This window comes from Longimicrobium sp., from assembly GCF_036399935.1.
Classification (GTDB): Bacteria; Gemmatimonadota; Gemmatimonadetes; order Longimicrobiales; family Longimicrobiaceae; genus Longimicrobium.
The window spans coordinates 1-57,671 of the sequence record NZ_DASWMD010000054.1 but is presented as its reverse complement, the minus strand read 5'-3'; the positions used below and the strand labels follow the sequence as shown (position 1 = coordinate 57,671).

Sequence of the window (57,671 nt, the reverse complement as noted above, 5' to 3'; positions counted from 1 at the left end):
GCTGCTGGACGATCCCGGCCGCACGGTGCTCAGCGTGGCGCACGCCTGCGGCTACTCGTCTGACAGCAGCTTGCGCCGTGCGATGCAGGACTTCCTGGGGACGGGGCCCTCGGCGCTGCGGAAGGAGGGGGCGTTCGGGCGTGCGTCGCGGGTGTTCCTGGGCGAGCTTTCCATCACACGGGCGGGGCGGCGCGACCGCTACTCGCTCCGGTTCTGATCAAGGGGAAGCGAGGTCGAAGTCCAGGAGCAGCGGGCGCCATCCGGCGCCCTGCACCACCAGCGCGCCCACGTAGCCGGGGCCCGGGTGAAGCTCCCGCATCGTCCAGCGCCCGGCCTCATCGGGGGCGCCGCGGGTGGCCAGCAGCCGGGCCGGGTGGCCGGGGAGGAACGAGACGTCGAACCGGTCCAGCGGCATCGAAAGCCCCTCGCCGACGGCCTTGATGTACGCCTCCTTGCGCGTCCAGCACTGGTAGAACGCAAGGTCGCGCTCCCCCTCGGGCACCGTGGCGAACAATTCGTTCTCGGGCGCGGAAAAGAAGCGCCGGGCGATGTCGATGCCGTCGGGCATCGGCTTCAGCTGCTCGAGGTCTACCCCGATCTCCCGCCGCAGCGTCACCGCGTACAGCGCCAGGTCTCCCGCGTTCGACACGTTGAACGACACCCCGGACGCCGCGGCCATCCCGTCCAGCGCGGGCTTCTGGTACGGGCTGAGGCGGTAGGCAAGCGCGGCCGGCGGCACGCCGGTGTAGCGCGACAGGATCTCCCGCTGGATGCCCCGGCCGGCCACGAACGCCTGGCGCAGCCCGGGAAAGCGAAAGCGGTCCGCCCGGGTCCGCTCATCAGCGGATAGGTGCGCCTCCAGCCTGCGCAGCACCGCGTCCGGCGGCCGCAGCGAGGCGCGCCACACGTGCACCTCGTCGGCCGCGAGCGCAGGGCCCGCGGGCGGCGCCGGCGCCCAGGCGTGCTCAGCCACCGCCAGCCACGATCGGCTGCAGCTCGCGCGCGAGGGCCGCGAGCACCTGGTCGCGATCGCCGTTCAGGAAGAAGTGGTCGCCGGGGAACATCTGCACGCGGAACTCCCCCGACGTCTGCTCCCGCCAGGCTTCTACGTCGCCGCGCGGCACCTCGTCGTCCCGCTCGCCGCCGAATGCCGTGATCGGCACGTCCAGGGGAGGCTCGGGATCGTACCGGTACGTTTCGCCCAGGGAGAAGTCGGCGCGGATCACCGGCTCCAGCAGCTCCATGATCTCGGCGTTCGCCAGGATCTCCTCGGGCGTGCCGTTGTAGCGGCGCAGGGCGGCGATGAACTCGTCGTACGGCAGCGCGTGGATGGGCGGCTCGTCGTCCGTCACCTGCGGGGCGGGACGCCCGGACGCCACCAGCAGCCGGGGCATGGGCCCGCCCGCGCGGCGAAGCCGCCGCGCCACCTCGAACGCCATCAGCCCGCCGTTGCTGTGGCCGAACAGCACGAAGGGCTTGTCGAGCAGCGGCGTCAGCTCGCAGTGAATCGCGTCGGCCAGCTCGTGGAGGTTGCCGATCGGCGTTTCTCCGATGCGCGCCTCCCGGCCCGGCGGCTGTACCCCCACGACCTCCACCTCCGGGGGCAGGCCACGCGGCCAGGTGTTGAAGATGCTCGCCCCGCCGCCCGCGTAGGGAAAGCAGAATAGCCGCACGCGGGCGGCCGGGTTGGGGCGGGGGACGAGGGTCCATCGGTTCAGCGATCCGGCTCTGCTCATGGCGTCGTTGCGTGCCGCCCGGACCGGGATCCGCGCGGCGTGTGGGTGGGGCGAGCCCAATGCCCCCCACCGCGGGCGTCGATGCGGCGGGGGGTGTCGGTGGTGGCGGGCCTCAGCCCAGGCCCTGCTGCTGCATCTTGTCGCGGAGGCTCTTGGGACGCATGTCGGTCCACACCTCCTCGATGTAGGCCAGGCACTCGGGCTTCAGTCCCTGCTTCCCGGCCTTGCGCCAGCCCAGGGGCAGCTCGCGGTCCGCCGGCCAGATGGAGTACTGCTCCTCGTCGTTCATCACGACCTCGTAGATCGTGGTGTCTTCGCGCTCGTCGCTCATGGTGTGGCCTGTGGAATGGGTACGTGGCGGGCCGGCGTCCCGCTCCGGCGGCGCGGAATGTAACACGCTTGCCGCTGGTTTTGAAACACCTCGGTCGTGCCCCGGCGGAACGGATCCACCCGTAGACACCATCCACCAACAGGCTCGGCGGCGCGGCGGCTTCTTCGGCCGGCACGTGGGGTGATCGAAACGCCACCGCGCGCACGTTTCGCTGTTGGTCTCGTCCGCGAGCAGCGCCCCCGTGTCCTCCTGGCCGCCACGCCTTTCGAGCGTGGCGTCTGCCGGCCGTGGATGGAGGTTGTGGAAGCACGTGGACGCGGGGCGGCGCCCGGGACGGAACGGGATTTGGGGGGTGACGGCCGACGGAGGGTCAGGCGTGGCTGCGAAGCACCTCTCCCAAGCGGGCGATGCCCTCGCGGATGCGGTCCGGGGCGGAGAAGGTGTAGTTCAGCCGCATCCCGCTGCGTCCCGCAGTGCTTCCCGGGAGGGCGAACGCCGAGCCGGGCACGTAGGCCACGCCCTGTTCGAGCGCCGGCAGCAACAGCGCGCCGGCATCCATCTCCCCGGGCAGCTGCACCCAGATGAGCCCGCCGTGGCGGGGAATGCTCCACCGGGTGCCTGCGGGAAAGTGGCGGGCGACTTCGGCGATCATCAGGTCGCGGCGGGCGCGGTACTCCGCCCGCACCCGTTCGAGGTGATGCTGAAAGTGCCCGGAGTCCAGGTACGCCGACACCACCCGCTGGCTGAAGGTGCTGGTGTCGAGGTCGCACCCGTCCTTGGCGCATCCCAGCACCGGCACCAGCGGCTCGGGCGCCACGATCCATCCCACCCGAAACCCCGGCGCCAGCACCTTGCTGAACGATCCGACGTACAGCACCCACTCGTCGTCCAGTGCGCGCAGTGGCGGCTCGGGGCTGCCGTAGTGAAGCAGGCCGTAGGCGTCGTCCTCCACCAGCGGAACACGGTGGCGCCGCACCAGTTGCACCAGGCGCCGGCGCTTGGCGGGGCTCAGGCTGCATCCCAGGGGGTTGTGGCCGTCGGTGACGCAGTAGATGAACGCCGGCCTCTCTCCCTCCTCCAGCCAGGCTTCGACGGCGTCCACGTCCATCCCCGTCTGCAGGCTGGTGCCGACGGAAAGGATGCGGGGCGCGTACGGCTCGATCACCTGCTGGAAGCCCATGTACACCAGCTCTTCGCAGATCACGGTGCCGCGCGGCTCCAGGAACACCCGCGCGAGCAGGCTGAGCGCCTGCTGGGCCGCCGTGGTGATGAACACCTGCTCCGGCCCAACGCGCACGCCGCGGCTCGCCATCACCCGAACCACGTGCTCCTTGAGCTCGGGGTGCACGGACCGGTACTGCAGCGCGCTGGGGTCGGTGCCGAGCACGTGCTCCGCCGCGCGGGTGTATTCGGCGATGGGAAACAGCTCCGGAGCGGGAAGGCCCAGCGCGAACGAGATCACTCCCGGCCGGGCCATCAGCCCCATCATCGCCTGGATGGTCGACGGGCGAACCGCCGCGGTCCAGGAAGCCAGCGGCAGTCCCGCGATCTCGGGCGGCGCGGCCGGGCGGGGGACAGCCAGAGTATGCATGTCGGAGTGCGACGGGGGAGTGGCGGCGAGGGTGTACTCGAAAGGCTAAACCGATCCTCTGGTATTTGCAATAGTGTGTCGGACAATGTGTGGGGCTGGTGCCGGGCGCTCCCCCGGGGAGCGGCGCACGGCTGCGCCGCCCGACCGCATCCGGCACATACATGAGCCGCCACCGCCCGGACGCCATGTGGAAACCCAGACCGCGAGAAGAAATCCAGCACCCAAGCGGAAAGTCGTGAGATAGAGCTGGACGTGGCGGCGGAAAGTGATTACGTTGATTGCTGTTGGCGTCATACGCCAGACGGCCAGGCTGGTGATGAACCCGGAACGACAGGCACAAGCATGCAACCGATCGCCCGTCCGCTGATCGTCCTGCACTCCGACGGGGTGTTCAAGGAACGAGTGCGGAAAGTGGGAACCCATCGCTTCAAGACCCAGTTCGTGGAGGACTGGGACGAGCTGCGCACGGCGCTCAACGAGTCGCCGCCGGCGGCGCTGGTGGTGGTGGACCCGTACACCCGCACGTACGGCACCGAGACCGAGCTGGCGCCCGAGCTGCGCTCCATCCTGTGGGAGTTCCCCACGGCCACGGTGATCGCCGGGCTGGAGGTGCGCCGCGGCCGCGTCCGCGACCTGCGCACGCTGGGCGAGTGGGGCGTCAAGGAGGTGATCGCGCTCGACGAGGAAGACACGGTCGAGGCCATCTCGCGCCGCCTGCGCAGTGCGCAGGGGCGCCCGCTTCAGAGCCTGCTGGAGCGCTCGCTGCCCAGCAACCTTTCCGGCCGCGCCCGCGCCCTGCTGATGGCCGCCGCCGAGGTGGTGGCCGAGGGCGGCCACGGCCGCGACCTGGCGCTGCAGCTCAAGCTTTCCGAGCGCACGCTTCTGCGCTGGGCCGAGCAGGCCGACCTTCCGCCGCCACGCCGCGTGCTGGCGTGGATGCGCGTGCTGCTCGCCTGCGAGCTGCTGGACGATCCCGGGCAGACGGTGCTGAGCGTGGCCTACACCTGCGGCTACGCCTCCGACAGCTCGCTGCGGCGCGCGGTGCAGGAGTTCACGGGCGTCATGCTCACCCAGCTGCGCAAGCAGGGCGCGTTCGCCACGGCGTCGGAAAAGTTCCTGGCCGAGCTGGAGGCCGCCCGCGAGGAGGGCCGCATCCGCCGCAAGGAGACCAAGGCGGCGGATGACGGCGACTTCCCGATGTCGCGCATCCATCCTCCGCACGAGGAAATGACGCTGGCCGCCACGCTGGCGCCCAGCCCCGAGCGCCCGCGCCGCCGCGGCCGCCGCAAGGCGACCGCGCAGTAGGCTCGTCAGGTTTCCATATCAGCAAGCAGGCCCGCACCCATCGGTGCGGGCCTGCTTGCGTATGGTCCGAACAGTCTGGCGGACGGCACGACAGCCTGTCATCCTGAGGCCCAGGCGCACCCGGTTGACCCGTACGATGATCCACGCGGGGCGAAGGATCTAGCATGGGGCACGTACCAGCTCGGGCGCGGTAGCGGTCACCGTACTCGATGCCTCGGCTGCCGTGGGGCCCTCACCCGGCCGCGCTGACACGCGTGCCACCCTCTCCCACAAACAGCGTGGGAGAGGGGGTACACACCAGGGTTGAGGCGTGGGTGGGCAGGTTCGGTGGTCGGGCCGGCGCCCCCCATCCCCAACCCTTCCCCCGCAAACTGCGCGGGGGAAGGGAGCCAGTCGAGTGCGCCGGGCCAGCCGGAGCGCAATCGAATTCTCCTCTCCCCCATGGGGTTTATGGGGGAGAGGCCGGGAGAGGGGGGCGGCCGCGGCATGCGCCAGTATCAGCCGAAGCGCAATTCACCGCCTGCGCCGGGGCGGGGGCCGGCGGGGGCGCTGGGGTTTGGGCTTGGGCTTGGGGCGGGCCTGCTCGATGGCCGTCGCGGTGCCCGCCCGCGGCCGGATGGTGGCGTCGGTGATGGACAGCGCGGCGGCGTCGGCCACGCGCGCCCGGACCCGCAGGATTTCGCCCTGGCCGCCGCTGCGGTAGGTGCGGTTGGTGAGCAGGATCACGAACAGCTCCCGCTCGGGATCGATCCACATGGACGTGCCCGTGAACCCCGTGTGCCCGAACGACCGGGCCGACAGGTAGTCCCCCGCCGAGCTGCGCGCGGCCGGCGTGTCCCACCCCAGCGCGCGCGTCTCCGCCCCCGGCTGGCGCGCCGTCCACCGCCCCACCGTCCCCGCGCCGAACACCCGCCGTGTTCCGTACGCGCCCCCGTTCAGCAGCGTCTGCGAGTACACCGACAGGTCCCACGCGGTGGAAAACAGCCCCGCGTGCCCCGTCACCCCGCCCAGCCGGTACGCATTGCCGTCGTGCACCACCCCGTCCACCACGAACGGGTGCTCCGACTTCGGCGAGGTCGGCACGGTGCGCGGCTGAAGGTGCGTCGGCGGCAGGTACATGGTCGACTGCATCCCCAGCGGCCCGAAGACACGGCGCGCTACGAAGCGGTCCAGCGGCTCCTCGGCCCGGCGCTGGATGGCCTCGGCCAGCAGGATCATCCCGAAGTCGCTGTAGCGCACCGTCTGCCCCGGGTCGCTGACCAGCCTGGCCCGGATCACCTGCCGCACCGCTTGCTCCGGCGACGAGGCGCTGCCGTACAGCCACGATCCCGCCGGCAGCCCGGCCGTGTGCGTCAGCAGGTGGCGCACGGTGACGTCGCCCTTGCCGCCACCCCGGTAGCCGGACACGTACCGCCGCACGGGCGCGCCCAGCTCCATCCGCCCCTCGTCCACCATCACCATCGCCGCCGCCGTGGTGCCCACAACTTTCGACAGCGAGGCGATGTCGAACAACGTGGAGCGCGGATCCACCGCCGCACCGCCCGTCTGCCCGTATCCCTGCATCTTCACGATCATCCCCCGCCGCCCGATGGCCACCGCCGCCGCGCTGAACACGCTGTCGCGGATGGCGTTGCGCAGGATGGAATCGATGGAGGCCAGCCGCGCCGCGTTCATCCCCGCCGAATCCGCCGGGAGCACGCGAAGGGTACGCGCGGCCGGCCACGCCGCCCCGGCGGGGATCGCGGGCTTCGCGCCGCCGTCCAGCACCAGCGCCGCCACCGCGCGCTGCGCGGCCGACCCGGTGCCACGCGCCAGGACGACGGACGCCACCGCGGGCGGAGCCGCGTCTGCCGGGGGGAAGAAGTCGATCCAGACGATCCGCCGCGGAAGGGTGTCGCGGGCCAGCGGCGCCAGCACCGTCGCCGGAAGTGTGTCGCGCGCGGCCGAATCGGGCCAGGCCAGGGGCGGCACCACGCGCTCCGTCACCTCCGGCCGTGCCCCGGGAAAGGCGGCGGCGACCACGCACTCCGCGTCGCGCCCGGCGAACTCCACGGACGGCGCCACCAGCGGTCCCCGGCGGGGCAGCCGGCGCACCTGCAGGTGGGTCAGCCCCGGGATGCCGGCGAGGAGCCCGGCGGAAAGGGGCCGCGCATCCACGCCGGGAAAGGTCAGCAGCACCGTCGCCCGGCACCCGCGCAGCAATTCCGCCGGCGCGCGGCCCAGCACCGTGGCCGCGGCGCGGTGCGCGGCCACGGCGCGGGCGTCCGCCTCCGCCGCGCGCTCCCGTTCCGCCTTCGCCCGATCCGCGGCGGACGTGGCCTTCGCGCCCTCCGCGGGACGGCCGGGCGCCAGGCCCAGCTTCTCCTTGGCGGCGAACACCCGCTGGACGGCCTCGTCGACGCGGGCCAGGGGAATGCGGCCGGACTCCACCGCGCGTACCAGGGCGTCCACCGTGCCGGGGAGGTCGTCGACGCCCACCAGCAGGTCTGCCCCGGCCGCCACGGCGCGCACCGCCGCCTCGTGCGGCCCGTAGCGGCGCACCAACGGCGTCACCGGCGCCAGGTCCTCGATCACCAGCCCGCCGAACCCCATGTCGCGCCGCAGGATGCCCTGCACGAACACCGGGTTCTCGGGAAGCGGCACCGTGTCGCGGGTGAGCGAGGGGAGCACGATGGAGGCGGGCTTCACCGCCGTCACGCCGCGCGCCAGCAGGTCGCGCAGCGGCCCCAGCTGCATCCCCTCCACCGCCGCCCGGTCCCACCCCAGGATGGGCACGCCCGTTTCCGCCGGCCCCCGCGAGAGCGCGCGGACCCCCACCAGCATCCCCGCCCCGGCCAGCGCCTCGGCGTACCCGGCGAATGCCTGCTCGGTGGCCGCGCCCGAGGGCGCGGGGATGGCGGTGGGATAGGGAAAGCCCGGCGCCGTCAGCAGCGCGAAGTTGATCCCCAGGGCCCTGGCCTCGGCCGCGGCGGAGGTGGCGACGGCCTGGACGGAGTCCGCGCCCGCGGGGCTGAGCGCCAGCGGGGGAGGAAACTCGGTGGCGCCGGCCAGCGCCCCGCCCGTCCCGCGGTCCAGGTCGCCGATCACCAGCAGGGGGAGGCGCGAGGCACGCTGAACCGCGGCGATGCGCCGCGCGGCCACCGGCGCGCTCCCCGGCAGCAGGCGCACCCCGCCCACGTGCGCGGCCGCGAAGCGCCGCGCCAGCGCCGTGTCGGCCGCGGGGCGGGCGTCGGGGCCCACGTAGAGCGCGGGCGCCACCATTTGCCCCACCTTCTGGCGCAGGGGCATGCGGGCCGCCTGCTCGGGTGACCAGGGCGACGGGGCCTCGCGGCAGCCGGCGGACAGCGCCACCAGGGCCGCCGCGGCCAGCCGGGCGAACCAGGCCCAGAAACGCGGGTGAACGACGGACGATTGCGACAGGGGACTCGCCGGGTTAAATCAAATGTTTGCGGGAGGCGCGACACGGGCGCGCGGGTGCCTGGCACGCACGCGAACAGGGCACGATCCGGACCGGCCCGGGCCGCGTGTGGCGCATCCGCCACAGCGCGCGGCAACTTTGTCTCACTTGGATGGGAAAGAGACACGAAATCCCGCGCCGCGACCCACAAATCCGGAGACGGCGGATGGTCCGGTCCTTGCCCGCTCGGGTTGGGCGGCGTGCATCGCCGCTCTCCGGGCCGTCCACCCGAGTCCTTCCGGCGCAGCCCGATTCCGAACGAACGACAAAAGTCCGGCGCGGCCCGCATTCTGGCCGGCGCCCGCTTCTATTCATGCGCGCCGGGCGTCTCGCGCCTGCGCCCGTACGGCAGTAGCACGCACATGACCACCAGTGCCACCGTCTTCGTCGCCGACGACAACCCGTCCATCCTGCAGGGCCTCGACCGCGCGCTGCGGGTAACGGGGTACACCGTCCGCACCGCCACCAGCGGGCGCGGCGTCCTGGACCTCCTGGAGCAGGCGGCCGAGGCGCCCGACCTGCTGCTGCTGGACGTGATGATGCCCGAGATGACCGGGCTGGAGGTGCTTCGCGCCCTGCGCCTGGACCCTCGCTGGGTAGACATTCCCGTCGTGCTGATCACCGCCACCAACGACGGCGCCCTTCCCGTGTCGGCGCTGCGCGACGGCGCCGTCGACTTCCTGACCAAGCCCTTCCGGTTGGACGAGCTGCTGGCGCGCGTGGAGCGCCACGTGGTGCGCAACCAGGAGCTGCGCCGGGCCCGCGAGCAGGCGCGCATGAGGCTGCAGGCCATCGACCTGATCCGCGAGCTGAACCGCGTGGTCACGGCCGACGAGATGTTTCACCTGGTCACCTCGCGCACCTCCGAGATCCTGGGCGTGGGCCGCTGCTCGGTGCTGGTGGTGCAGGCGGGGGAAGACGTGGCGCGCGTGGCCGCCTCGTCCGAGGCCGAGCTGACCGACGGGCTGGAGCTGAAGCTGAGCCTGTATCCCGAGGTGCGCGAGGCGCTCGCCACCCGGCGCCCGGTAGTGGTGCGCGACGTGGCGACGTCGCCCCTGTTCGACGGCGTCCGGGGCGAGTGGGAGCGCCGCGGGCTCCCCACGCCGCTGCGCTCGGTGATCGTGGTGCCGTTCCCCATCACCGAGCAGATGACGGGGCTGTTCGTGGAGCGGTCCACCGTCGACGAGCCGCTGCTGGGCGACGAGGCGGCCGAGCTGGCCGAGCGCGTGGTGGAGGCCATCGTGCAGGCGTGCGGGCGGGTGCAGCTGTTCCAGAAGCTGGTGGACCAGCGCAAGCAGCTTCACGACCTGGCGCACACCGACGAGCTCACCGGGTGCGACAGCCGCCGCTCCATCATCGGCTACCTGGGCAAGCAGATGGACAGCTCTCGCCGCACGGGAAACCCGCTGAGCGTGGTGCTGCTGGACCTGGACCACTTCAAGGAGATCAACGACGGCTGCGGGCACCTGGCGGGCGACGCCGTGCTCCGGGCGCTGGGCCAGTGGCTGGGGTCCGAGGGGCTGCGCGCCAACGACCGCGCCGGCCGGCTGGGCGGCGACGAGTTCGTGGTGGTGCTTCCCGCCACCCCGTCGGCGGGCGCGTCTGCCTTCGCCGAGCGGGCGCGCGCCCACCTGTCGTCCATCCCCTTCCTGTTCGGCGACACGCGGGTGCAGGCCAGCGTGAGCGCGGGCGTGGTCTCCTGGCCCGAGTCCGACGCATGCAGCGCCGAGGAGCTGATCTCCCTGGCCGACACCGCGCTGTACCAGGCCAAGCAGGGCGGGCGAAACAGGATCTGCGTGGCGGATGCGGCGGCGGCCGCGTGATGCTGGACTGACGAATCAGCGGTACGAATGCGCCGCGGGTGCCGGGGAAGACCCGGGACCCGCGGCGCCGTTCCTGCTGTCGTGGTTCCCGGTTTCCAAGACGATTCGCTCCTTCTGTACTGCCAGGCCATGACGATCCGTCCCCTCGTCGCCGTCACCACGACCCTATGGCCGGGCGGCTCCCACGGGCTCCCGCGGGTGCAGCTGAACGCCCAGTACCTGGCCGCGCTCGACGCGGCCGGCGCCACTCCCGTCCTGCTCACCCCCGCGCACTCGGACCAGGCCCTGCGCGGCATCCTGTCCATCTGCCACGGGCTGCTGCTGAGCGGGGGCGAAGACGTGGAGCCCTCGCGCTACGGCCACTCGCCGCATCCCGCGCTGGGCGACGTCAATCCCGCCCGCGACGCCATGGAGATCGCCGCCGTGCACGAGGCGCTGGGCCGGCGCATGCCGGTGCTGGCCATCTGCCGCGGCATCCAGGTGCTGAACGTGGCGCTGGGCGGCACCCTGTACCAGGACATTCCCGCGGAGCTGGGCGGCGACCTGCTGCACGAGCAGCCCGCGCCGTGGAACGCGCGGTGGCACGCGGGGCGGGTGCAGCCGGGGTCCAGCCTGGAGCGCGTGTTCGGCACGGCCGAGCTTCACATCAACTCGTTCCACCACCAGGCCATCCGCGACTTGGCGCCGGGCCTGCGCGCCACCGTCTGGGCCGAGGACGGGGTGATCGAGGGGGTGGAGGCGATCGATCATCCGTGGCTGTGCGGCGTGCAGTGGCACCCCGAGCGCGGCGAGGCGCACGGCCCCGGCGGCGATTCGCGCGATCCCGACCGGCGGCTCTTCTGGGCCTTCGCCCAGGCCGCGCGCGAGTTCGCCGATTCGTGCGGCGGTGTGGAGCCCGTGGGCGCGAGGTAAGGACCGGCGTCACCGAAAGACACCATGCGCGTGAGGTGAGGCCCGCGTTGTCATCCCGAAGGAGCGACCACGGGGCACCCAGATCCTGCACCACAGTCCGCAGCGACTGAGGGATCCGCCACACACTCTGCGCGTTGCCCGGGCGTGGCGGAAACACCGGACCGGTAAGCCGGCGAAATCGCGTTCGTCAGGGCCGAGCACGCCTGAGCGGGTGAACCCGCCGCTCGGAAAGCGGAAAGCCCTGACCCGGGCCGCTGGCGCGTCCCGTTCAGGGCTTCAACCGCACGCGTTGGAGGGCACTGGTGGAACCGTCAGCCGCAGGAACCGCGTCCAATGCCGTCGGCCAGATGCTCCGTCGGTCTCTCCACGCGGGGCGGCGTGCTGGTGCGCTCGTAGCCTCGAAGAAACAGGATCGGTGCGCCGGTAGGGTGGGGCGGGTACCCGAGGTGTGTGGCGGATCCCTCAGTCGCTGCTGGCTACCGAGGGAGGGCTAGCTCCGAATTGGCCGCTCCATCGGGATGACATCGCGCGATTCGGCAGGTGCGGCGTGCGTGCAGGTGAAGCCCCGGGCGGGACGCGACAGCGGCCCGAGCCGGGGCTTTCCGCAGTTCCAGCCGCGGGTTCACCCGCTCCTGGCACACCGGGGTTTAAGGCACCGCGCTGATCGCCGCTCAATCCAGCACCACGAAATCGTCTACCTCGTCCAGGGGCACCTCCACGCGGTCGCCGGTGCCCAGGTGGTGCCCGATCAGGATCTCGCCACCGTAGTCGTGGCGCAGGCGCGAGGGGACCATGGTGATCTCCGTGCCCCGCCGCCGCATCTGGATCCGCGCCCCCTCGTCCATGGCGCGCTCGAGCCGGTCGAGCGCCGACGGCGTCCAGTTCACCCGCCGCCGTCCCCCGCCGTGTCGGGGGGCGGCGCAGCGATGGCCGGGGTGGCCGCGCCCGCACCGCTGGCACCGGCCGCGCCCCCGGCGGGAGCCGCCGCGCCGCCCTCCATGCCCGGCACGGCCGGGAAGGTGGGCGTGGCCAGCGAGGTGTCGGGGCGAAGCTCGGTGGTGGAGCGCACCCCGCGCAGCCCCTCGGGACGCACGGACACGTAGAAGTCCTTGATGAACAGCGAGTCGATCTTGGCGAACCCGCTGTCGGGCACGTCGCCGAACTTGGTGCCCGGGCGCGGCCGGGGGATGCGCACCCCCAGCGTGTCCATCCACATGTCGAACTCGGCGCGCGAGATCCGCTGCAGGTAGCCGTTCACCTCCAGCCGCGAACCGGGCCCCAGGGAGCGCAGGGCACTGGCCGGCGGCTCGGGCTCGAACCGCACCAGGATGCGGCGGCCGTTGGCCGTGCGCACCCACACCGCCAGGTTTCGCTGGCGGCTTTCCGACGTGGCCGTCAGGTGAACCAGCCGGCCCAGCTCGCGCGTGTCGAGCGGCAGAAGCGACTCGAACAGCTGGGCCTCCATGGGCAGCACCGGCGCGCGGTCCGCGCCGAAGCCGGCCAGGGCCCCCACCTTTCTCTTGGAGCTCATGGTGCTGTCGCCGAACACGGCGGCCGCCACCAGCAGCAGCATCGACGACAGCGCCAGCACCGTCACCCACAGCCATGCGCGGGACTCGCGCCCGCGAACCATCCTGATGTCCATCCGTTCCGCCTGGATGAGGAGAGCGTTAGGGCGGGCCACGAGCGCAAGGAGCGTTCCGGCGGCGGCTTGCACGCGGCGCGGCGCGGCGGTTATTGTTTGCCGTCCACGCACGCGCAGTCGCGCACGCACACGCATCCGGAGGAAGACCGTGCCCCGTCCCGCGCCCAAGCCCCGGCGCTCCAACATGCTGCCGTTCTACGCGATCCTGGGTGTCGTCGCGCTGGGCGGCGCCTTCCTGCTGTTCCGGCAGATGGGCGGCGGCGGAGGCAACCCCGCCACCACGCTGAGCCCCGTGGCCCTGGCGCCCGACCAGCTGAACCGGGTTCCCGGCATCAGCAAGGGCCGGGCGGACGCGCCGGTGGTGATCTTCGAGTTCGCCGACTTCCAGTGCCCCGGCTGCGGCAAGTTCGCCCAGTTTTCCGAGCCGCTTCTGCAGGAGTGGATCGACAACGGCACCGTGCGCTTCGTCTGGTACGACTTTCCGCTCACCCAGATCCACCAGCACGCGGTGCTGGCCTCGCGCGCGGGCCGCTGCGCCAACGAGCAGAACAAGTTCTGGCCCTTCCACGACCGCGTGTTCGGCGGGCAGAGCCAGTGGTCCAGCTCCGGCAGCGCCGACGACCTGTTCATCGAGTACGCCCAGGCCGAGGGGCTGGACGTGGGCGCGTTCACCCAGTGCCTGCGCTCCGACAAGTACCAGAAGGAAGTGTCGGAGTCGTTCCAGCTGGGCACCTCGCTGGGCGTCGGCGGCACGCCCACGCTGTTCATCAACGGCAAGAAGATCAACGACAACCCCGCCACGCGCGCCGAGTGGGAGCAGCTGATCCGCCAGGAGAGCGGCGGCGCCGCTGCCCCGGCTGCAGCCCCGGCCGCTTCCGCCGCCGACAGCGCCGCGTGACGGACGTACCGGCGGGCGATCTGCCCGGCGAGCTGGAAGCGCGCCCGCCGGTGGCGCGCATGGCCATCGCCGTGCTGGCGCTGGTCGGGCTGCTGGTGGCCGCGTACCTGTCGATGTACAAGCTGGGGATGCTGGGCATCATCCAGTGCCAGATCGGCTCGTGCGAAAAGGTGCAGACGTCGCAGTACGCGTACTTCCTGGGCCTGCCCGTGGCCTTCTACGGCGTGGCCGCGTACGTCGCCATCCTGGTGGTGGCCATGCTGGGCATTCAGCCGCGGTTCGAGCGCGAGCGGTGGGTGGCGCTGGCGCTGTTCGGCATGTCGGCGGTGGGGGTGCTGTTCTCGGCCTACCTGACGTACCTGGAGGCGGCGGTCATCCACGCGTGGTGCCAGTGGTGCGTGGTGTCGGCCGTGCTGATCACGCTGATCTTCCTGCTTTCCCTTCCGGGGCTGCGGCAGGCCCGGTAGGGCGCGGGTTCACTGAATTTTCGGGAGCAACGAGGATGTCGCAGACTCCGGGGCAGACCGTGCGCGTGCGGCTGCTGTTCGCAGACCAGGGAACGTTCCACCCCGAAACGGTGCACGTGCCGCTGGACATGCTGTCGCGCTACGACCGGCTGGTAGACCTGCTTCGCGAAGAGGAGTCGGTCACCCGCCAGCTCTTCGTCGACATGGGCCGCCTGGTCTCGGCCGCGGTGATCGGGGACGACGAGCAGGACTGAGGGCTTCCCTCCCCGCGTCCCAAAGGATCGGCCCTCCACCGCGCCGCGGGGGAGGGCCGATGCCGTGGAAGCGTCCGCGGATCAGGGTGCCGGCGGGGCGGGCGCGGGGGCGGCGGGCGCGTTCAGCAGCGAATCGATCGTGGCCGAGAGCTGCTCGTACGGCACGGCGCCGGTCATCATCTGCTGGCCGCCGCGGCTGCCCAGGATGAACGTGGGCGTGCCCTGGATGCCGGCCTGGGACGCCTGCATGGCGTCACCGACGATCAGCGAGGCCACGCGATCGTTGCGGGTGCAGTCGCGGAACGCCTCCATGTCCAGCCGAAGCTCCTGCGCGAACTGCTCGAACCGCTCGGTGGCGTTCGCCTGCCCCGACCACTCGCGCTGCGTGGCGAACAGGCGGTCGTGCATGGGCCAGAACTTGTCCTGGGCCGAGGCGCACATGGATGCTTCGGCCGCGGCGAACGCCTGCTGGTGGTTCGCCAGGGGAAGGTGGATGTACAGCATCCGCACCCGCCCGGTGCGCACGTACGCGCTGTCGATGCGGGGATACGTGGTGGTGGCGAACTCGCGGCAGTACGGGCACTGGAAGTCCGACACCTCCACGATGGTCATCGCGGCGGTCGCGGAGCCCTTGTAGCGCCCGCTGTCGGCGCGGGCGATCAGGGCGGCGGGGGTCTGGGCCGCGGCTGCGCCCTGCGTGCCGGAGCCCGGCTGTGCGCAGGCCGCGGTGGAAAGCGTGGCTGCCACCAGCAGGATGGCCGCGCAGGCGAGCGGACGAAGGCGGTTCATGGGCGTGGATTCTTGCGGGTAGCCGAAGGGCGCGGATCTCTCCGCGCCCGCGTCGCGGCCGGGAAGGGCCGCGGCGGAAGATAGCCGGTCGCGGCGCGAAAGCCAATCACACGCCGTCCCTCCGCGGACCGGCACGCACTGCACCACGGGACCGATGATCTACATCCAGATGCCGCCCGAGGACGCGGACGCCGAGGCGCTCGACGCGGAGTTCCCCCTGGGCGACGGCACCGCCGACACCGCCGCGCTCGTGCAGTGCCCCTATTGCGGCGAGGAGGTGGAGATGGCGCTGGACCCGGGAAGCGGCCCGCGGCAGGAGTACGTGGAAGACTGCCAGGTGTGCTGCCGCCCGTGGCAGGTCGCCGTGCGCTACGGCCCCGACGGCGCCGCGCAGGTTGTGCTGGACGCCTCCGACGACGCGTGGGACGACTGAAGTGCGGAAGTGCGTGAGTGCGGGAGTGATCGGGGCTAACGCACTAACACACTAACGCACTAACGCACTAACGCACTAACGCACTAACGCACTAACGCACTAAGAAGCCCCCGCGCCGGATCTCCGGGCGGGGGCTCCATCCTGCCTGCGCGCGAGGACCGTTACGCGACGTTCGCGTTCTCTTCGCGGTAGCGCGCCAGCACTTCCAGGAACACCTTGGACGAGCGGGCGAACGCGCCGCGGCGGCGAAGCTCGGTGGGGCTGCTGCCCACGAACTTCTGCGTGACGCGCCGCAGTCCGCTGTCCGACGAGTAGCCGCAGGCGTGGGCCACCGAGAGCACGGTGCGGCCCGGGTCGTCCAGCAGCTCGGCGGCCAGCAGAATGCGCATCCACGCCAGCAGCTTGCGCGGGGGCGGCAGCTCGGCGCGCTCGCACCAGCGCAGCAGCGTGCGGCGCGAGAGGCGAAGCTGGCGGGCCAGGTCGCGCCCGTGGCCGCCGACCGCCACCACCTCGGCCGCCGCGTCGACGATGGCGCGCGCGCGCCCCGGCGTGTCGGCGGGCAGCACGTTTTCCAGCAGCGCCTTCAGCGGCCGCCCCTGCGCGGCGCGAAAGCGCTGCACCATGGCCTGCGGCGTGTCGTCGTGCGAGATCGAGATCACCTGCACGACGCCCCACTTGCCCAGCGTGCGCAGGTCGTCCATGCGCGTGGGCTTGATCTCCATCGCCGCGAACACCGCCGTCGACGGAAACTCCACCAGCAGCGACTTGAGGCTGGGCGACGGGCCGGTCGTGCCGTACACCTCTTCGTACGGGTTCACCACCACCAGCGCCGAGGGCGGAGAGTCGCGCACCGCTTCTTCCAGCGACGGCCAGTCGGGAACCGCCTGGAAGGTGTATTCGCGGCCCGCGACCTTGCGGACGCGCTCGCGGAAGGCCTCGTTGCTATGCAGAACCAGCAGGGGACGGGCGCCGATCTTCATCAGGGTGTGTGGGCTGGAGGTGCTTGGGGTGGCGGAGGGTCGGGGCGCCGTCCAGGGCGGGCAGGCGCTGCGTCACCGGGCTGCCGCCCCGCATGACGTCCACCGCCGTTCGACTCGCGATGGCCCGGGAAGCGCGCCAGCGCGGCCGTGCGGGGCACGGCGCGTGTGGAGCTGCCTGGCATTGCGAGGAAGCGGACGCTCTGGCGGAATGGCTTTGAACGGCGAGTCACCATTGTAATGCCTATGTTCTTTCCACGCCATAGTCTTGCAGCCGTCCGCACCGTAGCGTCGCCCGGGCTCGGGAATGGCGTACGTGGCCGAAACGGCCTGAAAGACTCGCCAGGGGGCCTTCGCCATACCCGCGCCGGAGCGGCCACGGGGCGAGAAGAATCGGGGTGCGAGCGTCCCAAACGGTGCGGTACCAACGGGCTGGATGTCCGCCCCGCCCTTTTGGTGGCGTCGCGCCATGACGCACGAACGTGGCGAGATTGCGTCGCGAGGAGAGCGGAAATCGTCAGGCCGAAGATGCACAAAGCGGCGCCCGGCGGTGCGCGCCAAGCGGGCGGCACCGGAGGGTCATCCCGTCGCGATGCGGCGCAGGTCGTCGATGATGCGATCCACGTAGCGCGGCACCTGCGGCCCGCCGCGGTCCAGCGCGATGGCGCCAAGGGCCGAAGCGGCGTCCTGGACCGTTCCCTGTTCGCGCGCGAATCGCTCGTCCTCCCAGTCCAGCTCCGCCAGCCGCTCGCCGATGCTCGCCAGCGCCTCGTGGATGGCGGGGAGCAGCGCGCCGCGCTCCATCGGCCCGGTGGCCTTGAGGGCGAGCAGCCGCTCGATGGCGCCTTCGCAGGCCTGCACGAACTCGGGAGGGTGGGGGCGAGGTTCGCTCATGGCTCTCGCGGGGGCAGGGGATGGGAAAATGGGACGGAAGTGCGGGGTTCGGAACTTCGCGCCGGGTGGAGTTGGGACGGACGGGATCGGATGCGCTTCGACGGCTCCGGCGCAGTCCCCCGGCAGGCCCCTCCCCCGGCCCCTCCCCGCATGCTGCGCATGCGGAGAGGGGAGAATTCGATTGCGCGTCGGCTGGCCCGATGCGTTCGACTCTGGTGTGTACTCCCTCTCCCACGCTGTTTGTGGGAGAGGGTGGCACGCGTGTCAGCGCGGCCGGGTGAGGGCCCCACGGCAGCCGAGGCCGCGCACCCGTCTCTTCTCCGCTCGACCCCCGCGTTCACCCCTCTCCCGCGCAGTTTGCGGAGGAGGCCCCGGGGGAGGGGGAACCTACCGCTTCCGCAGCATCCGCGGCAGCAGCGACGCGGCGATCACGATCACCACCAGCCCCCGGAACACGTACTGCACGTACGGCGGCTGGCCCTCGGGCGTAAACGTCGGCAGCAGGAACAGGTCCGCCATCAGCAGCGCGATGAAGGTCAGCGCCACCAGCACGCCGAACACCAGCGGCTGCGGGCGCGGGTCCACCGCCACGTGGTTCTCGTCGTGGATGTCCACGTGCGCCGTCTCGCGCAGCAGCAGCGACCCGATGATGAACGTGATGGTCGCCACCGCCACGGGATAGATCAACCCGGCGTAGCGGGCCGCGACGGGAAAGCCCGCCGGGTTGGCCATCGCCGCCGCCGACACCGCCGTGGCGATCACCGGAAGGAATCCCCCGAAGTAGCCGTTGCCCACGTGGTAGGGCAGCGAAACCGACGTGTACCGCACCCGGGCCGGAAAGCTCTCCACCAGGAACGCGGCGATGGGCCCGTAGACGATGGTCACCAGGATCACCAGCATGAACACGCACACCGTCAGCATCACCGGGTTGTACGTGCCCCCCGCCGGCGTGAACCGCCACATCAGCGCAAAGATGGGGATGATGAAGATGGCCGCCAGCAGGTTGCCCGTCATCATCACCTTCTTGCGCCCCACCCGGTCCGAGAGCGCACCGAAGACGATGAAGAACGGCGTCGCGGCCGCCAGCGCCACGGCGATGATGGTGCGGGTGTCCACGAAATCCACCTTGCCCACGCTTTCCAGCCAGGTCAGCGCGTAGAACTGGCCCGTGTACCACACCACGGCCTGCCCCGCCGCGGCGCCCCACAGCACCGTCAGCATGGTCTGCCACCGCGAAACCGAGCCTAGGCTTTCGGCCACCGGCGCGTCGGAGGTCTTGCCCTGCGCCTTCATGCGGGTGAAGAGCGGGCTCTCGGCCAGGCGCATGCGGATGAACAGCGACACCAGCACCAGCACCGCCGAGAGCAGGAACGGAATCCGCCATCCCCAGCGCTCCCAGTCCTCGGTGGACATGGCGTTGCGCACCAGCAGGATCACCACGAGAGACACGAACAGGCCCAGCGTGGCCGTGGTCTGGATGAACGCCGTGTAGTAGCCGCGCTTGTTGTTGGGCACGTGTTCCGCCACGTACGTCGCCGCGCCGCCGTACTCGCCGCCCAGCGCCAGCCCCTGCAGAAGCCGCAGCACCAGCAGCGTCATGGGCGCGAAGATGCCGATGCTGGCGTATCCGGGAAGCAGGCCGATGACGAACGTGGCGCCGCCCATGATCACCAGGGTGACCAGGAAGGCGTACTTGCGGCCCACCCGGTCGCCCACGCGGCCGAACACCAGCGCGCCGAAGGGCCGCGCCGCGAAGCCGGCGGCAAAGGTGGCCAGCGTCTGCACCAGCGCCAGCGTGGTGTTGCCCTGCGGAAAGAAGTGCCCGGCGATGATGGTGGCCAGGCTGCCGAAGATGTAGAAGTCGTACCACTCGATCATCGTTCCCACGGCCGACGCGGCGATCACCGTGCGGATCGTCTTCTTGTCGGCGGGGCCCAGCGGTCCGTGCTCGTCGGAAAGGGCGGCTTCGGTCATCGGCGGATGCGGGTCCCCGGGATGTGGTGGCACGACGGTTTGCGGCTCGGTCCCGTCGCGGGATAGCTTGGCGAGCGAACGTCCGATCCGGCTGCTTCGCCGGAAGCTGTCCCTGCTCCGCGCTCCCCGCAAGGCTCGTGCGGGACTTGCAGGGCGGGCGGACGCAACTTCACCCGACATCGATCGCGCACAGGAGATCTCCGGATGGCCTCCGAGCAGACCCTCGACTCGCTCCTCACCGAAGACCGCAGCTTTCCGCCGCCTGCCGAGTTCGCGCGGCAGGCGCACGTGTCCGATCCCGCCATCTACGAGCAGGCCGAGGCCGATCCCGAGGCGTACTGGGCGCGCTGGGCCGGCGAGCTCCACTGGTTCCGCCCGTGGGACCTGGTGCTGGAGTGGCAGCCGCCGTTCGCCAGGTGGTTCGTGGGCGGAACGCTGAACGCGTCGTACAACTGCCTGGACCGCCACCTCGACGGCCCCCGCCGCACCAAGACCGCGCTGCTGTGGGAAGGCGAGCCGGGCGACCGCAGATCGTTCACGTACGAGGAGCTTCACGCCGAGGTCTGCCGCGCCGCCAACGCGCTGCGGAAGCTGGGGATCGGCAAGGGCGACCGCGTGGCCATCTACCTGCCCATGATCCCCGAGGCCGCCATCGCCATGCTGGCCTGCGCGCGCATCGGCGCGGCGCACTCGGTGGTGTTCGGGGGATTCTCCTCGGAATCGCTGCGCGACCGCATCAACGACGCCAAGGCCCGCCTGCTGATCACGGCCGATGGCGGATACCGTCGCGGCGGCATCGTCCCGCTGAAGCGCGCGGCCGACGAGGCACTGGCGGAACAGGGAGGATGCCCGTCCATCGAGCACGTCCTGGTCGTCCGTCGGCACGTGGAGGGCGAGGCGGTCGGCGGGGCGAAGATGGAGGACGGGCGCGACCTGTGGTGGCACGACGTGGTCGCGGGCGAGGGTGCCGAGGCCCCGGCCGAGGAGATGGATGCCGAGGACCTGCTGTACATACTCTACACCTCGGGAACGACGGGAAAGCCCAAGGGGATCATGCACACCACCGGCGGATACCTGACGCAGGCGTACGCCACGACCAAGTGGGTGTTCGACCTCAAGGAAGACGACGTCTACTGGTGCACGGCCGATGTCGGCTGGGTGACGGGGCACTCGTACCTGGTGTACGGACCGCTGGCGAACGGCGCCACGGTGCTGATGTACGAGGGCGCGCCCGACGCGCCGGACCGCGGGCGGTTCTGGAAGATCATCCAGGACTACAAGGTCACCATCTTCTACACGGCGCCCACGGCCATCCGCGCGTTCATGAAGTGGGGCACCGAGTGGCCGTCGAAGTTCGACCTGTCGTCGCTGCGCCTGCTAGGCACGGTGGGCGAGCCCATCAATCCCGAGGCGTGGATCTGGTACCACCTGAACATCGGGCGCGAGCGCTGCCCCATCGTCGACACGTGGTGGCAGACGGAGACGGGCGCCATCATGATCACGCCGCTGCCGGGGGTGACGGAAACGGTGCCCGGCTCGGCGACGCGCACCTTCCCGGGCATCCACGCCGACATCCTGACGCTGCAGGGCGACTGCATCGACGCGGGAGGCGGCTTCCTGGCCATCCGGCGCCCGTGGCCGTCCATGCTGCGCGGCATCTGGGGAGACCCGGAGCGCTTTCGCGAGACGTACTGGAGCAAGTGGCAGGGGATGACGGTCGCCGGCGACCAGCCGGGGGAGGGCGTGTACTTTCCGGGCGATGGCGCCAAGCGTGACGAGCGCGGCTACTTCTGGGTGATCGGCCGCATCGACGACGTGCTGAACGTGGCGGGCCACCGCATCGGCACCATGGAGGTGGAGAGCGCGCTGGTGGACCACCCCGCCGTCGCCGAGGCAGCGGTGGTCGGCAAGGCGCACGAGTTGAAGGGGCAGGCGGTGGCGGCGTTCGTGACGCTCAAGGACGGCCTGGCGCCCACGGACGAGCTCAAGCGCGAGCTGTCGGAGCACGTGGTGCGAAAGATCGGCGCCATTGCGCGCCCCGACGCCATCCTCTTCGCCGGCGACCTCCCCAAGACGCGTTCCGGCAAGATCATGCGCCGCCTCCTGAAAGACATCGCCGAGGGGCGCACGCTGGGCGACACCACGACGCTCGCGGACCCGTCAGTCGTCGCCCGCCTCAAGGACGACTACGAAAGCAAGGAGAGCTGAGCACTCGCGGATGACGCGACGACCAGCGGGTCCCGGCTGCCAGCCGGGACCCGCTTTTCATCTGTCCGATCGTGCGACCCGCTTACGGCCGCTTGAACGTGTACTCCCGCAGCGGGCTGTTCGGGCCTACCGTCGTCGTCACCACGATCGTGTTGTCCGGGCCGCGGCGGCCCTGATAGGTGAAGTCGTCCGTCACCGAGGAGCGGAAGATGAAGCCCTCCGCCGTCCGCTCCACCGTGCCCTCGTCGAAGTACGTCTCGCTGTCGATCCACACGCCGTCGCGGACGATGGTCAGGAAGATCGCGATCTCGTAGTGCGCCGTGCTGCCCTGGCCGAACGGGTCGGCCTTCAGGTATCCGCCCAGCACCTGCACGTTCACCTTGCCGTCGGCGCGCGTCCGCTCGAACACCGGCCCTGGCAGCGCCTGCCCCTCCACCCGCAGCAGGTCGAACACCACCGGCTCCGGATCGGGCTCGGGCGGCGCGGGCACCACCACCCGGCCCTCGCCCGTCACGCCCAGCACCGTGGCGCGGATCAGCGCCTCGCCCACCGCGCGCGCCGTCACCTTGCCGGCCGCATCCACCGTCGCCACGGCCGTGTTGCTGCTGCTCCACTGCACCGGCAGGCCCGGCATCGGCTGGCCGGCGGCCGACAGCGCCTGCGCCGTGAAGTTCCACGTCTCCGCCGGCTTCAGCTGCACCATGCTGGGCGACACGTCCACCCGCGCCACCAGCGGCAGCGGCTGCATCACGATCACCCGGGCTTCGCCGACCTTCCCCGCCACCATGGCGCGGATCACCGCGTCGCCCGGGGCCACCGCAACCACGCGGCCGTTGGCCGCGACCGTCGCCACCTGCTCGTTGCTGCTGGACCAGGCCACCGGAAGCCCGCCCACCGGCGCGCTCTCCGCCGTGTAGGCGACGGCGGCCATCGTCTGCGCCTCGCCCGCGAACAGCGCCACCTCGCCGGGCATCACCACCACCCGGTCCACCCGCGGCGCGGGGGCGTCCACCTGCAGCCTCGCCTCGCCGGTCTTGCCTTCCACCTTCGCGCGGATGAGCGCCACGCCCGCGCCCCGCGCCGTCACCCGGCCCGCCGCGGAAACGGTGGCCACCGCTTCGTCGCTGCTGCTCCACGACACCGCGCGCCCGGCCAGCACCCGCCCCTCCGCCGACAGCGGCTCGGCCGCGATCTCCAGCTCCGCACCCACCTCCACCGTCAGCGCGCCGGGGTTCACGGCCACCGAGGCCACCGGCTCCGGCGCGGGCTGTCCACCCGTCTCCGTCGTACCCTCGCCGCACGCCGCGAGCATCATCATCGTCATCAGCGCCGCCAACCGCCGCGCCATCGCGTTCGTCTTCATCGTTCGATCTATGCAGATGTGTCTGATCTGACTTCGTGAGGCCAGGCAGCCGCGTCGTTTCGGCTGCCGGACGGCGCCCTGCAAGGCAAGCGTGGTTCCGGTCGCGGCGCGGCCAGGCAACGGATTGGTGCGAAACGAGATGGGCGCAAGCCGGGTCCCAACCGCCTGATGCCGAGTGTCACCTGCACAGGACACTTGGCCTGCCGTGGTCGCGGACGATGGAGGGTGCAGAGACCGGCGCGCGGGGTTCCGTCAGGCGCGGAGCGGCACGGGTGATCGGGGGAGGGGCCGCGACGTCCGGCGCCGGCACTCGATGCCTTGGCGGGCCGGTCCGCATGCGACGGCCGCTTTCGGTGGGGGACGAGCTCCGGGCGCGTGGGCCGCTTTGGCCTCAGAGGAGGCCGTTCCTCAGCGCTGGGCTCACCAAGGCGACGTTGCACGGCTACGCGGCCGGCTCCCTGTTCTGCTCGAGTATGGCGGAACAGATGTGTATCGGTATAGTGGGAAGCAGACATCTCGCGCGCGGAGCGCCGCGCGCCGGCTTTCGCTGGCGCACCGCCCGCCACCCGCAGGCCCAGTTCCGCGCGCGGACGCGCGGCGCGACCTCGCCTCCTCCTTCCCGCCCCCGAAAGGCTGCCGGCCATGGACTACACGTTCGTAGACGTCGACTCGTTTACGCCCAACACCCAGATCAACTGGATCCCCATCGGCGACATCAGCTCGCACACGCGCAGCGGCAAGGCGAACGTGTGGACGCTGCAGATGTCGGGCGGGCTCTCGCTGCGGCTTTCCATCCTGGGGCCGCAATGCTTCCGGGTGCAGTTCGACCCGGCGGGGGGCGACTACTCGGTCGAGACCTCGGTGGCGGTGGTGACGCGCGACCTGGGCCCGGTGACGGTGAACGTGGTGCAGGACGACGCCGAGGCGCTGGTGCTGGACACCGGCGCCATCCAGGTGCACGTGGCGCTGCAGCCCTTCGCCGTCTCGGTGTACCGCGATGGGCAGCTGCTGAGCGCCGACTTCACGGGGCAGGGGCTGGTGTACATTCCCGGCCAGGAGGTCACCGCCTGCTTCAAGAACTTTCCGCGAGGCGCCATGTACGTGGGCTTCGGCGAAAAGGCGGGCTCGCAGCTGGTGAAGAACCAGTTCACCATGACGCAGTTCAACTTCGACAACTTCAAGTACGTCAACGCGCCCCTTCCCCAGGGCTGGGGCGCCGGCCCGCTGAACCCGGCCGAGGCGCTGTACTGCTCCATCCCGCTGCTGATGGAGCTGAACCCCTCCGGCGCCGGCACGGGCGGCCCGTACGCGTACGGCATCTTCCTGGACAACCCGGGGCAGACGTACTTCAACGTGGGCGCCAACGACTACTCCGACATGTCGGGGAAGTACTACTTCGGGGCGCTGTACGGGGAGATGGACTACTACTTCATGGCCGGCGGCGGGGCGCCCGACGTGCTCGGGCAGTACACCACGCTCACCGGCCGCGCGCCCATGCCGCCCAAGTACACCTTGGGCTTTCACCAGGGCGCGTACGGGTACTACGACCACAACAAGCTCACGGCGGCGGCCAACGCCTACCGCGCCGCCGGCATCCCCTGCGACGGGCTTCACATCGACGTGGACTTCCAGGACAACTACCGGACGTTCACGCACAGCGAGATGAAGTTCCCCGAGGTCGGCCCGTACATGCAGGGGCTTCATGCGCAGGGGTTCAAGTGTAGCACCAACATCACCCCCCTGCTCACCGACAACGCGCTCGACGAAACCGGCAACGTTGCGCCGTACGTGCAGCGTGACGCCATGAACTCCATCAACGGGCTGATCTACGATACCCGCGCGGGCCAGGGCCCCAACCCCAACCTGTTCGTGGGGCAGGTGTCGTACGGGTTCAACTTCGGGTCCAACCCGTACGAGTACCCGCCGCTCACGCCCAACTCGCAGGGCGCGGTTCCGCTGGGTGCCCCAGGCAACTACTCGGACTTCGGGCGCGAAGACGTGCGCGAAATGTGGGGCCGGCAATACGCCCACCTGGTGAACGACGTGGGGATGGACATGATCTGGCAGGACATGACCTGCCCGGCGCTGGCGGGCAGCTCCGACACGCCGTGGAAGACGTTTCCGCTGGACCAGATGCAGAACGACGGGCTCACCTACGTGCCCTCGGCCGTCATCCACAACCAGTACGTCCTCAACCTGCTGAGGGCCACCTGGGAGGGGTTGGGCAAGCTGCGCCCGCAGACCCGCAACTTCATCATCGCCCGCGGCGGGTATGCGGGAATGCAGCGCTACGCGGCGCTGTGGACGGGCGACTCCGCGTCCAGTTGGGACTTCCTGGCCATCAACATCCCCGAGGTGCTGAACCTGGGCCTTTCCGGCGTGCCCATGTCGGGAACGGACATCGGCGGGTTCGCGACGGGAGATGGCACCGAGGGCACCGCGCAGGTGGTGAACGGGCAGGTGGTGGGCGGCATCACCAACTACGAGCTGCTCACCCGGTGGATGCAGCTGGGCTCGTTCCTCCCCTGGTTCCGCAACCACTACGACGGGTACAACAAGCAGTTCCAGGAGGCGTACGCGTACGGCGATCCCGTTCCCGCCAACTGCGGAAAGTACGTGCAGCTGCGCTACCGCATGCTGCAGGTGTACTACGACGCCATGTGGGAATGGACGCAGACGGGAATGCCCGTGGCGCGGGCACTCTTCCTGAACGATCCCGGCGACCCGCAGGTGTACGAGCACCTGAACGACCAGTTCTTCGTGGGCCGCGACTTCCTGGTGGCGCCCATCCTCACCCCCGGGTGGAGCTTCAGCCCGCCGCAGCCCACGTCGCGCAGCGTGTACCTGCCCGCGGGAAGCCAGTGGTACGCGTTCAAGGACAACGCCGCCCCGCTCGACGCGCCGGTGGACGGGGGCACGCTGATCCCGTCGTGGACCGCCGACCTTTCGCAGGTGCCCATCTACGTGCGGGCCGGGGCCATCCTGCCCTTCCGCGAGCTGGAGCAGTGGGTGGGGCAGCTGGCCCGGAACCCGCTGACCATCAACATCTACCCCGGTCCCGACAGCACCTACACGCTGTACCAGGACGACGGGATCACCACCGAGGCGCAGGGCAAGAACGGGGTGTACCGCGTCACGGAGATCAGCCACACGGGGATCCCGGGCGGGCAGAGCGTCCGCGTGCTGCGCACGTACGACAACTACCCCAAGATTCCCGAAACCTTCTACTACGTCGCCCTGCTCGGCACGCGAAATCCGTCGTCGGTCACGCTGGGCGGCGGCACGCTGCCCAACGTGGGAGATCCCGGCAGCCTCTCGCAGTCGCCGGGGAGCGCGTACTACTGGAACAGCGACCTGCAGATCACCTTCGCCAAGGTGTTCGACACGGCGGCGGACGTGACGCTCACGGCCGAGTACATCTGATGCGGAACCAGCCCTCTTCTTACGCCCGACGGAAAGGAAGCGTCACATGGTGATGCGCATGGGGCGGGGCAAGACCCCGCAGATCACGTTCACGCTGGACTTCCACCAGCTGGTGTCCGGCGAGCTGGCCCCGGGCACGCCCTGCGCGGTGCGGTACGACCCGCTCCGCATCGTGCCGCCGGGGGACGACTACCGCTTCGGAGACCCGGAGCGGCCGGTGACGGGCTACTTCGCCTTTCGGCCGGATGCCCCCGCGGCCGTGGAGGTCATCCTCCAGTCCCCGTCCGGCATTCACGACGAACCGGACGTCGACATTACGGGGCAGGGCTCGGCGCTGGTGGGGGAGTTCGACATCCCGGCCGACGCGGAGCAGGTGATCGCCTGGTTCTCGTTCGCCGACTCCGCGGGGGAGACGCGGTGGGACAGCAACGGCGGCTCCAACTACCACTTCCGCTTCATGCTGCGCGAGCTGCAGATCCTGAAGGCCGACGTCGAGAACGATGCGAAGGCGGCCATCAGCCGCTTTCACCTGGAGGTGTCGGCGCCGGCGGCGGCCACCCGCGTCACGGCCCGCTACCGGGTGATGAACACCCAGCCCCCGGCCGAGCGGCAGGAGGTGGAGCTCACCCGCGCAGGCGACGCGGACGGCGGCGGCGTGCTGTGGACGCTCCCCGGCCTGCAGGTGCCGCACGCGGCGGTGGTGGCGTACGACCTGGTGTACGTCGTGGGCGGCCGCAGCCACAAGGACGACAACCACGGCCGATACCACCTGGCGCCCCGCCCGTCGCGGCTGTTCCCCGACAGCTTCGGCGATCCGGCGGGCCCGCCCAAGGAGCTGGTGGCGGCCCTCGCGCGGCACGCCAGCGCCTGAGCGTCCGCGGAACAGGAGCCGCGTGAAAGCACGCTGGCCGGTTGACAACCGGCCGGCGTGCTCGTCATTTGGCCGGAACGGCGGGCTAGGCCGGGCGCGCAAAGGCGGCCGGCGTTTTCGTTTCGAGCGACGGGATGGCGAGCGGATGGGCGGCAGCGAGGGAGACGGAGGCGAGGGGCGGCTGCGGCTGGGCCACATCACGTACAGCAACTGCTTTCCCGTCCATGCACGGCTGATGGACCGCGGGGCGCCGCCGTGGCTGCAGGTGGTCGAAGGGGTGCCCTCGTACCTGAACGGGCTCCTGGACCGCGGCCGGATCGACGTGGCGCCCTGCTCCAGCATCGAGTTCGCCCGGCACACGGCGGGCTACCGCGTGCTGCCGGACCTAGTGATCGGCTCGCGCGGCGCGGTGCGCAGCATCCTCTTGCTCACCCGCGTGCCCCCGGAAGAACTTTCAGCGCGCACCGTGGCCATGCCCACCGCCTCCGCGACGTCGGTGGTGCTGCTGAAGGTGCTGCTGAAGCTTCGCTGGGGTGCCACGCCACGGTTCACCTGGTTCGACCAGGCCCGCGACGACCCGTTCGCCGCCGGGGCGGATGCGGCGCTGTTCATCGGCGACGTGGCGCTGCGCCCCGGGCTTCACCCCGGGGTCCCCACGCGGTTCGACCTGGGTGCGGAGTGGATGGAGCACACCGGGCTCCCCTTCGCCTTCGCCGTCTGGCAGGCGGGCGGCGGCACGGACGCGCAGCTCGGCCGCCTGCACGCCGAGCTGCTGGAGTCGCGCGCCTACGGGCTGGAGCACCGCGCCGCGCTCGCGGACCGATACGCCGGGCACTTCGGCTTCACCCCGGAGTTCCTGGACCGCTACTGGGCCGACCTGTCGTACGAGCTGGACGGCCCCATGCTGCGGGGGCTCGCGAAGTTCTACGAGCTGGCCGCGCAGATCGGGGAGATCGAGGCGCCCCCGGAGATCCGCTTCGCCGGCGGGTGAGCGCAGACGGCAGAGGGAAGACGTGGATCGAAAAAGGAACGGCCCCTCCCGGAAACCCGGGAGGGGCCGTTCTCCATTCGCGACGAGCGTGGATCAGCTGGTCGGAATGCTGGTGCCGTACTTGGTGTTGATCGCCGCGGCGAACGAGTTCGCCAGGGTCACGTGCGCCGACGTGGAGGGGTGCACGCCGTCGAACGAGAGGAGCGCGCCGAAGAAGTTGGGCGCGGCCGTGGCACCGGTGACCGGACAGGAGTTGAGCACCGCCGCCTGGAACTGCGCGGCGGTCTGCGCCGTGGCCAGCAGCTGGCACTTGCGGAGGTTGTTGTAGCGCCCGTTCGTGGTCTGGTTCCCCACCGTGGCCAGGATGGCGTTGGGGTCCACGTACAGCCAGTTGTTCGCCGTCGCCGCCTGCTGGATGGCCATGTTGAACGCGTTCACGCGGGCCCCGATGATGGCCTGCTCGCTCGTGTCCAGCACGTAGGCCCCGCGGCGGGGGTCGCCCACCGGGTAGGCGGCCGGATCGCAGTTGATCTCGGGGAAGTTGGTGTCGCTGATGATCTGGAACGACACCATGTTCGCCGCCAGCGGGTTGGGCTGGCCGAGCGCGTTCACGGGCGAGCAGTTGCCGTTCACCAGCTTGCCGTTGAACCGCCCCGTGGCCGCGTCGCGCGCCAGGAAGAAGTACGCGCCCGGCTGAAGGATGGGGGCGGCCTGGACCGCGTTCACCACGCCCACCAGCATGGCGCCCTTCGGCCCCGCGATCTTGATGGAATCCACGAGCGCGTTCAGCTGCGCCTGGAAGGTGGCCAGCGGAGTCAGCGACGAGTCGGCGCCAGCCGACCGCGGCCCCAGGATGCCGCCGACCGCGGCCTCCAGCGCGTCGTTGTTCCCGATCCACACCGACACGAACGTCGGCTGCGACTCGATCATGGCGCGCGCCTGCGTGCGCGGGCCCACGATCAGGGTGTGGAGCTGGCCGACCGATCCCGTGGGGAACACCAGCAGGTCGCGCAGGCGCTCGCCCGGAACGGCCAGGTTGCTGACGAACGGCGGATTGTCGATGCGCACGCAGCTGTCGGCGGTGCCCACACGCCCGGTGGCGCCCAGCGGCGCCAGGAACGGGCGCGGGCACCCGGGGCGCGCGATCAGCGGAGCGTAGAACTGGGCGCCCGCGCGCTCGGCCAGCAGCACCGGGTAGGCCCGGATCTGCAGGCTGTCGTTGATGCCGCCGGACTGGTAGCCCGCGGTGATGGAGTTGCCCAGCGACACGTAGCGTTGGAACAGCTCGCCACCCGCGAGCGGCACGCGCGGCGACAACAGCTCGTCGCCATCGCCCACGCAGGCGCCGAGCAGCACCGTGCCGGCCAGCGCCGCGGCGCGCAGCACGGTACCCAGCGATCTCTTCTTCATGCGATGATCTCCTTCAGCCAGTTCCGTTCGGGGTGTGCGCATCAGGGCTGCTCGGCGGCCCCGCCGAAGCGGTACGCCAGCGTGAAGTTGAAGACCATGCCTCGCGACTCGTAGATGCCGGCCCGGGGCCCGCCCGGAAGCACGGCGCCCGCGCGCGGCGGCTGGTTGATGTACTGGAACGAGAAGTCCGTCGAGAGCGCGCGGGTCACCCGGTAGCCCAGCCCCAGCGTGTAGTAGTTGCGCTCGCCCTCGGGAAGCAGGGGCGTGGCGCGGGGCGTCGCCGCCTCGTTGTAGCGGAAGCCCGCGCGCACCACCAGCGCGTCCGTCGCCTGGAAGTCGGCGGCCAGGCGGAAGGTGTTGGCGTCGTTGTAGCCCAGCACCAGCGTGTCGGGCGCGGTGGTCTCGAACTGCACCGGCAGCACGTCGAAGCTGGACCAGTGGGTGCGCTGGAAGTCGCCCATCAGGTTCACGCGGGGGTGCATCCGCGCGCCGAGGCCGACCACCACCTGGCTGGGAAAGGTGAGCGTGGTGCCGACGCCCTGGTTCTTGGGCAGGCCGGCGGCGATCACCGCGTCCACGCCCGGGTTGCCCGTCGGCACCGGATCGAACGTGGCGTCGCCGTCCAGGTCCACCTCGGCCGAACCCAGGTAGCGGGCGCCCAGGTACGTGCCTTCGCCCAGCTGCAGCATGCCGCCCACGTGGTACGTCCAGCCGGTGCCTTCGCCCTGCAGGTTCACGTCGGCCACTTCGGTTCTGCCCAGCCCCACGGTCTCGGGGCCGAACTGGCGGCGGCTGACGTCGATCTTCCCCATCACGTAGTCCACGCCCGCGCCCAGCGAAAGCCGGCCGGGGATCACCTGGTACGCCACGGTGGGCTGCACGTAGAAGCCGCGCAGCTGGTTGTCGTAGCCGGTGAAGCGGCCCTCGAAGTTGGTGCGGCCGCAGCGCGGGTCGGTGGCCGGGCACACGTCCCACTCCAGCCCCAGGCCGTACGGGGCCAGCGCGCTGACGCCCACGGCCAGCCGCGAGCTGGCGCGGAAGTTCACGTACGCCTGCGGAACCGGGACCGTGGCGTCCTCGCGCTCGATGGACTCGTCCGACGTCGGCGCCATCCCCGGGTCGTACTTGAAGGTGTTGCCCGCGCGGACCAGCGCCACGCCCACTCCGATGGCCGAGGGGCTCATGGCCATCGCGCCGGGGTTGAACCACACCGTCGAGCCGTCGTCGCACGGCGTCGCCACGCCGGCGCCGGCGCGCGCGGCCATGCAGGCGCTCTGCTGATCGACCATGGAGCCCTGCGCGTGCAGCGGGGCTCCGGCCGCCACGCTCACGGCCGCCGCGGCACTGGCGATGGCCAGACTTCGTCTCATACGATCTCCCTGGAAGTGATGTGAGGGCCCAACGGTTCGCGCCCGGATCGGGGGCGATGCAATGCTGCGCGACGGGAATGGCAGGTTTTCCGGTGCGCACGATACTGCCCGGCGGCCACCCTCGTCAAGCCGAAAAATCACAGTCGTTCCGCCGTCTTCCGGTGAGCGCCGCTCAGTCAGCGTCCCCTGGCCGTCAGCGCCACGACCAGCGTGCCGATGGCGTTGGCCACGGCCACGGCGTTCGCCACCACGAAGATGCGGTTCTTCAGCCGCAGGCTGTACACCAGGAACAGCGCGCTGGCCAGCGTCTGCAGCCCGAAGAAGAGCGGGTCGATGCCCTCGGGGCCCTGCGTGAGCGCACGGATGAAGGTGTAGGTGAGCGAGCCGGCCAGCACCACGCAGGCTGCCCAGCCCACCATCTTCACCCACCCCGTGTCCGACGCGCGCCGATGTGGAGGCATTCGTTTCTTGTGAGTATCAGGACGCCCGGAAAAGCCGCGGGTCACATGCACGGGGCGCGCCGGGGGCGCGGCAGGGGGCCGGGAGCAAGTGCGTGAGTGCGTGAGTGCGTGAGTGCGTGAGTGCGTGAGTGCGTGAGTGCGTGAGTGCGTGAGTGCGTGAGTGCGTAAGTGCCGCTACATCCGGGCGAGCGTCCGGATGTCGTCCCGGACCTGCTCGGGGGTCGCTGCGTCGGAGATGATCACCTGCAGGTCGCCGCGCCGGTCGATGCCGTACACCGCGCCCGGGTGCGCCAGCAGCCCCGCCGGCCTCGGCGCGTGCGCGGCGTGCCCGCCGTGGGCCGCGCGGGACCGTGCCGGGTCGGCGATCATCACGTACGCGCCGTACCCCCGCCGGGCCTGCGCCAGCGCCGCGCTGTCGCCCGTCAGCGCCACGATGCCGGTGCCGAACCGGGAGGCGTAGGCCTTGAGGACCGCGGGGGTGTCGCGCTCCGGGTCCAGCGTCACCAGCACGATCCGCGTGTCGCGGGCGCGGCGGCCGGCGCGTTCCACGGCTTGGGTGAGCTTCTGCAGCGTCAGCGGGCAGACGTCGGGGCAGTTCGTGTAGCCGAAGAACAGCAGCACCGGCGTGCCCCGGAAGCTGGCCAGCGTCGTGGGCCGGCCGTCCTGGTCCGTCAGCGCGAAATCCGCCGCGGGGCCGGTTCCCGTGTAGGTGGTGCCGTGGAAGGCGGGCGCCGGGCGGGGCGCCGTGGCCACGCCGGCAGCCACGATCACGGCCAGCGAGACCGCGACCATCGCCACGAGGGGCCGTCGCGAGGGGCGGCCTCGATTGCTGGACATCAACTTGTCGTCTTCGGTTGCCTGCGCGGATCGGCACACAATCTAACATCGTGCGCCGTCATCCCGAAGAAGCGGCCTCCCACTCGCGCGGGCATGGACCCGGCAGTACGTTGCGCGCCGGCAACCGGCGGATCACTACGGGAGGAGCGGATGCAGGACTTGGAGCGGCTGGTCTCGGAGGCGTACCAGGATCGCGAGCGGCTGAAGGACGCGGGGACGGCGCAGGCGGTGGAGCGGGTGATCGCCCTGCTGGACCGCGGTGAGGTGCGCGTGGCGGAAAAGCGCGACGGCGACTGGCACGTCAACGCGTGGGTCAAGGAAGCCATCCTGCTGTACTTCGCCCTGCGGCCGCTGGAGCCCATGGAGGCCGGCGACCTGCACTTCTACGACAAGATCCGCACGAAGTCCGACCTGCAGGCGCAGGGCATCCGCGTGGTGCCGCCCGGCGTGGCCCGCTACGGCAGCTTCCTGGAGCCGGGGTGCGTGGTGATGCCCGGCTACGTGAACATCGGCGCGTACGTGGGCGCCGGGACGATGGTGGACACGTGGGCCACCGTGGGCTCGTGCGCGCAGATCGGCAGGGGCGTGCACCTGTCCGGCGGCGTGGGCATCGGCGGGGTGCTGGAGCCGCCCGGCGCTTCGCCGGTGATCGTGGAGGATGGCGCGTTCATCGGGTCGCGATGCATCGTGGTGGAGGGGGTGGTCGTCGAGGAAGAGGCGGTGCTCGGCGCCAGCGTGGTGCTCACCGCATCCACCCCCATCGTGGACGTGACGGGCCCGGAGCCGGTGATCACCAAGGGGCGTATCCCGGCGCGCTCCGTGGTCATCCCCGGCACGCTGCCCAAGGAGTTCCCGGCGGGCACCTTCCACGTCCCCTGCGCCCTGCTGATCGGCAAGCGGAAGGCGTCGACGGACAAGAAGACCTCGCTGAACGACGTGCTGCGGACGTTCAACGTGCAGGTGTGAGGCGGCGTCTCAACCCCTGCACGGGCGGTTGAAACCGCGGCAACAACGGCCCGAAGTCCGCCTTCGCGGACTGGCGTGCCGTGGAGTGAGTCGAGGTCTGTGGCGCGCCTGGACATCGTCAGGTCTCCCCCTCCCCTGCGAAGCGGGGGCAGGGGGCCGGGGGGAGGGGGCTTCCCGGGAAGTGCTCCGGCAGCCCGTCACGAGCACCAGGTTGACTCCTCTCTCCCGCGCAGTTTGCGGGGGAGAGGCTGGGAGAGGGGGGCGCCCAGGGCATCCTCGGCAGCCAGCCTCATCCGGATGCAGTTCTCCCCTCTCCCGCTTGCGGGAGCAGGGGCCGGGGGAGAGGGCAGCCGGGGACTGCGCCGAAGCCGCCGAGGCGCGCTCGACTTCTCCCCCCTCCGCACAGCAGTACCGTGCGGGAGAGGGGCCGGGGGAGGGGCCTCCTCGATCCGCATCCGAATCACGAAACCCGCAGGGGTGTAGCCGTTTGAGTGAGGAAATCAGGGACGAGCTGGCGCGGCTGACGCTGGAGCTGTGCGCCATCCCCAGCGAAACGTGCCACGAGGACGAAATTGCCTCGTGGATTCACCACCGGTGCGTGCAGGCCGCCGGCGCCCGGGTGGTCACGCGCATCGGCAACTCCGTGATCTGCGAGCCGTACGGCAGGGACGAGCGCCCCGGCGAGCCCGTCGTTGCGCTGGTGGGCCACGTCGATACCGTGAAGTGCGCCGAGGGACAGCCGCTGGAGATCCGCGCCGGCAAGGTGTACGGCTGTGGTTCGAGCGACATGAAGTCCGGTCTCGCCGTGATGCTGGGCCTGCTGGACCGCTGGCGCGAGCTGGGGCGCGCGCGGCCCTTGTGGATCTTCTACGACGGCGAGGAAGGACCGGCGGAGGGCAACGGACTGGGGCCGGTGCTGGAAAGCGGCGTGCTGCCGCCCATCGACTTCGCCTTCATCCTGGAGCCCACGGACCAGGGGGTGCAGCCCGGCTGCATGGGCCTCATCCACGCCACCGTCACCGTGCGCGGCACCCGCGCCCACAGCGCCCGCCCCTGGCAGGGCGACAACGCGCTGTACCGCGCCATTCCCGTGCTGGAGCGGCTGCGTGCGTTCGAGCGGCGCGCGGTGAAGTTCGGCGATCTCTGCTTCTACGAGGTGATCGTCGCTACCGCAGCCGTCACCCACAACTCGCGCAACGTGGTGCCCGACGCGGTGGAGCTGAACGTCAACTTCCGCTTCGCCCCCGGCAACACGGCCCAGAACGCCGAGGCCGAGCTGCGCGCGATGGTCGGCGACCTGGCCGACGTGGAGGTGACCGACAGCGCGCCGGCGGGCGACGTCCACGCCGACCATCCCCTGCTGGCGGACTGGTGCCGGGCGGAAAAGCTGAAGGTGATGCCCAAGCAGGCGTGGACCGACGTGGCGCGCTTCACCGCCAGCGGCATCCCCGCCGTCAACTTCGGTCCGGGCGAGACGGCGCAGGCCCACCAGGCCGGCGAGTGGGCGTCCATCGATTCCCTGGAGCACTGCTACGGGGCCCTTCGCCGCTGGTTCGACGGATGAACCCCGTCCTGTCCGGCATCGCCCCCTCGCTGATCCGCGAGCTGAACGCCCGCAAGAAGCCGGGCGACATCGACCTGGGGTTGGGCGAGCCCACGCTGAAGCCCGACGCCCGCTACTTCGAGGCCGCCACGGAGCGCGTGCGCCGGGAGGGCTGCCCGTACTCGCCCAACGCCGGCTACATCGATCTGCGCGCCGCCGTGGCCGCCTACCACGGCTTTCCGGACCGCGGCGCGGCGGAGAACGTGGTGATCACCGTCGGCTCGGAAGAGGCGCTGTACCTGGCCATCAAGGCCGTGCTGGACCCGGCGCGCGACGAGGCGCTGATCGTGGAGCCGTGCTACCTGGCGTATCCCAAGCTGTGCGCGCTGGAAGGGATCCGGCACCGCACGGTGGCGCTGAGCGGGGACGACGGCTTTCGCCCCAGCGCCGCGCGCGTGCTGGCGGCGATGGGGCCCGCGACGCGGATGATCATCCTCAACTCGCCCAACAACCCCACCGGGCGCGTCTGGCCGGAGGTGGAGCTGCGCGCCCTGGCCGGCGGGCTGGCGGCGCGCCCCGGTCCGCCTGTGTGGGTGCTTTCGGACGAGGTGTACCGCGAGCTGTATTTCACCGCGGAACCGCCCCCCTCCATCGGGCAGCTGTGGCCGTACGCGCTCGTCGCCGGCTCGCTTTCCAAGAGCAACGCCCTCACCGGCCTGCGCCTGGGATGGCTGGTGGGGGATCCGAAAGCCATCGCCGCCGCCACCAAGGTGCACCAGCTGGTGAACACGGCCGCGAGCACCTTCTCCCAGACAGTGGCGCGTGAAGTCTTCGCCGATCCCGCCAACCTGGGCGCGCACCGCGCGCACTACGCCGAACGGCTGGAGGTGGTGGCGGGATTGATGAAGCGCAACGGCATCGGCTGGGTGCGGCCGGAGGGCGCCTTCTACTGCATGGTGCGCCTGCCGATGGCGCTGGAGCACGATTCGCTCGCCGCCGCCGAGGCGCTGCTGGAGGCGCACCAAGTGGTCGCCACGCCCGGGCGCGCCTTCGGCGACCGCGGCGAAGGGTGGCTGCGGCTCTCGTGGGTGGCGGAGCCCGACGACCTTCGCGCCGGCATCGAACGCATCGCCGCCTTCTTCGCCACGGCCGACGGAGCCTGACGGACGGTCGGCGCGCTTCTTTCGTCCCGGGCGCAGAAACGTACGTACCCACACCCCAAAAACCTCTCTCGCATGGCTCTTCGCGCCCGACGTCCCCCGGACCCGCTTCGCGACCACCTGGTAGAGGTGCGCCGCCACCTGCTGCGGCTTCACAAGGCGCTGATCGACAGCGAGCGCCCCCTGTACGAGCAGCGCACGGGGCCCATCTCCAACATGCAGCTGCTGCAGGCGCTGCTCGAGGACCCGTTCTTCGCCTGGCTGCGCCCGTTTTCGGGGCTGATCTCGTCCATCGACGCGGCGCTGTCGGAGGACGAGCCGGTGACGCGCGACCAGGCCCGCGGCTTCGTGAGCCAGGCGGGGGCGCTGGTGTCCGGCTCGGCCGAGGCGGACGAGAACGCCGCCCGCTTCGTGCAGGTGCGCCAGCGCGATCCGGCCGTGCTCTTCGCGCAGACCGAGCTTCACCGCCGCATCGCCGAAGCCCTCCGCTGGCTGGACGCGCAGGCGTGATGGCTCTTTTCCTCCCGTTCCGGGTACTGGCTGGCCGGTCCCGACTGAACCACCTCCCGTCATCGATGGTGTCATGAAGCTCATTCGCCCCGTTCTCCTTGCCGGGTTCGCGCTGGCGTCCGTTCCGGCGGCCGTGCACGCGCAGGCCGCGCCGGCCGACAGCGCCGCGCGCAACTGGCACCTGCTGGACCCCGCCGCCGACCGCGTGCCGGGGATCAGCGCCGAGCGCGCCCACCGCGAGCTGCTGGCCCCCCGCCAGGTGCGCGACACGATCATCGTCGCCATCATCGACAGCGGGGTAGAGGTGGACCACCCCGATCTGGACGGCGTGCTGTGGACCAACCGCCGCGAGGTGCCGGGCAACGGCCGCGACGACGACCGCAACGGCTACGTCGACGACGTCCACGGGTGGAACTTCATCGGCGGGCGCGACGGGCGGAACGTCAAGGAAGACACGTACGAGGTCACGCGCCTGTACGCGCAGCTCCGCCCGCGCTTCCAGGACGCCGACTCGGCCTCCATCCCCGCGGCCGACCGTGCGGACTACGCCCTGTGGCGCCGCGTAAAGGCCGACTTCGAGGGGCGCCGGGCGGAGGAGGAGCAGACGCTCGGCGCCATCCGGCAGGCCGAAGAAACGCTGCGCCAGGCGGAAACCATCCTCAAGCGCGAGATGGGCACCACCGCCCTCACGGCGAGCGCGGTGACGCTGTTCAGCCCCAAGGACCAGATGGGGCAGCAGGCGCGGCAGATCTTCCTTCACTTCGCCGGGCTGGGCTACTCGCTGGAGCGCGTGGTCGAGGCGCGCGAAAGCACCGAGGCGGGCGTGCGGTTCTCGCTGAACCCCGAGTTCGACCCGCGCAACGTCGTGGGCGACGACCCGCGCAACCCCACCGAGCGCGGCTACGGCAACAACCAGTACGAGGGGCCCGACGCCGGGCACGGCACGCACGTGGCCGGCATCGTGGCGGCCGAGCGCGGGAACGGGCAGGGGATCGACGGCATCGCCCCGGCGGTGCGCATCATGTCGCTGCGCGCGGTGCCGCAGGGCGACGAGCGCGACAAGGACGTGGCCAACGCCATCCGCTACGCCGTCGACAACGGCGCCCGCGTGGTGAACATGAGCTTCGGCAAGTCGTTCTCGCCGCAGAAGGAGCTGGTGGACGCCGCCGTCCGCTACGCCGAGGAAAAGGGCGTGCTGCTGGTGCATGCCGCCGGCAACGACGGCGCCGACCTGAGCGAAGACCCCAACTTTCCCACGCCGCTGCTGCACGGCGGGCGACGTGCGGCCAACTGGATCGAGGTGGGCGCCGCGTCGTGGCAGGGCGGCGACCACCTGGCAGCCTCGTTCAGCAACTACGACGAGCAGCTGGTGGACGTGTTCGCCCCGGGCGTGGCCATCCTGTCCACCGTGCCGGACGGCGAGATCCAGCGCAACGACGGCACCAGCATGGCGGCGCCCGTGGTGGCCGGCGTGGCGGCGACGATCCTGTCGTACTACCCGGAGCTGACGGCGGCGCAGGTGCGCCAGATCATCATGGAGTCGGCCACGCGCTTCGAGGGGCTCAGCGTGGTGCGCCCCGGCAGCGAAGACGAGCGTGTGCCCTTCGCCCAGCTTTCCGGCACGGGCGGGGTGGTGAACCTGCACGCCGCGCTGCAGATGGCCGAGCGCATGACGCGCCGCTAGGGCCGGCTTTCGGCCGGGCGCGGGGTTGCGGAAAGGCCCCTTCCGGGTTGACACAACCCCGCGCCGCGGCTAGGTTTGCGGCCAGCCGAGGGGTGGCTGCAGTGCTTGGGATGCGCCGATGAGCGGCGCGAAGAGGATCTGGGCGGGGCCCGCCCGGTCCTCTTTCTTGTTGGCGTCCGGCGGCGGCGTTGCGCATCCGGCGGATTCGCCGCACATTGCTGCCCTGTTCCAATGAGCCGAACCGCACTGATCACCGGCGCCACGGGCTTCGTCGGCGGCCACCTGGTTCGCCGGCTCGCCCGGTCCGGATGGACGGTGCGCGCGCTGGTGCGCGGCGGCAGCGACACGCGCGTGCTCGACGAGGTGGGCGCCCAGCGCGTCCGGGGCAGCCTGGACGACGAGGGGGCGCTGCGCGAGGGCGCCAGCGGTGCCGACACCGTCTTTCACCTTGCCGCCGTCACCGCCGCCCGGGGCGAAGCCGCGTACGTCCGCGCTAACGTCGACGGCACCCGCAACGTGGTGCGCGGGACCAACGCGGCGACGCCGCCCCCGCGGCGGCTGGTGTACCTGAGCTCGTACGCGGCCTGCGGCCCGGCGCTCCACGGCCGCCCGCGCCGGGTGGACGAAACGCCCGGGCCGGTTTCCACGTACGGACGCACCAAGCTGCAGGGCGAGGCGGTGGTCGGCGGCGAGCTGGCGGGCGGCACGAGCGCCGCCATCCTGCGCGCCCCGCCCGTGTACGGCCCCGGCGACAAAGCCCTCCTCCCCTACTTCCGGCTGGTGAAGCGACGGCTGGCGCCCGCCCCCGCGGGCCCCGAGCTGCGCACCCACATGGTCTTCGTGGAGGACCTGGCCGCCGCGCTCGCGAACGCGGCCGACGCGCCCCCCGGCACGTACCCCGTCGCCGAGCCCGTGGAGCATCCGTGGGGCGACATCGTACGCGCCATCGCGGCAGAGATGGGCACCCGGCCCGTGCGGCTGAAGCTTCCCCCCGCGGGGGTGAGGGCGGCGGGCACGGTGGCCGGCTGGTTCGGCGGCATTGGCGTATTCAATCGCGAAAAGGCCGAAGAGATGCTTGCGCCGGCCTGGCTTTGCGATCTCACGGGGCTGGACGCGCTGATCCCGCCCGGAACCGCCACTCCGCTCGCGGAGGGCATCCGGCGCACGGCTCAGTGGTACCTGGAACAGGGATGGGTTTGATGGCGACGATCGAGGAGACGGTGCGGCGTACCGTGGACCTCTTCGACAAGTGCCGCCGGTTCACGGCGGCGCGGGAGATGATGGACCGCGGGCTGTACCCGTACTTCCAGCCGATCGAGGAGTCGCACGACACCGAGGTGGTGATCCGGGGCGAAACCAAGATCATGGTGGGCTCCAACAACTACCTGGGCCTCACCCATCACCCGTACGTGCTGGAAAAGGCCCGCGACGCGCTGGCCCGCTACGGCTCCGGCAACACCGGCAGCCGCTTCCTGAACGGCACCCTCGACATCCACGAGGAGCTGGAAACCCGCCTGGCCGCCCTGATGGGCGCCGAGTCGGCGCTGGTGTTCAGCACCGGCTACCAGACCAACCTGGGCATCATCAACGGCCTGGTCACCCGCGGCTCGCTGGTGGTGCAGGACCGGCTGAACCACGCCTCGCTGCTCGACGGCGCGCAACTGGCCGCCGGCGAGCTGGCGCGCTACCAGCACGGCGACATGGGCGCCCTGCGCCGCGTGCTGGAGCGGCACCGCGACGCCAACGGCGTACTCATCGCCACCGACGGCGTGTTCAGCATGGAGGGGAACATCGTCGACCTTCCCACGCTGGTGGAGATCAAGGACGAGTACGGCGCCCGCCTGCTGGTGGACGACGCCCACTCCGTCGGCGTGCTGGGCGACAACGGCGGCGGCACGGCCGAGCACTTCGGCCTGCAGGACCGGGTGGACCTCACCATGATCACCTTCTCCAAGTCGTTCGCCTCCATCGGCGGCGCGGCGGCGGGGCCGGAAGACGTGATCCACTACCTGAAGCACCACGCCCGCCCGCTGATCTTCAGCGCCAGCATGCCCGGCTCGGCCGTGGCCACGGTGCTGGCCTGCCTGGACGTGATGCAGCGCGAGCCCGAGCGCCGCACGCAGCTCTGGAAGAACGCCCACTACCTGCGCGGCGGCCTGCAGTCGCTGGGCTTCGACACCGTGGGCTCCGAGACGCCCATCATCCCGGTGGCGTCGGGGAACATGGAGAGCACCTTCATCTTCTGGCGCGCCCTGTTCGACGCCGGGGTGTTCACCAACCCGGTGCTCCCCCCCGCCGTTCCCGAGAACTCGTGCCGGCTGCGCACCTCGGTGATGGCCACGCACACGGTCGATCAGCTGGACCAGGTGCTCGACGCCTTCGGCCGGGTGGGCAGGCAGCTGGGGCTCGTCGGAGGCGGGGCGTGAGCACGGCCGCTCCGGTTGCGACGGCTGGCGGGGTGCGCGTCCGCGAGATCGCCCCGGGCCAGTCGCTGCGCCCGTTCGTGGACTTTGCGTGGACGGTGAACGGGCGGGATCCCCAGTGGGTCCCGCCCCTTCGCTTGGCGCTGGAGCCGGTGCTGGACCGCAAGAAGCACCCGTTCCACCAGCACGCCGACGTGGCCTACTTCGCCGCCGAGCGCAACGGGGTGATGGCGGGGCGCATCGCCGCCGTCGTGAACCACCAGTACAACCAGTTCCACGACGAGAAGACGGGGACCTTCGGCTTCTTCGAGTGCCGCGACGACCCCGAGGCCGCCACGGCGCTGCTGGACGCGGCCGCGGAGTGGCTGCGGGGGCGGGGGATGGACCGCGTGATGGGGCCCTTCAACTTCTCCACGAACGACGAGTCCTCGTCGCCCGGCATTTTGGTGGACGGCTTCGACACGCCGCCCACGGTGATGATGTCGCACAACCCGCCCTACTACGGCCGGCTGCTGGAGGGGGCGGGGTGGAGCAAGGCCAAGGACCTGGTGGCGTACTGGATTCCCAGCAACCAGGTGCCGGAGCGCGTGCAGGCGGGAATGAAGCGGCTGGCCAAGCGCATGGGCGCCACCATCCGCTCCCTGCGCATGAAGGACCTGAAGGCCGAGGTGGCGCGGGTGCAGGAGGTGTACAACGCCGCGTGGTCGCGCAATTGGGGCTTCGTGCCCATGACCGAGGCCGAGTTCGCGCACATGGCCAGCGAGCTGAAGCCCGTGGTGAACCCCGAGCTGTGCCTGCTCGCCGAAACGCCGGAGGGCGAGCCGATCGGCTTCCTTCTCGCGCTGCCGGACCTGAACCAGGCGCTCAAGCACCTGCCCGACGGCCGGCTCTTTCGCTACGGCGTCCCGATTGGGCTGGCCAGGTTCCTCTGGCACAAGCGCAAGATCAACACGCTGCGCATCATGACCCTGGGGATGAAGCCGGGGCTGCAGGCCTCGGGGCTGGGGACGGCGGTGTACATGCGTGGGCTGGAGGTGGCGGAAAAGAACGGGTTCGTGGCCGGCGAAGCGTCGTGGATCCTGGAAGACAATCACGAGATGTGCACGGCCATGGACAAGCTGGGCGCCCGCCAGTACAAGCGCTACCGGATCTTCGAGCGCCCGCTCTGAGCGGCGCCCCGGGTTTGGGACGACGAACGGCTGCGCAGATCGCGCAGCCGTTTGCCGTTTGCCCCAGGCCCTGTGCGGCGGGGGCGTGAGCGGATTATGATGTCGTGCCTCGATCAACCTCCCCCCGCCTCGCCCGATGCCCTTGAATCCAACCGAGTACCTGTCCGTCCTCGTGTCCATCGTGGTGGGGCTGGGGATCTCGCACCTGCTTTCGGGGACGGGAAAGCTCGTCGTCGCGCGGCGGCGGGTGAGCATGTACGCACCCACGCTGATGGCCGTGCTGCTGGTGTTCCTGGCGCACGTGCAGTTCTGGTGGGGCAACCTGGGGTACGGCGAGGAGGTGGAGGGAAACTTCTTTGCTTTCCTGGCCTTCCTGGTGGGCCCGGTGCTGCTGTTCCTGATGTCGGTGCTGGTGCTGCCTGACTTCGACAAGGAAGGGGAGCTGTCGCTGCAGGCGCACTACGAGGAGAACCGCCCGTGGTTCTTCGGCATCGCCCTGGCGCTGCCGCTGACGAGCGCGCTTCGCAACGTGCTGGTGCAGGGCGACCCCGTGTTCACCGCCGAGCGCCCGTTCGAGATCGTCTTCGCCGCGCTGGCGCTCAGCGGATTGCTCGTCCGCACCCCGCGCTGGCACACCATCCTGGGCGCCCTGCTGCTGACGCTGTTCGCATCCATGATGCTGCTCACGGGCCTGCAGCCGGGGTGACCGGGAGCACCGGCAGCACTGCAAGCACCGATAGCCTGTCATCCTGAGGCCCAGGCGCATCTTACCTGCACGCCCCCCGTCCTTCGCGGGCCGAAGGATCTAGCCCGGGGCGCGTACAAGCCAGGGCGCGGCAGCGGTCATTGAACCCGAGGCCTCGGCTGCCGTGGGGCCCTCACCCGGCCGCGCTGACACGCGTGCCACCCTCTCCCACAAACAGCGTGGGAGAGGGGGTACACTTCAGATTTCGGCTGCTTGGAGCGGGGTCCGGTGCTCGGGCCGGCGCCCCCCATCCCCAACCCTTCCCCCGCAAACTGCCGCGGGGGAAGGGAGCCAGTCCGGCACGCTTTCGGACGGTTGGGAGCGCGTGCAGGTGAAGCCCCGAGCGGGACGTGCCAGCGGCCCGAGTCGGGGCTTTCCGCTTTCCCAGCCGCGGGTTTACCCGCTCCGGGGAAGTGCGCAAACGAGAGGGGCGCGCCCGCGGTGGGCGCGCCCCTCTCGTTTCATGCTCTCCGCCGAAGGACGATCAGCAGCCCGCGTTGGGGTTGCGGATGCACTCGTCGCGCGGCGTCGGGAGGAACTCGATCGTCGCCTTCTCCGTGGTGTAGGCCGCCAGGCGGCGCAGGTCTTCCCAGCGCACGCCCTGCGCGTACAGCTCGTACCGGCGCTGGTAGAGGATCTCCGCCATCAGCTCGGCCTCGGTGTCCAGGGCCGTGACGGCGAGCGCGGGCTGGCAGGCCAGCGGCTCATCCACGCTCGACGAGCACTGCGTGCGCACCGCGTTCACCAGGTCGCGGGCCGCGGGCAGGTTGCCCAGGCGAACGAGCGCCTCGGCCCGGATCAGCCGCATCTCGTCGGGCAGGTACGCCGGGAACGGGTCGTTCCGGTTTCCGTACCTGCGGAACGCGAACGCCGAGTCGGGAATACCAGCCAGCCCCGAGGTGCGGGTGGCCCAGTACGCCGGGCGCGTGTCGCCGTCGCGCGCCTCCACGAAGAACTCGCGCCGCGTGCCCACGTAGTTCAGGGTCAGCCCGTAGTTCCACACCGGGTTGAACGACGGATTGGGATACAGGAACTGCGACAGCGAGTTCTGCGGCACGCGGTTGGCCGCGTCGATCGCCTGCTGGTGCTGCCCGTCGAACAGGTAGTACCGCGCCAGCATGGCGTTGATGGTGTTGGGCAGGTTCAGCCCGTTGGTCTGCAGCACCGTGGTGTTGAACTGCGACAGGCTGTCGGCCGGCACGTTGGCCAGCGTGGCCCGCGCCAGCTCCAGCAGCGCGATCACCGTGTCGCGCACCTGCTCGCGCGGCAGCATCACGGCGCCGTCGGGGTCGTAGTCGGCCGGCAGGTCGCGGTACTGCGTGGTCAGGTGGCCGATCGCCATGGCCTTGAGGGTGTGGGCCAGGGCCACCGTGCCCGCCTGCGTCCCGGAGCTCAGGCCCACGCGCGGCGCGGCCTCGATCAGCACGTCGGCCGTGCGCGCCAGGCGGTACGCCGCCTCGAACGGCCCCGACACCACGCCGTAGCTGTAGTCCACGTTGCCGGTGACCAGCGAGCGGTCGGCCTCCAGGGCCAGCGGCTTGGTGCTCCACTCGTCCGTGACCAGCGCGGGCGCGCGCACGAAGAGGTGCAGGTTGTCGGCGTACTGCGCCTGGATGCCGACGGCCGTGGTGAGCACCAGCTGCGGCGAGTTCAGGACCTCCTCCTCGGCCGGGGCGTTGGGGTCCGTCAGGTCCAGGCTGCACGCCCCGGCGCCGAGCGCCAGGGCGGCGAACACGGCCGTGCGCATCGCGCGGGAGGCAAGGCGCGTGGAAAGAAATCGGTTGGTCATCCTCGGCGCCTTTAGAAGTTGAAGTCCAGGCTCAGCACGAACGTCCGCGGAATGGGCGTGGTCGCGAAGTCCAGCCCCCGGGCCACCGTGTGCGCGGAGAACATGTTCACCTCGGGATCGAGCCCGGAGTAGTTGGTCCAGGTGTGCAGGTTGCGCGCGGCCAGCCGCAGCCCGATCTCGCTGGCGCCCACCGTTCGCACCCACGGCGCGTCGAAGCGGTAGCCCAGCGCCACCTCGCGCAGCTTCACGAAGCTGCCGTCCTCCACGTACTCCTCGTGAAGCCCGTTGCGCTCGGCGTTGCGCGCGTACGTGCCCACGATGGTGTCGCCCACCGCCTCGCCGCCGGCGCGCGGCGACGAGCCGAAGAAGTCGCTGCTGCGCCGCGTGAAGTTCATCACGTCGTTGCCGAACCGGCCGTCCAGCAGCACGCCGATCTCCAGCCCGCTGATGCTGAACGAGTTCTGGAGCGAGGCGGTGAAAGCCGGGTTGGGATCGCCGATGATCCGCTGCACGAACGACGAGTCGGCCAGCGCCGGGCAGCCGGCGGGGCGCACGCACGTGCGGTAGCGGCGCGGAACGGCTCCCCCGTTGGGCCCCACGCCGGTGAGCATGCGGTTGCCCTGCGCGTCGCGCTGGTACGTCACGCCGTAGAACACGCCGATGGGCTGGCCCTTGATCACCGCGTTGGGGTAGCCGCCGCCCGGGAAGAACAGGGTGTCGGTGCCCTCGTACAGCTGGTCGACGCTGTTGCGGTTGCGCGCGTACAGCAGGCGCGTGTTCCACGAGAACCCGGGGCGCTCCACGTTCTGCGTGTTCAGCGACAGCTCCACCCCGCGGTTGCTGATGGTGCCCACGTTGCGGAACCCGGACTGGAAGCCGCTGGTGGGAGCCAGCGTCAGGTTCAGCACCACGTCCCTGGTCACCTTGTCGTAGTAGCTGAACTCCAGCGACACGCGGTCGTTCAGCGCCGACGCGTCGAAGCCCGCCTCCCACTCGCGCTGGCGCTCCGGCCGGAGGCCCAGGTTGGGCTCCAGCAGGTTGGGGCGCAGGCCGGGGCGGCCGCCGTAGTTCACGTTGACGTACGTCACCTGGTTCAGGTACGCCCCCGGAGGCGGCCCGCCCGTTTCGCCGTAGGCGGCGCGCAGGCGCAGCCCGGTGAGGGCGCGGCTCAGGGGGCCCGTGGCGAAGCCGGGCTGCTCGTCGACTACCCACGAGCCGCTGATGCGCGGGTACATCTGCCACCGCGCGTCGGCCCCGAACGCAGACGAGCCTTCCAGGTTCAGGCCGCCGGTCAGGAAGACGCGGTCGGCGATGTCCAGGCGCTCCTGGATGAAGCCGCCCAGGGTGCGCTGCTCGGTGATGCCCTGCGACGCCACCTGCACGGCGCCGGTGATGGTGCGCTGGCCGGGGGCAAGCTCCGACGCCGCCGCCCGCACGGTGTTGATGCGCTCCTCGGTGTAGCGCATGCCCACGGTGCTCGTAAGGCCCATCCCCGCCACCGACGACTCGTAGTTGGCCGTCAGGTCGCTGTTCAGCTGCCTGGCCTGCCGGATGGGGTTCTGGATCTCGCCCGTGAAGTTCAGGCGGGCGCCGCGGGGCTGCAGGTACGTGTCTTCCTGGCGGCCGTCGTCCAGCCCCGCCAGGTAGGTGATGGTCAGGTTCGAGAGGGGCGTGGCCGTCGCCTGCACGTTGCCCAGGAACCGCGTGACCTGCGTCTGCGCGATCCAGTTCTCGATGATGTCGAACGGGTTGTTGCCCAAGATTGGGTTGTACGGGTACGCGCCCGTCTGGGCGTTGAACGCCGGGTTGAAGTAGGTGGGCGTGAAGATGATGCTGGTGAGGATCCCCTGCGTCTGCTCTCCCTCGGGCACCAGGTTGGTGCGGCTGCGCAGGTAGGTGATGTTGGTGCCCACCTCCAGCCAGTCCGACACCCGCTGGGTCAGGCGCGCGCGGCCGCCCATGCGGCTGAAGTCGGTGGCCCTCAGCACGCCCTCTTCGTCGCTGTACTGGCCCGACATGTAGTAGCTGGTGCCCTCGTTGCCGCCGGAGATGGACAGCTCGTTGCTGGTGCCGTACCCCGTGCGGAACACCTGGTCCTGGATGTCGTAGCGCTCGATGCTCTCGCCCAGCTTCAGCGCCGGGTTCGCCGCCACGTCGCCGCGGTTCACCACGGGCACCTGGTTCAGGTCCAGGCGGCGGTTGGTGTTCACCGCCTGCATCTCGGTGCGGAACGTCACCTGGGGACGGCCGTGCCGCCCGCGCCGGGTGAAGATCTGGATGACGCCGGCGTTGGCGCGCGAGCCGTACAGCGCGGCCGCGGCGGCACCCTTGAGGACTTCCACCCGCTCGATGTCGCCGGGGGGAATGTCGGACAGGCGGTTCGTCAGCGCCGCGTTGCCGCGGGTGGCGTTGGCGCCCAGGCCGATCAGCGCCTCGGAGGTGTTGTTGATGATGACGCCGTCGATGACGATCAGCGGCTCGGCGTTGCCCAGGATGGTGTTGGTGCCGCGAAGGCGGATGCTCACGCCGCCGCCCGGCTGGCCCGAATTCTCGGTGATCAGCGCACCCGCGACCTTGCCCTGCAGCGCCTGGTCCACCGTCTGCGCGCCCGGGGCCTGGCTGATGGCCTCGCCCGAGACACTGGCGACGGTGTTGCCCAGCTCACGCCGCTCCACGGGCGCGCCGGTGCCGGTGACCACCACTTCCTCGAGCTGCAGCACGGTGGTGGCCAGCTGGACGCGGCCCACCTGCACGGCCGCGTCGCCCGCCAGCGTCACGGTGCGGCTGGCGCCGCCGCGGCCGATCTGCGAGAAGTTCAGCGTGTACGTGCCCGGGGCCACCGTGGCCCGCAGCGTGAACCGTCCGGTGGCGTCGGTCACCGTGCGCGGCCCGTTGTTCTGCGTACCCTGGCGCAGCTGCACGTTCACGTCGGCGAGCGGGGCCCCGGTGGTCGCGTCGACCACGCTCCCGACGAGCGTGTACGCCTGCTGTGCCGCGGCTCGCGCCGGGGCCAGTGCGGCGAGCAGCGTCAGGATGGTCGCGCCGAGCCAGCGGCGCGGACGAAATAGGCGCATGTGTGGGTCTCTCCTGGAAATGCGGTGAGTCTCGCTCCGCCCCGCGCCGGGAACGGCGAGCAGGTTGGCGCGGGTGCCTCGGGAAACGGCCGGGGGATGCGGCCGGGCAGGACCACGCGTAACCTCTGCCTTGTTGTTAGCGCTCCGTCCCCGGCACCGCAAGGGTTTGGGCCCGCGATGTGGACGGCGGGAGATTCGGAAGGAGTTCTTCCGAATTTTCGGAAACAGATGGTGGGCGGAGCGTCGTCCTGCTACCCGTCTCCGGCAGGGAACGGCGGCGGAAAACGAAAAGCGTACCCGCCGTGGGGAGGGCGGATGCGCTTCGCGAGACTCGGCGGCTGCGTTCGGCTTGGGCCGATCCCGGGATCAGCCGCGCAGGGGGCGCGCCACCAGGATGCCCGTCGCGCGGCGGATGGCGGATACGTACTCGGGAAGCGTGGTGCGGCTGACCTCCACCGCGCCGCCGGAAAGGGGCGCGTGAAGAACGCGCAGCACGCCGTCGCCGTCGCGGTACGCCAGCCCCGTGTGCGTGACGTCTAACCCGGGGATGGCCGTGGCGAAGGCGAGCACGTCGCCGCTGTGGATGCGGTCCTGCACCTGGACGATGCGGTCCGCCGGCACCCGCCAGCGGGGCGCGCTGTCCAGCGAGCGCTCCATCCGCCCGACGGCGGCGAACGTGGCCTCGTCGCGCAGGGCGGGGTAGCTGGCCCGGTGCTCGGTCATGAAGCGCAGCGGGCGCTCGTCGCGCACCCCGCCCAGCTCGGGCCCCAGGTCGCGCACCAGGCCGCGCCGGGCGCCGTCGGCCATCCACTCGCTGAAGTAGTGGAGGCGGCTGGCGAAGCCACGGCGCTCGCCCCTGCGGTAGCGCATCCGCTCCACCTCGCGCGCGAAGCGCTCCCACCCCTGGCCCGGCCCCGCCGCCGCGGTGCGCGCCACGGCGATGGCCGACTCCACCAGCGACACGCAGTCGAACCTGGACAGGTGAAGTGTCAGCGGCTCGTCCCGCGGCGTTCCGCCGTACGCCAGGTACTGCTCCAGCGTGTACGCCGCGTAGGGAAGGCCCAGGGCCAGCTCGGCCGCGCGCGCCACCGCCGGGCCGAAGGGCGCGCCGGGGCGGCCGACGCCCTCGGCGCACAGCACGCGCAGCCACTCGGCCAGGCGCGCGCGGTCATTCGCGGCGAGCGGCGGCGAGGCGCCGCTCCAGAGGGCGCGGGGCAGGGAGGCGCCCGCGGCCGCGAGGGCGGCGTGGGCCAGGAACGATCTGCGCGAGATGGGCATCGCTGCTCGGGGATGGGGACTTCAGGCGTGCGGGACGGCTTCGTACACCACAGTCGCGCCCCGGATCAGAACGGGAACGGCGGGTCCTCGCGGGTGCCGTCCAGGGTGCCGGCGTCCAGCACCAGCCGCAGCAGCTCGTCCAGCTGTCCCAGGCGGTCGCGCTCGCGCCGGGACACGAGCAGGTCCTGCTGCCACCCGGGGTCGATGCGGATGGCCTGCGCGATCTGGAAGGCCGTTTCCATGCCGGGATCGATCTCGGGGAACGGCTGCTTGTACTTCACTACCTCTTCCAGCACGCGGTAGAAGAGGTCGATGGAGCGCTGGCGGCGCGGCACCAGCCCGCGGCGGTCCTCCCGCTCGTCCTCGTACGGGGCGGCCAGCGCTTCCCAGTACGGGGCGCCGGACTCGATGCCGTCTTCCACGCGAAAGCGCTCCACGCCGCGGATCAGCAGCAGCGACCGGCCGTCGGGGAGGGGCTGGAACTTCACGATGTGCGCGATGCATCCCACGCCCCCGTTCTCGGTGCTGAACGGGCCGTGGCAGTCCGGATCGTGGTAGATCAGCCCGAACCGCTCGTCGCCCTCCACGCAGCGCGCCACCATCTGCCGGTAGCGCGGCTCGAACACGTGCAGCGGCATGGGCGCGCCGGGAAACAGCACCACGGGAAGGGGAAACAGCGGAAGCCTCATGAGGCGAAAGTGCGTCTCGCGCGGATTCGCGGCAAGAGGGCGCGGCGGGTTGACGAGGCGCCTGCCCGTAGGCGCGTCCCCGCCTGCCGATGCGGGCCGCTGTCATCCCGACGGAGCGGCCACGAGGCACCTGCCCGTACGCCGTACACCGCAGCGACCGAGGGATCCGCCACACAACGCGCGTGACGCACCGATCCCGCGGCGGGCACCCCGTCCCGAAGCGGGTAAACCCGTACGGCGTAGATCCAGGGCGGGAGATCCAGGGGCGGGTAAACCCGCGGCTGGAACGGCGGAAAGCCCCGGCCCGGGCCGCTGTCGCGTCCCGTCCAGGGCTTCACCCGCACGCGCACCACACCTGCCGAAGCGCGATATGTCACCCCGATGGAGCGGCCACTTCCAAGTCGCGGCAGCACCAGGCTTTGCAGCGACTGAGGTATCCGCCACACACCTCGCGCGATGCACTGTCGACTCGGCTGCGTCCAAGCCCGGGAGCCGGTGAATCAAGAGGTCCACACCCAAGCCCCGGCTCCGTCGGGCGAATGAATTCGCTGCAACAAACACACGAAGTCCGCCTGCGCGGACTGGCTTGTCCTCGTGTGTGGAAGTTCGTGGGGCGCGCCCGAGGTGTGTGGCGGATCCCTCGGTCGCTGCGATCCTTGGTGTATGGGCGAGTTCGCCGTGACCGCTCCGTCGGGATGACAGGTGCGCGTCGGCAGATGGGGAGGTGCGTGCAGGTGAAGCCCCGAACAGGACGCGCAGCGGCCTGTGTCGGGGCTTTCCGCTTTTCCAGCCGCGGGTTCACCCGCCCCTGGAACCCCTAACGAAAGCGGCCGGTCCCGCGTGGGGACCGGCCGCTCACCGTCAACCAGCCCACCGGCTCAGCGGCGTGTGGTCAGCGTCAGGCGCAGGGTGCGCGAGGCGCCCGGCATGATGTTGTTGTTGCCGTGCGACGTGGCGTAGTAGCGCTCGTCCAACACGTTCTCCACGTTTACCTGCGCGCTGAGCAGCGGCGCCAGGCGCACGAACAGCGCGCCGTCCACGCGGGTGAAGCCGGGGAGCGTGACCGTGTTGTCGATGGCGGCGAACATCTCCGTCTGGTGGATGACGCCCAGCCCCAGCCCGATGGACGGGTGCACCTGCAGCCGGTTCCACAGCGACAGCGTGCGCTCCGGCACCAGCGGCACCCGCCGGCCCTCGGGCGCGGCCGAGGTGGTGCTGGTGATCTTCGCCCGCTGGAAGGTGGCGCCGCCCACCACCTGCCACGCCGACGTCATGTTCCCCGAGGCGCCGAACTCCACGCCCGTGGTGCGCTGCCCGCCCGTCTGCACCACCTTCTTGGGGTCCGTCGGGTCCGGCGCCGTGGTGTTGGTGCGGTCCAGCGCGTACAGCGCCGTGGTCAGCGAAAAGCCGGGGCGCACGTCCCACTTGGCGCCCACCTCGCGGTTGGTGAACCGCTCGGGCTCCAGCGTGCTCGACGTGGCGCTCAGCGAGCTGAACTGCTCCCCCGAGCTGGGCAGGTACGACACGCTGTAGCTGCCGTACAGCGACGCGGCCTCCACCGGCTTGAACACCAGCCCCGCGCGCGGCGACACCAACTCGTCGCGGCGGCTGAGCTCCTCGCCGTTGCGGTTGTTGCGGAAGTCGATGTCGAAGCGCTCCCAGCGCATGCCGGCGATGGCCTGCAGGTGGCGCGAAATCTCCAGCTGGTCCTGCACGAAGAACGACGTCACCGAGGCCGTGGTGCCGTTGTCGGCGTCGGACGCGCTCTGCCGGAAGGTGATGGGCGTGGCCACCGTCGGCGCGCTGAACGGCGCCGTGAAGGAGGTGGCCGCGTCGTTGTAGTAGCCCGTCCGGCGGAAGTTCTCCGTTTCCTGCCGCCCCACCTCGGCGCCCGCCAGCAGCGTGTGCCGCAGCGCGCCGGTGCCCACCTCCCAGGTGACGTCCGTCTGGTTGAAGACGTTCCGCCGCTCGGTCGTGTTGCCGTAGGCGGAGAGCGTGACGTTGGCGCCGTCCGCGCTCACCGCGCCGGGCAGGCTGTTCAGGTAGTCCTTGTCGTAGTCCGCCACACGCGTGCGGTTGCGCACGGTCCACCCGCCGGGAAGCACGTGCTCCACGAACCCGCTGCCGGCGCGCACCCGCGCCGTCGCATAGCTGGAGTCGGGGTTGCCGAAGAAGGTGGTGATGGGCGCGGTGGACGGGCGGCCCTGGAACGAGGGGATCCCCCGGTCCACGGTGCGGTCGTCGTTGAAGTACTCGTACCCGGCCTGCACCGTCGTCCGCGCGCCCAGAGCCAGCGCCAGCGTGGGGTTCAGCCCGTAGCGGCGAAGCTGGTAGGTGTCGCGGAAGCCTTCCGAGTCCTCATACATCCCGTTGAAGCGCAGCGCCAGCGCGCCGAAGCCCTGGCCCAGGTCCACCGTGGCCCGCCGGTGGTCGTGCGAGCCGCCCTCGACGGTGAACACGCGCGTGGGCGCCCAGCGCGGCTCCTTGGTGACGCGGTTGAGCACGCCGCCGCCGCCGCCCCGCCCCAAGGTCATGGCGTTGCTCCCCTTCAGCGCCTCCACCCGCTCCACGTTGTACACGTCGCGCAGGTACTGCACGTCGTCGCGCACCCCGTCGACGAAGAAGTCGGCGGTGGTGGCGTTGCCGCGGATGGTGGGCGCGTCGCGGTGCCCCTCGCCCTGGCCCATGGTGACGCCGGGAACGTAGCGCACCACGTCGGCCATCCCCTGCATGGACTGGTCGGCGATGACGTCGGCGGTCACCACGCTCACGGACTGCGGCGTGTCGCGCAGCGGCGTGTCGGTGCGCGTGGCGGTGCTGCTGCGCGGCGCGCCGTACCCGCGGCTGCGCTGGCCCACGACGGTGAGGGTGGTGAGCGTGTACACGCCCTCGCCCGCCGCCGCGCTCCCCGTGACGACCACCGTTTCGCGGTCGGTGAAGTGCGGCGTCATCCCGGTGCCGGCCAGCAGCCGTCGCAGCGCCTCGGCCGCGGTCAGCGAGCCGGAAACGCCGGACGCCTGCCGCCCGGCCGAGGCCGCCGCCACGTCCACGCGAACGCGGAGCGCCGTCTGGCGGGCATAGTCACGCAGCGCATCCGCCAGCGGCTGCGGGCGGATGGAAAAGTGGATGACGGTCGCGGTGTCGCCCTTCGCCGGCGCCCATTCCGCCGCTCCGGAGCTGACGGCGGAGAGAGGAGCCTGGGCCGCCGCGGGGGCGGCGCACAGCAAACATCCGAGTCCAGCTATGGTGATCCGACGCATCGCGCAGAGTAGGGTTGAGATTGAGAACGATTCTCAACGCGATTTTACGTTGTGCTGGTCCGGCCCGCAAGAGTCACGTCCCGCTCTCCGTCGATCCGAAGTTCCCGGACGTGAAAAGGCCCGCCGCTCCGGGGAGCGACGGGCCTTTCTTCGATCGGCTCTCGGGCGGATCAGCGCTCGGCGAGCAGCGCCTCGGCGGCGATCGCCGGCTGCGGCTCGGCGACGATGCGCGAGACAGGAAGGGCCTGCCGCGTGCGGCCGCCCTCCAGCTGGCGGCGGAAGTCCGACTCGTCCACCAGGTCGCGGATGGAGCGGTCCATCCCGTGAAGCTGCTCCTCCAGCAGTGCCATGCGCCGCTCCAGCAGCTGCTGGGCCTGGTCCTGCCCCTGCATTTCGCGATACCGGGCCAGCGCCTCCATCAGCGGCTTCAGGGCGAACCGCGCCGTCAGGCCGGTGATGGGGATCAGGATCGTAAGCAATCCCATGACGATGGCCGTCATGGCGATGATGGTGTCGTTGGTGCCCATCAGGTTCTCCTTGTACGTGCCGCGAGGGGAAGGGGACGAACGGGGCGCGCGGATGCGCGGAACGGAAGCGGGTACGGAAAGCTTCGCCGCCGGGTTTCAGCGGCGAAGCTCCTGGAAGATAACGACGCGCGATCCGGGAATGAATCCCCCCCGTCAGCTGGCGGCTTCGGAGGCCAGGTTCAGCGGGGCGATGCGGGGAAGCACGCCGCGGACGAGGGCCACCAGCCGCTCGCGCACCTGCGCGCCCACCTCCATCACCTCGTCGTGCGAAAGCGCCTGCCCGCTGAGCCCCGCGGCCAGGTTGGTGATGCACGAGATTCCCAGGCACTTCACCCCGATGGCCCGTGCCACGATCACCTCGGGCACGGTGGACATTCCCACCGCGTCGGCGCCCAGCCGGCCCAGCATGCGCACCTCGGCCGGGGTTTCGTAGGTGGGGCCCAGCAGCCCGGCGTAGACGCCCTGGGTGACGGGGATCTTCAGCTCGCGCGCCACCTCCTCGGCCGCGCGGCGGAAGCCGGCGTCGTACGGGTCCGACATGTCGGGAAAGCGCGTCTCGCCCGGAAAGGTCTCGCCGATCAGCGGGTTCTGGAACATCAGGTTCAGGTGGTCGGCGATGAGCATCAGGTCGCCGGGGACGAAGCCGGGGCGAATTCCCCCCGCCGCGTTGGTCAGCAGCATGGACTGGGCGCCCAGCGAGGCCAAGGCGCGCACCGGCAGCGCCACGTCCGACGGCTTCCATCCCTCGTACAGGTGAAAGCGGCCCTGCATGGCCACCACCTCCACCCCCTCCATCCGCCCGGCGACCAGCTGCCCCGCGTGCCCCGCCAGCGCCTGGGTGCGCCGGGGAAAGCCCGGGATGTCGTCGAAGGGAACGCGCACGGCGTCCTCGATTTCGTCGGCCAGGCCGCCCAGGCCGCTGCCCAGCACCAGGATGGCGTGCGGCGCGCGGGTGAAGCGCTCGCGCAGGAAGGTGACCGTGGGCTCGATGGAGGTGTGAGTCATTTCTTTCCGTCAGTGGGGCGGATGGGCTGAGGCTCCGGACGAATCTCCGGCCCGTGCCCCGCGGCGTCAACGGGGGTGGAGATCGGTGCACCATCCGTTTCCGACTGGATGTGAAGGCGCTTCGGTTGCGCATCCGCACCGGAACGGTGCACCAATCCGGTGCAGCTGCATCGTTCCTCCCGCGCTCCGTCCGACGGTGAAAGTCTTCAACTCGTTGGAGAGCAGGCAGTTGAACAATTTCAGGCACGCGGCCCGCCGCGTGCCTTACGGAAGGCCACTCGATACGTGTGGCGCCTCTCGAAGCAGGCGGTCGCGGGCAGCACGCCCGGGCGGCTATCTCCCCTGTTGGGCGGTCGAGGTACGGGCTGTTGCAGAACGGGCATTCCGGGCCGCGAACGCGGCCCGTCTCCGCGGCACGGCGCCCCCGCCGTCGCCGATTCACCCTGTTGGAGGACCCTGATGAAGCGCACGCTCTCCCCCCTCGCCGCCGTGGCCATGCTCGGCCTCGCGGCCGCCTGCTCCGACTCGGCCCCCACCGGCTCGGAGGCTCGCGCCCCCGGCGGCGCCCCCCTGCTTTCGGCGGCGCCGGGCCGTGGCATCGAGGGACAGTACATCGTGGTGCTGAAGGACGGCGCCAACCCCAACTCCGTGGCCGCCATCGCCGGCGTGAGCCCGCGCTTCGTGTACACCGCGGCGCTCAACGGCTTTTCCGCTACCCTGAACGCGGGCCAGCTGAACGCGCTGCAGCGCCAGGAAGGCGTCAGCTACATCGAGCAGGACCAGCTCACCACGGCCTCGGCCACGCAGAGCGGCGCCACGTGGGGCCTCGACCGCATCGACCAGCGCGACCTTCCGCTGAACAGCACCTACAACTACACGCCGACCGGCGCGGGCGTGAACGCGTACATCGTCGACACCGGCATCCTGACCACCCACAACGAGTTCGGCGGGCGCGCGGTGTCGGGCTACACGGCCATCAGTGACGGACGCGGCACCACCGACTGCAACGGGCACGGAACGCACGTGGCCGGCACCGTGGGCGGCAGCACGTACGGCGTGGCCAAGGGCGTGAAGCTGTACGCCGTGCGCGTGCTCGACTGCGCCGGCAGCGGCAGCAACTCGGGCGTGATCGCGGGCATGGACTGGGTGGCCAACAACCACGTGAAGCCGGCGGTGGCCAACATGTCGCTGGGCGGCGGCGCCAGCACGGCGACGGACGACGCGGTGAACCGCATGCACAACGCGGGCGTCACGGTGGTCGTGGCCGCCGGCAACGAGAACCAGAACGCGTGCAACGTGTCGCCGGCCCGCGCGGCCAACGCCATCACGGTGGGCTCCACCACCAACACCGACGCCCGCTCGTCGTTCAGCAACTGGGGCAGCTGCGTCGACATCTTCGCGCCGGGCAGCAACATCACCAGCGCCTGGTACACCAGCACGTCGGCCACCAACACCATCAGCGGCACGTCGATGGCTTCGCCGCACACGGCGGGCGTGGTCGCGCTGTACCTGCAGGGCAACACCACGGCGTCGCCGGCCAGCGTGGCCAGCGCGCTGATCAACAACTCCACGCCCAACAAGGTGACGAGCGCCGGCACCGGCTCGCCCAACCGCCTGCTGTACAGCATCTTCGGCGGCGGCACCACGCCTCCTCCCCCGACGGGCGGCACCACGTACACCGGCAGCCTGAGCGGCGCCGGCGACTCCGACATCCACCCGAACGGCACCTACTACCAGAGCACGGTGTCGGGCACCCACAAGGGCGTGCTGGACGGGCCCTCGGGCGTGGACTTCGACCTGCAGCTGTTCAAGTGGAACGGCTCGGCGTGGAGCATCGTCGCGCGCGGCGAGACGGCGTCGCCGGACGAGACCATCACGTACAGCGGCACCGCCGGGTACTACTACTGGAAGGTGCTCTCGTACACCGGCAGCGGCTCGTACTCGTTCACCATGACCAAGCCCTGATCCCTCGGCTCGGCTGATGGAAAGCCCGCCCGGCGCCTGGTGCGCCGGGCGGGCTTCGCCTTTCCGGATTCGGAGGGTCTCACACAGAAGGCACGGAGGGAAGCGCATCCAAGTCCACCGCGTGAGAGGCGGCGCCACGCTGGATGGAAACGCTCGTTTGTAGACCTTGCGTTCGATTTCGTGCACCGTTTTGGTTCGGGCTGCACCAACTCGCATCGGCCGACCCAGGTGTCACTTCCAGCAACATCGTTGGCGCGCCAACGCTTAGGCCCAGCATCGCGCATGGCTCGACACGTGCCTTACCGCGGTCCCGTCATCCCGACACGTTCCGTTGCCCGCCCGCGCGGGAAGAGCCATTCGCCCCCCCCGGCGAAAGACTCATTCTGCGCCGGAGTATCCCTGCGGCAGAACGTGCCCCACAGCGATTCACCCCCGGAAGGACGCGCCATGCTCCCGTTCCGCCCCACAGCCGCCCTGCTGGCCGCCGCCGCCCTCGCGGCGTGCTCGGACCAGTCTCCCACGACGGCGGCCGCGCCGGAATCCGCGCCGCTGCTGTCCGCGGCGGCGGGACGGGGCATCGCCGATTCGTACATCGTGGTGCTGCAGGAGGGCGCCGACCCGCGCGCCGTCGCCGCCGTGGCCGGGGTCAGCCCGCGCCACGTGTACACCTCGGCCCTCAACGGCTTCGCCGCCACGCTCAACGCGGGACAGCTGAACGCCCTTCGCCAGCACGCGGCGGTGGCGCTGGTGGAGCAGGACCAGGCGGCGGAAACGTACACCACGCAGAGCGGCGCCACCTGGGGGCTGGACCGCATCGACCAGCGGGCGCTGCCCCTCTCGGGCACCTACACCTACACCCGCACCGGCGCGGGCGTCTACGCCTACGTGCTCGACACCGGCATCCAGGCCGACCATCCGCAGTTCGGCACCCGCGCCCGCAACGTGTACGACGCCTTCGGCGGCACGGGCGCGGACTGCAACGGCCACGGAACGCACGTGGCCGGCACCATCGGCAGCACCACCTACGGCGTGGCGAAGAGCGCCTACCTGCGCGGCCTGCGGGTGATGGACTGCAACGGAAGTGGGTCGACCAGCGGCATCATCGCCGCCATCGACTGGGTGCGCACCAACCACGTGAAGCCGGCCGTCGCCAACCTGTCCATCGGCGGCAGCTACTCGGCCACGATGAACACGGCGGTCACCAACCTGTCGAACGCCGGCGTGTTCGTGGCCGTGGCCGCCGGCAACAGCAACGCCGACGCGTGCAGCTTCTCGCCGGCCAGCGCCGCGGCCGTGTTCACCACCGCCTCGTCGGAAAAGACCGACGCGCGCCGCTCCACCTCCAACTACGGCAGCTGCGTGGACGGCTACGCGCCGGGCGGCAGCATCACCAGCACCTGGATCGGAAGCGGGACGAACACCATCAGCGGCAGCTCCATGGCGAGCCCGCACGTGGCGGGGGTG

Annotated in this window: 46 protein-coding genes (1 of these 46 running past the window's edge); 23 read left to right on the top strand and 23 right to left on the bottom strand. The window is 70.9% G+C overall.

Annotation, left to right across the window (positions count from 1 at the left end; genetic code table 11):
• Positions 1-217 carry the 3' portion of an AraC family transcriptional regulator gene (locus tag VGB24_RS16570; protein ID WP_331074056.1) on the top strand. 542 nt of this gene lie to the left of the window's left edge, so 217 of the gene's 759 nt are visible here — the last part of the coding sequence; its start codon lies off the left edge, out of view; its stop codon occupies positions 215-217.
• On the opposite strand, the gene VGB24_RS16565 is transcribed toward VGB24_RS16570, so the two are convergent.
• From VGB24_RS16565 to VGB24_RS16550, 4 genes are all read right to left on the bottom strand, one after another.
• Complete coding sequence (locus VGB24_RS16565; RefSeq protein ID WP_331074055.1) at positions 218-973, bottom strand: 4'-phosphopantetheinyl transferase family protein; 756 nt, start codon at positions 971-973, stop codon at positions 218-220.
• Positions 966-1,736, bottom strand: coding sequence for a thioesterase II family protein (locus tag VGB24_RS16560; RefSeq protein WP_331074054.1), 771 nt, complete (start codon positions 1,734-1,736; stop codon positions 966-968). The genes VGB24_RS16565 and VGB24_RS16560 overlap by 8 nt, the downstream gene beginning before the upstream one ends.
• Before the next feature lie 112 nt (positions 1,737-1,848).
• Positions 1,849-2,067, bottom strand: coding sequence for an MbtH family protein (locus VGB24_RS16555; protein WP_331074053.1), 219 nt, complete (start codon positions 2,065-2,067; stop codon positions 1,849-1,851).
• A gap of 370 nt (positions 2,068-2,437) precedes the next feature.
• Positions 2,438-3,658 carry a PLP-dependent aminotransferase family protein gene (locus tag VGB24_RS16550; RefSeq protein WP_331074052.1) on the bottom strand — a complete coding sequence of 407 codons (1,221 nt, stop codon included), beginning with the start codon at positions 3,656-3,658 and terminating at the stop codon, positions 2,438-2,440.
• Between the two features lie 342 nt (positions 3,659-4,000).
• On the opposite strand from VGB24_RS16550, the gene VGB24_RS16545 reads away from it, so the two are divergent.
• Positions 4,001-4,963: a helix-turn-helix domain-containing protein gene (locus VGB24_RS16545; protein WP_331074051.1), complete on the top strand. Its 963-nt coding sequence runs from the start codon at positions 4,001-4,003 to the stop codon at positions 4,961-4,963.
• 513 nt (positions 4,964-5,476) lie between these two features.
• On the opposite strand, the gene VGB24_RS16540 is transcribed toward VGB24_RS16545, so the two are convergent.
• Positions 5,477-8,314 carry a serine hydrolase gene (locus VGB24_RS16540; protein ID WP_331074050.1) on the bottom strand — a complete coding sequence of 946 codons (2,838 nt, stop codon included), beginning with the start codon at positions 8,312-8,314 and terminating at the stop codon, positions 5,477-5,479.
• A gap of 468 nt (positions 8,315-8,782) precedes the next feature.
• Between VGB24_RS16540 and VGB24_RS16535 the strand changes: the two genes are divergently transcribed.
• Positions 8,783-10,243: a diguanylate cyclase gene (locus tag VGB24_RS16535; RefSeq protein WP_331074049.1), complete on the top strand. Its 1,461-nt coding sequence runs from the start codon at positions 8,783-8,785 to the stop codon at positions 10,241-10,243.
• A 129-nt stretch (positions 10,244-10,372) separates the two neighbouring features.
• The gene (locus VGB24_RS16530) at positions 10,373-11,155 is read left to right on the top strand and encodes a gamma-glutamyl-gamma-aminobutyrate hydrolase family protein (protein ID WP_331074048.1); all 783 of its coding nucleotides are present in this window, start codon (positions 10,373-10,375) and stop codon (positions 11,153-11,155) included.
• A 671-nt stretch (positions 11,156-11,826) separates the two neighbouring features.
• Here the strand turns inward: VGB24_RS16530 and VGB24_RS16525 are convergent.
• Complete coding sequence (locus VGB24_RS16525) at positions 11,827-12,042, bottom strand: hypothetical protein (RefSeq protein WP_331024308.1); 216 nt, start codon at positions 12,040-12,042, stop codon at positions 11,827-11,829.
• Positions 12,039-12,800 carry a hypothetical protein gene (locus VGB24_RS16520; protein WP_331074047.1) on the bottom strand — a complete coding sequence of 254 codons (762 nt, stop codon included), beginning with the start codon at positions 12,798-12,800 and terminating at the stop codon, positions 12,039-12,041. Before VGB24_RS16520 ends, VGB24_RS16525 begins: the two co-directional genes overlap by 4 nt.
• Before the next feature lie 148 nt (positions 12,801-12,948).
• On the opposite strand from VGB24_RS16520, the gene VGB24_RS16515 reads away from it, so the two are divergent.
• From VGB24_RS16515 to VGB24_RS16505, 3 genes are read left to right on the top strand one after another with little or no spacing between them, the layout of a single operon-like run.
• Entirely contained in the window at positions 12,949-13,698 is a 750-nt protein-coding gene (locus VGB24_RS16515) for a DsbA family protein (protein WP_331074046.1), read from the top strand.
• Positions 13,695-14,165, top strand: a complete 471-nt coding sequence (locus VGB24_RS16510) for a vitamin K epoxide reductase family protein (protein ID WP_331074045.1) — start codon at positions 13,695-13,697, stop codon at positions 14,163-14,165. Before VGB24_RS16515 ends, VGB24_RS16510 begins: the two co-directional genes overlap by 4 nt.
• Positions 14,166-14,200: 35 nt before the next feature.
• Positions 14,201-14,419, top strand: a complete 219-nt coding sequence (locus VGB24_RS16505) for a hypothetical protein (RefSeq protein ID WP_331074044.1) — start codon at positions 14,201-14,203, stop codon at positions 14,417-14,419.
• Between the two features lie 81 nt (positions 14,420-14,500).
• Here VGB24_RS16505 and VGB24_RS16500 read toward each other — a convergent pair whose 3' ends face one another.
• Complete coding sequence (locus tag VGB24_RS16500; RefSeq protein WP_331074043.1) at positions 14,501-15,208, bottom strand: DsbA family protein; 708 nt, start codon at positions 15,206-15,208, stop codon at positions 14,501-14,503.
• Between the two features lie 154 nt (positions 15,209-15,362).
• On the opposite strand from VGB24_RS16500, the gene VGB24_RS16495 reads away from it, so the two are divergent.
• Positions 15,363-15,641: a CPXCG motif-containing cysteine-rich protein gene (locus tag VGB24_RS16495; protein ID WP_331074042.1), complete on the top strand. Its 279-nt coding sequence runs from the start codon at positions 15,363-15,365 to the stop codon at positions 15,639-15,641.
• A gap of 161 nt (positions 15,642-15,802) precedes the next feature.
• Here VGB24_RS16495 and VGB24_RS16490 read toward each other — a convergent pair whose 3' ends face one another.
• The 3 genes from VGB24_RS16490 to VGB24_RS16480 all read right to left on the bottom strand — a co-directional run bounded on the left by VGB24_RS16490 (position 15,803) and on the right by VGB24_RS16480 (position 19,486).
• Entirely contained in the window at positions 15,803-16,621 is an 819-nt protein-coding gene (locus tag VGB24_RS16490; protein WP_331024315.1) for a helix-turn-helix domain-containing protein, read from the bottom strand.
• Positions 16,622-17,197: 576 nt separating this feature from the next.
• Positions 17,198-17,512, bottom strand: coding sequence for a hypothetical protein (locus tag VGB24_RS16485; RefSeq protein ID WP_331074041.1), 315 nt, complete (start codon positions 17,510-17,512; stop codon positions 17,198-17,200).
• 387 nt (positions 17,513-17,899) lie between these two features.
• On the bottom strand, positions 17,900-19,486 hold the full coding sequence (locus VGB24_RS16480; protein WP_331074040.1) for an MFS transporter: 1,587 nt from the start codon (positions 19,484-19,486) through the stop codon (positions 17,900-17,902).
• A 204-nt stretch (positions 19,487-19,690) separates the two neighbouring features.
• Here VGB24_RS16480 and acs point away from each other — a divergent pair, with 204 nt between their 5' ends.
• Positions 19,691-21,694, top strand: a complete 2,004-nt coding sequence (gene acs, locus VGB24_RS16475) for an acetate--CoA ligase (protein ID WP_331074039.1) — start codon at positions 19,691-19,693, stop codon at positions 21,692-21,694.
• Positions 21,695-21,776: 82 nt separating this feature from the next.
• Here the strand turns inward: acs and VGB24_RS16470 are convergent, their stop codons facing one another.
• Entirely contained in the window at positions 21,777-23,057 is a 1,281-nt protein-coding gene (locus VGB24_RS16470) for an Ig-like domain-containing protein (RefSeq protein WP_331074038.1), read from the bottom strand.
• Between the two features lie 642 nt (positions 23,058-23,699).
• Between VGB24_RS16470 and VGB24_RS16465 the strand changes: the two genes are divergently transcribed.
• From VGB24_RS16465 to VGB24_RS16455, 3 genes are all read left to right on the top strand, one after another.
• A complete protein-coding gene (locus VGB24_RS16465; RefSeq protein WP_331074037.1) occupies positions 23,700-26,480 on the top strand; it encodes a TIM-barrel domain-containing protein in 2,781 nt (926 codons plus the stop codon).
• Positions 26,481-26,526: 46 nt separating this feature from the next.
• Positions 26,527-27,351, top strand: a complete 825-nt coding sequence (locus tag VGB24_RS16460; RefSeq protein ID WP_331074036.1) for a DUF6209 family protein — start codon at positions 26,527-26,529, stop codon at positions 27,349-27,351.
• A gap of 145 nt (positions 27,352-27,496) precedes the next feature.
• Positions 27,497-28,342, top strand: a complete 846-nt coding sequence (locus VGB24_RS16455; protein ID WP_331074035.1) for a menaquinone biosynthesis protein — start codon at positions 27,497-27,499, stop codon at positions 28,340-28,342.
• A gap of 93 nt (positions 28,343-28,435) precedes the next feature.
• On the opposite strand, the gene VGB24_RS16450 is transcribed toward VGB24_RS16455, so the two are convergent.
• The 4 genes from VGB24_RS16450 to VGB24_RS16435 all read right to left on the bottom strand — a co-directional run bounded on the left by VGB24_RS16450 (position 28,436) and on the right by VGB24_RS16435 (position 32,420).
• Positions 28,436-29,752, bottom strand: coding sequence for an SGNH/GDSL hydrolase family protein (locus VGB24_RS16450; protein WP_331074034.1), 1,317 nt, complete (start codon positions 29,750-29,752; stop codon positions 28,436-28,438).
• Positions 29,753-29,793: 41 nt separating this feature from the next.
• The gene (locus VGB24_RS16445; RefSeq protein ID WP_331074033.1) at positions 29,794-31,122 is read right to left on the bottom strand and encodes an OmpP1/FadL family transporter; all 1,329 of its coding nucleotides are present in this window, start codon (positions 31,120-31,122) and stop codon (positions 29,794-29,796) included.
• A gap of 176 nt (positions 31,123-31,298) precedes the next feature.
• The gene (locus VGB24_RS16440; RefSeq protein WP_331074032.1) at positions 31,299-31,583 is read right to left on the bottom strand and encodes a hypothetical protein; all 285 of its coding nucleotides are present in this window, start codon (positions 31,581-31,583) and stop codon (positions 31,299-31,301) included.
• A 174-nt stretch (positions 31,584-31,757) separates the two neighbouring features.
• Positions 31,758-32,420, bottom strand: coding sequence for an SCO family protein (locus VGB24_RS16435; RefSeq protein ID WP_331074031.1), 663 nt, complete (start codon positions 32,418-32,420; stop codon positions 31,758-31,760).
• A 150-nt stretch (positions 32,421-32,570) separates the two neighbouring features.
• Between VGB24_RS16435 and VGB24_RS16430 the strand changes: the two genes are divergently transcribed.
• The 9 genes from VGB24_RS16430 (at position 32,571) to VGB24_RS16390 (ending at position 42,581) form a co-directional block, all read left to right on the top strand.
• Entirely contained in the window at positions 32,571-33,386 is an 816-nt protein-coding gene (locus tag VGB24_RS16430) for a 2,3,4,5-tetrahydropyridine-2,6-dicarboxylate N-succinyltransferase (RefSeq protein ID WP_331074030.1), read from the top strand.
• Positions 33,387-33,873: 487 nt separating this feature from the next.
• Positions 33,874-34,950 carry a succinyl-diaminopimelate desuccinylase gene (gene dapE, locus VGB24_RS16425; RefSeq protein WP_331074029.1) on the top strand — a complete coding sequence of 359 codons (1,077 nt, stop codon included), beginning with the start codon at positions 33,874-33,876 and terminating at the stop codon, positions 34,948-34,950.
• Positions 34,947-36,092, top strand: coding sequence for a pyridoxal phosphate-dependent aminotransferase (locus VGB24_RS16420; protein WP_331074028.1), 1,146 nt, complete (start codon positions 34,947-34,949; stop codon positions 36,090-36,092). The genes dapE and VGB24_RS16420 overlap by 4 nt, the downstream gene beginning before the upstream one ends.
• A 72-nt stretch (positions 36,093-36,164) precedes the next feature.
• On the top strand, positions 36,165-36,599 hold the full coding sequence (locus tag VGB24_RS16415) for a hypothetical protein (RefSeq protein ID WP_331074027.1): 435 nt from the start codon (positions 36,165-36,167) through the stop codon (positions 36,597-36,599).
• A 73-nt stretch (positions 36,600-36,672) separates the two neighbouring features.
• Complete coding sequence (locus VGB24_RS16410) at positions 36,673-38,283, top strand: S8 family peptidase (RefSeq protein ID WP_331074026.1); 1,611 nt, start codon at positions 36,673-36,675, stop codon at positions 38,281-38,283.
• A 231-nt stretch (positions 38,284-38,514) separates the two neighbouring features.
• A complete protein-coding gene (locus tag VGB24_RS16405) occupies positions 38,515-39,483 on the top strand; it encodes an NAD-dependent epimerase/dehydratase family protein (protein ID WP_331074025.1) in 969 nt (322 codons plus the stop codon).
• 32 nt (positions 39,484-39,515) lie between these two features.
• Positions 39,516-40,709, top strand: coding sequence for an aminotransferase class I/II-fold pyridoxal phosphate-dependent enzyme (locus VGB24_RS16400; protein WP_414676730.1), 1,194 nt, complete (start codon positions 39,516-39,518; stop codon positions 40,707-40,709).
• Complete coding sequence (locus tag VGB24_RS16395) at positions 40,706-41,875, top strand: hypothetical protein (RefSeq protein ID WP_331074023.1); 1,170 nt, start codon at positions 40,706-40,708, stop codon at positions 41,873-41,875. The genes VGB24_RS16400 and VGB24_RS16395 overlap by 4 nt, the downstream gene beginning before the upstream one ends.
• Before the next feature lie 136 nt (positions 41,876-42,011).
• Positions 42,012-42,581 (top strand): hypothetical protein, encoded by a 570-nt coding sequence (locus tag VGB24_RS16390; RefSeq protein WP_331074022.1) that lies wholly within the window; start codon positions 42,012-42,014, stop codon positions 42,579-42,581.
• 523 nt (positions 42,582-43,104) lie between these two features.
• Here VGB24_RS16390 and VGB24_RS16385 read toward each other — a convergent pair.
• The 7 genes from VGB24_RS16385 to VGB24_RS16355 all read right to left on the bottom strand — a co-directional run bounded on the left by VGB24_RS16385 (position 43,105) and on the right by VGB24_RS16355 (position 54,242).
• Positions 43,105-44,409, bottom strand: coding sequence for a RagB/SusD family nutrient uptake outer membrane protein (locus VGB24_RS16385; RefSeq protein WP_331074021.1), 1,305 nt, complete (start codon positions 44,407-44,409; stop codon positions 43,105-43,107).
• 11 nt (positions 44,410-44,420) lie between these two features.
• Complete coding sequence (locus VGB24_RS16380) at positions 44,421-47,483, bottom strand: SusC/RagA family TonB-linked outer membrane protein (RefSeq protein WP_331074020.1); 3,063 nt, start codon at positions 47,481-47,483, stop codon at positions 44,421-44,423.
• Between the two features lie 366 nt (positions 47,484-47,849).
• Complete coding sequence (locus VGB24_RS16375; protein ID WP_331074019.1) at positions 47,850-48,761, bottom strand: N-acetylmuramoyl-L-alanine amidase-like domain-containing protein; 912 nt, start codon at positions 48,759-48,761, stop codon at positions 47,850-47,852.
• A 65-nt stretch (positions 48,762-48,826) separates the two neighbouring features.
• On the bottom strand, positions 48,827-49,450 hold the full coding sequence (locus VGB24_RS16370) for an LON peptidase substrate-binding domain-containing protein (RefSeq protein WP_331074018.1): 624 nt from the start codon (positions 49,448-49,450) through the stop codon (positions 48,827-48,829).
• 878 nt (positions 49,451-50,328) lie between these two features.
• Positions 50,329-52,677, bottom strand: a complete 2,349-nt coding sequence (locus VGB24_RS16365; protein WP_331074017.1) for a TonB-dependent siderophore receptor — start codon at positions 52,675-52,677, stop codon at positions 50,329-50,331.
• A 203-nt stretch (positions 52,678-52,880) separates the two neighbouring features.
• A complete protein-coding gene (locus VGB24_RS16360) occupies positions 52,881-53,237 on the bottom strand; it encodes a hypothetical protein (RefSeq protein WP_331074016.1) in 357 nt (118 codons plus the stop codon).
• A 153-nt stretch (positions 53,238-53,390) separates the two neighbouring features.
• Positions 53,391-54,242, bottom strand: coding sequence for a purine-nucleoside phosphorylase (locus tag VGB24_RS16355; protein WP_331074015.1), 852 nt, complete (start codon positions 54,240-54,242; stop codon positions 53,391-53,393).
• Between the two features lie 459 nt (positions 54,243-54,701).
• Here VGB24_RS16355 and VGB24_RS16350 point away from each other — a divergent pair, with 459 nt between their 5' ends.
• Positions 54,702-56,207, top strand: coding sequence for a S8 family peptidase (locus VGB24_RS16350; RefSeq protein ID WP_331074014.1), 1,506 nt, complete (start codon positions 54,702-54,704; stop codon positions 56,205-56,207).
• A 447-nt stretch (positions 56,208-56,654) separates the two neighbouring features.
• On the top strand, positions 56,655-57,671 hold a 1,017-nt coding region (locus tag VGB24_RS16345), incomplete at its 3' end, for a S8 family peptidase (protein ID WP_331074013.1).

What these genes read in the sequence shown, in the direction of transcription:
- VGB24_RS16435 (WP_331074031.1), bottom strand. Translation starts at nt 32,420, where the DNA reads ATGTCCAGCAATCGAGGCCGCCCCTCGCGACGGCCCCTCGTGGCGATG.
- VGB24_RS16520 (WP_331074047.1), bottom strand. Translation starts at nt 12,800, where the DNA reads ATGGACATCAGGATGGTTCGCGGGCGCGAGTCCCGCGCATGGCTGTGG.
- VGB24_RS16445 (WP_331074033.1), bottom strand. Translation starts at nt 31,122, where the DNA reads ATGAGACGAAGTCTGGCCATCGCCAGTGCCGCGGCGGCCGTGAGCGTG.
- VGB24_RS16370 (WP_331074018.1), bottom strand. Translation starts at nt 49,450, where the DNA reads ATGAGGCTTCCGCTGTTTCCCCTTCCCGTGGTGCTGTTTCCCGGCGCG.
- VGB24_RS16545 (WP_331074051.1), top strand. Translation starts at nt 4,001, where the DNA reads ATGCAACCGATCGCCCGTCCGCTGATCGTCCTGCACTCCGACGGGGTG.
- VGB24_RS16385 (WP_331074021.1), bottom strand. Translation starts at nt 44,409, where the DNA reads ATGACCAACCGATTTCTTTCCACGCGCCTTGCCTCCCGCGCGATGCGC.
- VGB24_RS16375 (WP_331074019.1), bottom strand. Translation starts at nt 48,761, where the DNA reads ATGCCCATCTCGCGCAGATCGTTCCTGGCCCACGCCGCCCTCGCGGCC.
- VGB24_RS16495 (WP_331074042.1), top strand. Translation starts at nt 15,363, where the DNA reads ATGATCTACATCCAGATGCCGCCCGAGGACGCGGACGCCGAGGCGCTC.
- acs (WP_331074039.1), top strand. Translation starts at nt 19,691, where the DNA reads ATGGCCTCCGAGCAGACCCTCGACTCGCTCCTCACCGAAGACCGCAGC.
- VGB24_RS16560 (WP_331074054.1), bottom strand. Translation starts at nt 1,736, where the DNA reads ATGAGCAGAGCCGGATCGCTGAACCGATGGACCCTCGTCCCCCGCCCC.
- VGB24_RS16505 (WP_331074044.1), top strand. Translation starts at nt 14,201, where the DNA reads ATGTCGCAGACTCCGGGGCAGACCGTGCGCGTGCGGCTGCTGTTCGCA.
- VGB24_RS16465 (WP_331074037.1), top strand. Translation starts at nt 23,700, where the DNA reads ATGGACTACACGTTCGTAGACGTCGACTCGTTTACGCCCAACACCCAG.
- VGB24_RS16490 (WP_331024315.1), bottom strand. Translation starts at nt 16,621, where the DNA reads ATGAAGATCGGCGCCCGTCCCCTGCTGGTTCTGCATAGCAACGAGGCC.
- VGB24_RS16500 (WP_331074043.1), bottom strand. Translation starts at nt 15,208, where the DNA reads ATGAACCGCCTTCGTCCGCTCGCCTGCGCGGCCATCCTGCTGGTGGCA.
- VGB24_RS16555 (WP_331074053.1), bottom strand. Translation starts at nt 2,067, where the DNA reads ATGAGCGACGAGCGCGAAGACACCACGATCTACGAGGTCGTGATGAAC.
- VGB24_RS16350 (WP_331074014.1), top strand. Translation starts at nt 54,702, where the DNA reads ATGAAGCGCACGCTCTCCCCCCTCGCCGCCGTGGCCATGCTCGGCCTC.
- VGB24_RS16405 (WP_331074025.1), top strand. Translation starts at nt 38,515, where the DNA reads ATGAGCCGAACCGCACTGATCACCGGCGCCACGGGCTTCGTCGGCGGC.
- VGB24_RS16360 (WP_331074016.1), bottom strand. Translation starts at nt 53,237, where the DNA reads ATGGGCACCAACGACACCATCATCGCCATGACGGCCATCGTCATGGGA.
- VGB24_RS16480 (WP_331074040.1), bottom strand. Translation starts at nt 19,486, where the DNA reads ATGACCGAAGCCGCCCTTTCCGACGAGCACGGACCGCTGGGCCCCGCC.
- VGB24_RS16415 (WP_331074027.1), top strand. Translation starts at nt 36,165, where the DNA reads ATGGCTCTTCGCGCCCGACGTCCCCCGGACCCGCTTCGCGACCACCTG.
- VGB24_RS16410 (WP_331074026.1), top strand. Translation starts at nt 36,673, where the DNA reads ATGAAGCTCATTCGCCCCGTTCTCCTTGCCGGGTTCGCGCTGGCGTCC.
- VGB24_RS16485 (WP_331074041.1), bottom strand. Translation starts at nt 17,512, where the DNA reads ATGAGCGAACCTCGCCCCCACCCTCCCGAGTTCGTGCAGGCCTGCGAA.
- VGB24_RS16535 (WP_331074049.1), top strand. Translation starts at nt 8,783, where the DNA reads ATGACCACCAGTGCCACCGTCTTCGTCGCCGACGACAACCCGTCCATC.
- VGB24_RS16440 (WP_331074032.1), bottom strand. Translation starts at nt 31,583, where the DNA reads ATGCCTCCACATCGGCGCGCGTCGGACACGGGGTGGGTGAAGATGGTG.
- VGB24_RS16420 (WP_331074028.1), top strand. Translation starts at nt 34,947, where the DNA reads ATGAACCCCGTCCTGTCCGGCATCGCCCCCTCGCTGATCCGCGAGCTG.
- VGB24_RS16380 (WP_331074020.1), bottom strand. Translation starts at nt 47,483, where the DNA reads ATGCGCCTATTTCGTCCGCGCCGCTGGCTCGGCGCGACCATCCTGACG.
- VGB24_RS16430 (WP_331074030.1), top strand. Translation starts at nt 32,571, where the DNA reads ATGCAGGACTTGGAGCGGCTGGTCTCGGAGGCGTACCAGGATCGCGAG.
- VGB24_RS16460 (WP_331074036.1), top strand. Translation starts at nt 26,527, where the DNA reads ATGGTGATGCGCATGGGGCGGGGCAAGACCCCGCAGATCACGTTCACG.
- VGB24_RS16550 (WP_331074052.1), bottom strand. Translation starts at nt 3,658, where the DNA reads ATGCATACTCTGGCTGTCCCCCGCCCGGCCGCGCCGCCCGAGATCGCG.
- VGB24_RS16355 (WP_331074015.1), bottom strand. Translation starts at nt 54,242, where the DNA reads ATGACTCACACCTCCATCGAGCCCACGGTCACCTTCCTGCGCGAGCGC.
- VGB24_RS16455 (WP_331074035.1), top strand. Translation starts at nt 27,497, where the DNA reads ATGGGCGGCAGCGAGGGAGACGGAGGCGAGGGGCGGCTGCGGCTGGGC.
- VGB24_RS16390 (WP_331074022.1), top strand. Translation starts at nt 42,012, where the DNA reads ATGCCCTTGAATCCAACCGAGTACCTGTCCGTCCTCGTGTCCATCGTG.
- VGB24_RS16530 (WP_331074048.1), top strand. Translation starts at nt 10,373, where the DNA reads ATGACGATCCGTCCCCTCGTCGCCGTCACCACGACCCTATGGCCGGGC.
- VGB24_RS16450 (WP_331074034.1), bottom strand. Translation starts at nt 29,752, where the DNA reads ATGAAGAAGAGATCGCTGGGTACCGTGCTGCGCGCCGCGGCGCTGGCC.
- VGB24_RS16470 (WP_331074038.1), bottom strand. Translation starts at nt 23,057, where the DNA reads ATGAAGACGAACGCGATGGCGCGGCGGTTGGCGGCGCTGATGACGATG.